This window comes from Streptococcus sp. HMSC072D03, assembly GCF_001812855.1.
Lineage (GTDB): Bacteria > Bacillota > Bacilli > Lactobacillales > Streptococcaceae > Streptococcus > Streptococcus salivarius_D.
On the sequence record NZ_KV810691.1, the window covers coordinates 18916 to 71925 of the forward strand.

Annotated in this window: 49 protein-coding genes, 1 pseudogene and 1 riboswitch; of the genes and pseudogenes, 9 read left to right on the forward strand and 41 right to left on the reverse strand. The window is 41.3% G+C overall.

The features are described 5' to 3' along the window. Nucleotides 1-271 precede the first annotated feature (271 nt). Complete coding sequence (gene tehB / locus HMPREF2877_RS08225) at nt 272-1150, forward strand: SAM-dependent methyltransferase TehB (RefSeq protein ID WP_049545576.1); 879 nt, start codon at nt 272-274, stop codon at nt 1148-1150. An 82-nt stretch (nt 1151-1232) separates the two neighbouring features. On the opposite strand, the gene HMPREF2877_RS08230 is transcribed toward tehB, so the two are convergent. Further along, nucleotides 1233-1985 carry a DUF4767 domain-containing protein gene (locus HMPREF2877_RS08230; RefSeq protein ID WP_070579560.1) on the reverse strand — a complete coding sequence of 251 codons (753 nt, stop codon included), beginning with the start codon at nt 1983-1985 and terminating at the stop codon, nt 1233-1235. A 95-nt stretch (nt 1986-2080) separates the two neighbouring features. Further along, the gene (locus tag HMPREF2877_RS08235) at nt 2081-3130 is read right to left on the reverse strand and encodes an LLM class flavin-dependent oxidoreductase (protein ID WP_045771953.1); all 1050 of its coding nucleotides are present in this window, start codon (nt 3128-3130) and stop codon (nt 2081-2083) included. Nucleotides 3131-3678: 548 nt separating this feature from the next. On the opposite strand from HMPREF2877_RS08235, the gene HMPREF2877_RS08245 reads away from it, so the two are divergent. Then, nucleotides 3679-4506 carry an exodeoxyribonuclease III gene (locus tag HMPREF2877_RS08245; RefSeq protein ID WP_002891542.1) on the forward strand — a complete coding sequence of 276 codons (828 nt, stop codon included), beginning with the start codon at nt 3679-3681 and terminating at the stop codon, nt 4504-4506. Between the two features lie 72 nt (nt 4507-4578). Further along, entirely contained in the window at nt 4579-5058 is a 480-nt protein-coding gene (locus HMPREF2877_RS08250) for a QueT transporter family protein (RefSeq protein ID WP_045768792.1), read from the forward strand. 37 nt (nt 5059-5095) lie between these two features. On the opposite strand, the gene HMPREF2877_RS08255 is transcribed toward HMPREF2877_RS08250, so the two are convergent. From HMPREF2877_RS08255 to HMPREF2877_RS08315, 13 genes are all read right to left on the reverse strand, one after another. Continuing rightward, a complete protein-coding gene (locus tag HMPREF2877_RS08255; RefSeq protein ID WP_049553629.1) occupies nt 5096-6724 on the reverse strand; it encodes a membrane protein in 1629 nt (542 codons plus the stop codon). A 106-nt stretch (nt 6725-6830) separates the two neighbouring features. Next, nucleotides 6831-7820 carry a helix-turn-helix transcriptional regulator gene (locus HMPREF2877_RS08260; RefSeq protein WP_070579562.1) on the reverse strand — a complete coding sequence of 330 codons (990 nt, stop codon included), beginning with the start codon at nt 7818-7820 and terminating at the stop codon, nt 6831-6833. 467 nt (nt 7821-8287) lie between these two features. After that, nucleotides 8288-9301 (reverse strand): diacylglycerol kinase, encoded by a 1014-nt coding sequence (locus tag HMPREF2877_RS08265; RefSeq protein WP_021143749.1) that lies wholly within the window; start codon nt 9299-9301, stop codon nt 8288-8290. A gap of 9 nt (nt 9302-9310) precedes the next feature. Continuing rightward, nucleotides 9311-11269, reverse strand: coding sequence for an NAD-dependent DNA ligase LigA (ligA, locus tag HMPREF2877_RS08270; protein ID WP_070579566.1), 1959 nt, complete (start codon nt 11267-11269; stop codon nt 9311-9313). A 49-nt stretch (nt 11270-11318) separates the two neighbouring features. Next, nucleotides 11319-11828: a QueT transporter family protein gene (locus tag HMPREF2877_RS08275; protein WP_070579569.1), complete on the reverse strand. Its 510-nt coding sequence runs from the start codon at nt 11826-11828 to the stop codon at nt 11319-11321. An 89-nt stretch (nt 11829-11917) separates the two neighbouring features. Beyond that, nucleotides 11918-12877 (reverse strand): YihY/virulence factor BrkB family protein, encoded by a 960-nt coding sequence (locus tag HMPREF2877_RS08280; protein ID WP_045768785.1) that lies wholly within the window; start codon nt 12875-12877, stop codon nt 11918-11920. 1 nt (nt 12878) lies between these two features. Next, nucleotides 12879-13739 carry a methionyl aminopeptidase gene (locus tag HMPREF2877_RS08285; RefSeq protein ID WP_004183173.1) on the reverse strand — a complete coding sequence of 287 codons (861 nt, stop codon included), beginning with the start codon at nt 13737-13739 and terminating at the stop codon, nt 12879-12881. Between the two features lie 40 nt (nt 13740-13779). Further along, a complete protein-coding gene (spxR, locus tag HMPREF2877_RS08290) occupies nt 13780-15060 on the reverse strand; it encodes a CBS-HotDog domain-containing transcription factor SpxR (RefSeq protein ID WP_002884454.1) in 1281 nt (426 codons plus the stop codon). Next, nucleotides 15053-15598, reverse strand: coding sequence for a GNAT family N-acetyltransferase (locus HMPREF2877_RS08295; protein ID WP_070579573.1), 546 nt, complete (start codon nt 15596-15598; stop codon nt 15053-15055). Before HMPREF2877_RS08295 ends, spxR begins: the two co-directional genes overlap by 8 nt. Nucleotides 15599-15663: 65 nt before the next feature. After that, nucleotides 15664-16926 (reverse strand): UDP-N-acetylglucosamine 1-carboxyvinyltransferase, encoded by a 1263-nt coding sequence (locus HMPREF2877_RS08300; RefSeq protein WP_070579576.1) that lies wholly within the window; start codon nt 16924-16926, stop codon nt 15664-15666. Nucleotides 16927-17011: 85 nt separating this feature from the next. Beyond that, nucleotides 17012-19252 (reverse strand): DNA internalization-related competence protein ComEC/Rec2, encoded by a 2241-nt coding sequence (locus HMPREF2877_RS08305; RefSeq protein WP_070579578.1) that lies wholly within the window; start codon nt 19250-19252, stop codon nt 17012-17014. Beyond that, entirely contained in the window at nt 19242-19937 is a 696-nt protein-coding gene (locus HMPREF2877_RS08310; protein ID WP_014632740.1) for a helix-hairpin-helix domain-containing protein, read from the reverse strand. Before HMPREF2877_RS08310 ends, HMPREF2877_RS08305 begins: the two co-directional genes overlap by 11 nt. A 107-nt stretch (nt 19938-20044) precedes the next feature. Beyond that, on the reverse strand, nt 20045-20800 hold the full coding sequence (locus HMPREF2877_RS08315; protein WP_013991035.1) for a lysophospholipid acyltransferase family protein: 756 nt from the start codon (nt 20798-20800) through the stop codon (nt 20045-20047). A 129-nt stretch (nt 20801-20929) separates the two neighbouring features. On the opposite strand from HMPREF2877_RS08315, the gene HMPREF2877_RS08320 reads away from it, so the two are divergent. The 3 genes from HMPREF2877_RS08320 to HMPREF2877_RS08330 are packed head-to-tail and all read left to right on the forward strand — an operon-like array spanning nt 20930 to nt 22952. Then, nucleotides 20930-21865 carry a polysaccharide deacetylase family protein gene (locus tag HMPREF2877_RS08320; RefSeq protein ID WP_070579680.1) on the forward strand — a complete coding sequence of 312 codons (936 nt, stop codon included), beginning with the start codon at nt 20930-20932 and terminating at the stop codon, nt 21863-21865. Between the two features lie 49 nt (nt 21866-21914). Then, nucleotides 21915-22679: a tRNA1(Val) (adenine(37)-N6)-methyltransferase gene (locus tag HMPREF2877_RS08325; RefSeq protein WP_013991037.1), complete on the forward strand. Its 765-nt coding sequence runs from the start codon at nt 21915-21917 to the stop codon at nt 22677-22679. A 3-nt stretch (nt 22680-22682) separates the two neighbouring features. Next, the gene (locus HMPREF2877_RS08330) at nt 22683-22952 is read left to right on the forward strand and encodes a GIY-YIG nuclease family protein (RefSeq protein ID WP_013991038.1); all 270 of its coding nucleotides are present in this window, start codon (nt 22683-22685) and stop codon (nt 22950-22952) included. A 55-nt stretch (nt 22953-23007) separates the two neighbouring features. Here HMPREF2877_RS08330 and HMPREF2877_RS08335 read toward each other — a convergent pair whose 3' ends face one another. From HMPREF2877_RS08335 to HMPREF2877_RS08345, 3 genes are all read right to left on the reverse strand, one after another. Beyond that, nucleotides 23008-24594, reverse strand: a complete 1587-nt coding sequence (locus HMPREF2877_RS08335) for a degradosome RNA helicase CshA (RefSeq protein WP_070579581.1) — start codon at nt 24592-24594, stop codon at nt 23008-23010. A 194-nt stretch (nt 24595-24788) separates the two neighbouring features. Beyond that, nucleotides 24789-25694, reverse strand: a complete 906-nt coding sequence (locus tag HMPREF2877_RS08340; RefSeq protein ID WP_004183190.1) for a magnesium transporter CorA family protein — start codon at nt 25692-25694, stop codon at nt 24789-24791. A 12-nt stretch (nt 25695-25706) separates the two neighbouring features. Then, entirely contained in the window at nt 25707-26087 is a 381-nt protein-coding gene (locus HMPREF2877_RS08345; protein ID WP_070579584.1) for a PH domain-containing protein, read from the reverse strand. A gap of 103 nt (nt 26088-26190) precedes the next feature. Next, nucleotides 26191-26310, forward strand: a riboswitch (TPP riboswitch). An 81-nt stretch (nt 26311-26391) separates the two neighbouring features. Here HMPREF2877_RS08345 and thiT point away from each other — a divergent pair. Beyond that, nucleotides 26392-26967: an energy-coupled thiamine transporter ThiT gene (gene thiT, locus HMPREF2877_RS08350; protein WP_070579587.1), complete on the forward strand. Its 576-nt coding sequence runs from the start codon at nt 26392-26394 to the stop codon at nt 26965-26967. 306 nt (nt 26968-27273) lie between these two features. On the opposite strand, the gene HMPREF2877_RS08355 is transcribed toward thiT, so the two are convergent. The 3 genes from HMPREF2877_RS08355 to murF all read right to left on the reverse strand — a co-directional run bounded on the left by HMPREF2877_RS08355 (nt 27274) and on the right by murF (nt 31294). After that, nucleotides 27274-28818, reverse strand: a complete 1545-nt coding sequence (locus HMPREF2877_RS08355; protein WP_002884210.1) for a peptide chain release factor 3 — start codon at nt 28816-28818, stop codon at nt 27274-27276. 348 nt (nt 28819-29166) lie between these two features. Then, nucleotides 29167-29832 carry a YwaF family protein gene (locus HMPREF2877_RS08365; protein WP_045771960.1) on the reverse strand — a complete coding sequence of 222 codons (666 nt, stop codon included), beginning with the start codon at nt 29830-29832 and terminating at the stop codon, nt 29167-29169. 88 nt (nt 29833-29920) lie between these two features. Then, a complete protein-coding gene (gene murF / locus HMPREF2877_RS08370; protein ID WP_070579593.1) occupies nt 29921-31294 on the reverse strand; it encodes a UDP-N-acetylmuramoyl-tripeptide--D-alanyl-D-alanine ligase in 1374 nt (457 codons plus the stop codon). 142 nt (nt 31295-31436) lie between these two features. Here murF and HMPREF2877_RS08375 point away from each other — a divergent pair, with 142 nt between their 5' ends. Further along, nucleotides 31437-32132 carry a hypothetical protein gene (locus HMPREF2877_RS08375; protein WP_176745192.1) on the forward strand — a complete coding sequence of 232 codons (696 nt, stop codon included), beginning with the start codon at nt 31437-31439 and terminating at the stop codon, nt 32130-32132. Continuing rightward, nucleotides 32101-32802, forward strand: a pseudogene (locus HMPREF2877_RS08380) (hypothetical protein). Before HMPREF2877_RS08375 ends, HMPREF2877_RS08380 begins: the two are co-directional and overlap by 32 nt. Before the next feature lie 100 nt (nt 32803-32902). Here the strand turns inward: HMPREF2877_RS08380 and HMPREF2877_RS08385 are convergent. The 20 genes from HMPREF2877_RS08385 to HMPREF2877_RS08485 all read right to left on the reverse strand — a co-directional run bounded on the left by HMPREF2877_RS08385 (nt 32903) and on the right by HMPREF2877_RS08485 (nt 52814). Next, nucleotides 32903-33757, reverse strand: coding sequence for a cysteine ABC transporter substrate-binding protein (locus tag HMPREF2877_RS08385; RefSeq protein WP_070579596.1), 855 nt, complete (start codon nt 33755-33757; stop codon nt 32903-32905). Nucleotides 33758-33799: 42 nt separating this feature from the next. Continuing rightward, nucleotides 33800-34558 carry an amino acid ABC transporter ATP-binding protein gene (locus tag HMPREF2877_RS08390; protein ID WP_045769089.1) on the reverse strand — a complete coding sequence of 253 codons (759 nt, stop codon included), beginning with the start codon at nt 34556-34558 and terminating at the stop codon, nt 33800-33802. 1 nt (nt 34559) lies between these two features. After that, the gene (locus tag HMPREF2877_RS08395) at nt 34560-35237 is read right to left on the reverse strand and encodes an amino acid ABC transporter permease (RefSeq protein WP_002891585.1); all 678 of its coding nucleotides are present in this window, start codon (nt 35235-35237) and stop codon (nt 34560-34562) included. Then, a complete protein-coding gene (locus HMPREF2877_RS08400; protein ID WP_002884251.1) occupies nt 35197-35877 on the reverse strand; it encodes an amino acid ABC transporter permease in 681 nt (226 codons plus the stop codon). Before HMPREF2877_RS08400 ends, HMPREF2877_RS08395 begins: the two co-directional genes overlap by 41 nt. 437 nt (nt 35878-36314) lie before the next feature. Beyond that, nucleotides 36315-37361, reverse strand: coding sequence for a D-alanine--D-alanine ligase (locus HMPREF2877_RS08405; protein ID WP_070579598.1), 1047 nt, complete (start codon nt 37359-37361; stop codon nt 36315-36317). Between the two features lie 137 nt (nt 37362-37498). Beyond that, the gene (gene copZ / locus HMPREF2877_RS08410; protein ID WP_002891592.1) at nt 37499-37702 is read right to left on the reverse strand and encodes a copper chaperone CopZ; all 204 of its coding nucleotides are present in this window, start codon (nt 37700-37702) and stop codon (nt 37499-37501) included. Between the two features lie 74 nt (nt 37703-37776). Then, nucleotides 37777-40005, reverse strand: coding sequence for a heavy metal translocating P-type ATPase (locus HMPREF2877_RS08415; protein WP_070579601.1), 2229 nt, complete (start codon nt 40003-40005; stop codon nt 37777-37779). Nucleotides 40006-40008: 3 nt separating this feature from the next. Further along, entirely contained in the window at nt 40009-40440 is a 432-nt protein-coding gene (locus HMPREF2877_RS08420) for a CopY/TcrY family copper transport repressor (RefSeq protein ID WP_070579603.1), read from the reverse strand. 167 nt (nt 40441-40607) lie between these two features. Further along, a complete protein-coding gene (locus tag HMPREF2877_RS08425) occupies nt 40608-41780 on the reverse strand; it encodes an MFS transporter (protein ID WP_070579606.1) in 1173 nt (390 codons plus the stop codon). Between the two features lie 733 nt (nt 41781-42513). Continuing rightward, nucleotides 42514-43296, reverse strand: coding sequence for a tryptophan synthase subunit alpha (gene trpA, locus HMPREF2877_RS08435; protein WP_070579613.1), 783 nt, complete (start codon nt 43294-43296; stop codon nt 42514-42516). A 3-nt stretch (nt 43297-43299) separates the two neighbouring features. Further along, a complete protein-coding gene (gene trpB / locus HMPREF2877_RS08440) occupies nt 43300-44508 on the reverse strand; it encodes a tryptophan synthase subunit beta (RefSeq protein ID WP_002891598.1) in 1209 nt (402 codons plus the stop codon). Continuing rightward, a complete protein-coding gene (locus HMPREF2877_RS08445) occupies nt 44505-45086 on the reverse strand; it encodes a phosphoribosylanthranilate isomerase (RefSeq protein WP_004183220.1) in 582 nt (193 codons plus the stop codon). The genes trpB and HMPREF2877_RS08445 overlap by 4 nt, the downstream gene beginning before the upstream one ends. Next, nucleotides 45073-45840 (reverse strand): indole-3-glycerol phosphate synthase TrpC, encoded by a 768-nt coding sequence (gene trpC / locus HMPREF2877_RS08450; RefSeq protein ID WP_070579615.1) that lies wholly within the window; start codon nt 45838-45840, stop codon nt 45073-45075. The genes HMPREF2877_RS08445 and trpC overlap by 14 nt, the downstream gene beginning before the upstream one ends. After that, a complete protein-coding gene (trpD, locus tag HMPREF2877_RS08455; RefSeq protein ID WP_049528366.1) occupies nt 45837-46841 on the reverse strand; it encodes an anthranilate phosphoribosyltransferase in 1005 nt (334 codons plus the stop codon). Before trpD ends, trpC begins: the two co-directional genes overlap by 4 nt. Nucleotides 46842-46931: 90 nt before the next feature. Further along, nucleotides 46932-47498, reverse strand: coding sequence for an aminodeoxychorismate/anthranilate synthase component II (locus HMPREF2877_RS08460; protein ID WP_037599218.1), 567 nt, complete (start codon nt 47496-47498; stop codon nt 46932-46934). Beyond that, on the reverse strand, nt 47495-48850 hold the full coding sequence (trpE, locus tag HMPREF2877_RS08465; protein WP_049528369.1) for an anthranilate synthase component I: 1356 nt from the start codon (nt 48848-48850) through the stop codon (nt 47495-47497). Before trpE ends, HMPREF2877_RS08460 begins: the two co-directional genes overlap by 4 nt. Nucleotides 48851-48929: 79 nt before the next feature. Next, nucleotides 48930-49208: a chorismate mutase gene (locus HMPREF2877_RS08470; RefSeq protein ID WP_004183228.1), complete on the reverse strand. Its 279-nt coding sequence runs from the start codon at nt 49206-49208 to the stop codon at nt 48930-48932. 488 nt (nt 49209-49696) lie between these two features. Then, nucleotides 49697-50359 (reverse strand): ABC transporter ATP-binding protein, encoded by a 663-nt coding sequence (locus HMPREF2877_RS08475; protein WP_004183229.1) that lies wholly within the window; start codon nt 50357-50359, stop codon nt 49697-49699. A 1-nt stretch (nt 50360) separates the two neighbouring features. Further along, nucleotides 50361-52388 (reverse strand): DUF1430 domain-containing protein, encoded by a 2028-nt coding sequence (locus tag HMPREF2877_RS08480; RefSeq protein ID WP_004183231.1) that lies wholly within the window; start codon nt 52386-52388, stop codon nt 50361-50363. Between the two features lie 129 nt (nt 52389-52517). Next, nucleotides 52518-52814, reverse strand: coding sequence for a lactococcin 972 family bacteriocin (locus tag HMPREF2877_RS08485; RefSeq protein ID WP_004183233.1), 297 nt, complete (start codon nt 52812-52814; stop codon nt 52518-52520). Between the last annotated feature and the right edge of the window lie 196 nt (nt 52815-53010).

Below are 53010 nucleotides of genomic sequence, written 5' to 3' on the forward strand. Positions count from 1 at the left end.
TTTTTTTTTGGTACAATAGATAATGTAAAGAGAGATATAATGAGCTGTAGATAAGCGTTTTATCATTTAAAATTTATTATTCTCATAAACATTTTCTAAATAGTCTAGGAACCCTTCTTAACATTTATAACTATCTTCCCCAAACACTTTTCCCATTCCTAGATTATCAGATTTCTCACAAGAAAAGCGTCTAGCTCACCCGGCTAGGCTTTTTTTCTTTTTCCATACTTTTGCTATAATAGAGCCATACCGTTTGAAAGGAACTCATAAAATGACTATAGATCAGCAACTTCTTTGCTACAAACGTTTACCAAACTGGACAGCTACAACACTTCCGGAAATGGTGACGCAAAAACACAATACTAAGGTGGGAACTTGGGCTAAATTGACCATTCTATCAGGATCTCTTCACTTCTACGAATTAGATGAAGAGGGAGAGGTTACTGCAGAGCACCTCTTTACCCCCGAGACAGAGATTCCTTTTGTTGAACCACAAGCTTGGCATCGCATCGCTGCTGCTTCAGATGATTTGGAATGCTATCTTTCTTTTTACTGTAAACCTGAAGACTACATGGCTAAAAAGTATGATACTAAAGCCCATTCCGAGGTTCTTGAAGCAGTCCAATCTGGCCATATCAAACCTGGTCGTACCCTTGACCTAGGCTGTGGTCACGGTCGTAACGCTCTTTATTTGGCATCTCTTGGGCATGATGTTACAGCCGTTGATGTTAATAACGAAGCTACACAACGTATCCAAATGATTGCAGATGAGGAAAATTACAATGTTAGAGCTGGCTACTACGATATCAATGCTGCTGCTCTTCCTGAGTCTGAGACCTTTGATTTCATCCTCTCAACAGTAGTCTTTATGTTCCTTGATCCCGATCAAATTCCGGCTATTATCAAGAATATGCAAGAGCGTACTGTCGTAGGTGGTTACAATCTGATTGTCTGTGCCATGGATACCGAGGAACACCCTTGTACCATGCCTTTCCCATTTACGTTTGAGGAGGGTGAGTTGAAAAATTATTATAGTGACTGGGAGTTAGTCAAGTATAATGAAAATCTTGGTCACCTTCACCGTTTGGATGAATATGGCAATCCCATCGCACTTCAATTTGCAACCATGTTAGCTAAGAAGGTTAAATAAGAGCGAATAACTGTAGACGAGCTGAGCACAGCTTGACTTGTCTTCAAAGTAAAAACTAGGAACCCAGTCGGATTCCTAGTTTTTAATTGTTTACAATATCTGCATATCCTGATTTAAGGTCTGCATTTTCTGTTTCTTTGACATAATAGACACCACCATTGGTAGTTGGTGAATAAAGCACAAAGGGAGTCCCATCTTTTTTAATGGTGAAGAAATAACGGTGAACAGATACATTTTCCCATCTCTCGTAAACCGAAACAATGGTATACTCAGAACTGCTATTACCATTTGCAGCATATGTAGCATCCACAGTCTGGTTATGGTCCGACATCCAACGGATAGGTAAAGAAGAAGCCTCATTGGTAATTTCTTTGTATCCAGGCTGATTCATCTGATTGCCCCAAGAAACCATCAAACTAGCAAGTTGACTAGCTTTGTCATTGGTCCAACGTGGATTTTCAGTATAGGCTTCCTTGGCATGGTTAGCATCAGGTGTGTCAATACTTGCACTGCTAGATTCACTTGTCTTCGGATTTCCGGCCAATGAAGTACTTGATGTGGCACTAGCCTTCTCTGTCGATGAGAATATCGAGCTAGCCACTGTGGCAGATGACTTGGTCTGTTTGACGTTCTTCATTGAACTAGAGACTAGAGTCAAGCCAATGCCAACTACGATTGCTACTAGAGCCCCCAGAAGAATATAGATATAATTATAATTTTTCGAGATTCCAATAAGGCCAGACTGATAAGCTAATTGTAGTTCATCTGGTTTCGGTTTCCGCCCTTGAACTTGCTCAAAACGACTTATCCATTCTGCTTCTGACAGCTTTCGCATAATTTTCCTCTTCTCTTTATCAATTATCTTCCATCCTATCATAGAACAGTGATGATGACAATAGTAGAGAGAACTTGAGATTTACCTTCAACCTATTATCCTTTATTTTCAAAATAACGACGAACAATCGGTGCCACTTCTTCACCATAAAGTTTAATAGCCTTTAGAACATCTTCATGCGGCATAGAACCAATTGGGAGATGAAGCATGAAGCGATCTAGCTGTAAATCCTCAATAATACGAATGATTTTTTGAGCAACGTGAGCAGGGTCCCCAACGAACATGGCTCCGTTTGGTCCAACACTAGCATAGTACTGCTCTTTAGTCATTTCAGACCAGTGTGGGCGATCCTTAGCAATGTTATCCACTGTTTGTTTTGTTGGATAAAAATAATTTTCTATCGCTTGGAAATTATTTTCTTCAATCCAACCCCAAGAATGAGCAGCCACCTTAAGTTGTTCATCCGAATAACCATTTCGAGCACCTATCTCCTTATAAACCTCAACTAATTTTGCAAAGGCCTTTGGATTTCCTCCAATTGTAGCATAGGCAATTGGCAGACCTTTTTCCGCAATTTGAATGGTCGACTCAATGTGACCACCTGTCGCTACCCATATTGGAAAATCATCTTGGACTGCTCGCGGATACACAGGACGATTGTCAACAGATTGAGTATGCTTACCTTGCCAAGTTAAATTCGTTTGTTTTTTCACTTCCAGAAGCATATCTAGTTTTTCATTGAAAAGTTCATCATAGTCTGAAAGATCATAGCCAAAAAGTGGAAAACTCTCAACAAAAGAACCTCTACCCGCCATGATTTCTGCACGACCATTTGACAGAGCATCAATGGTTGCATACTGCTGATAGACACGAACCGGGTCAATAGATGACAAAATGGTTACTGCACTAGATAAACGAATCTTCTTGGTATTCACAGCACCTGCTGCAAGAACAATTTCCGGTGCCGATACCGCAAAATCTTCACGGTGATGCTCTCCAATCGCATAAATGTCTAGTCCAACTTGATCCGCCAATTCAATCTCTTCAACGAGTTCTCGAATACGTTGGTCATGAGAGATAGCTTTTCCAGTCGATTCTAGGAGGGTTGTTTCTCCAAAAGTTGAAATGCCAAGTTCAATCGTCATAAATCTTTCCTCCAGTAATTCTTTTATTTGTTATGAGAACAACATTATCACTAGTTAGTGATAATTACAAATAAAAAAGCCTAAGACTCTATTTTCCAAGAAAGGCTAATAGGGTTAGGCAGAAAAGAAGAACTAAAGCACCCATGACCACTAGGAGACTAAGCTTATAACCCAGAGGATTTTGAGGATTTAAACTAGTTCCAAGACCACTCCTACGAAGGACAAATAAGGGTTCTGAGGGAGATTGATTAAGGGTGTAATGCAAGAGATACCTTAAGCAAAATAGAAAGTAGAGACTCATCCCTGGAAAAATGGCAAGGGGAAGAATCATTCCCTGTGACCACCAAATCATGATTGTAAGAATGATTTGTATCAATAAGAGAGCCCAAAACAAGTAATAAATGTAGGATTGCTTTTTCATTAATATGTACCTCTCAATCTAAGATAAGTATACTCCTCCTAGCGTCCCTTATCAAGCCCATAACTCGCCTGACACCTTATTTTCTGCTACAATAGATAGGAAAGACTCAAAAAAGGAAACTGTACACATGAAATTAATTTCTTGGAATATTGATTCCCTAAATGCCGCCCTTACTAGTGATTCTGCACGCGCTCAATTATCACGCGCTGTTATCGACACCTTGGTCGCTGAAAATGCAGACATCATTGCTATTCAAGAGACAAAACTGTCTGCCAAAGGTCCGACTAAAAAGCATTTGCAAATCTTGGAAGACTACTTCCCTGACTATGACAATACTTGGCGTTCATCTGTTGAACCTGCCCGTAAAGGTTATGCTGGAACCATGTTCTTGTATAAAAAAGAATTGACACCAGTTATTACTTATCCTGAAATTGGGGCACCTTCAACCATGGACTGTGAAGGGCGTATCATCACTCTCGAATTTGACAATTTCTTTGTGACACAGGTTTACACACCAAACGCTGGCGATGGCCTCAAACGTCTGCTTGAACGTCAAATCTGGGATGAAAAATATGCGGATTATCTAGCTGAATTGGACGCTCAGAAACCAGTTCTTGCGACTGGTGACTACAATGTTGCCCACAAGGAAATCGACTTGGCTAATCCTTCAAGTAATCGTCGTTCACCAGGATTTACAGATGAAGAACGTGCTGGCTTCACTAACCTCCTCGCAAAAGGTTTCACAGATACCTACCGTCACCTCAACGGCGACGTTACAGGAGCTTACACTTGGTGGGCCCAACGTAGCAAAACATCTAAAATCAACAATACAGGCTGGAGAATCGACTACTGGTTGACTTCAAATCGTATTGCCGATAAGGTCACAAAATCAGACATGATTGACTCTGGTGATCGCCAAGACCACACACCTATCGTCTTAGAGATTGATTTATAAAATAACTCTAGACCTAAATCACAAAAAGAGTAGACCTGCTACTCTTTTACTATGCCCAATTAAGGAGAAATTATGAAAACCAAACTTAATACCACTCAAAAGCTCGTTCTGTCAGCTATTATGATGGCTCTTTACATCGCTATCCTCTTTGTATCTCAAGCCATTTCCTTTGGTGCAGTTCAGATGCGTCTGGCCACTGCTTTATATGGATTAACCTACATCTTCCCATTTTTGGTATTCCCAATTAGTCTGGCTAATGCCATCGCAAACTCTTTTGGAGGTTTGGGATTGATTGACGTGGTTGGTGGTTTCTGTGCTAGCTTTTTAACAACTGGTAGCATCTACCTCATCCGTAAAGCTAAGTTATCTAGCTGGTTCATCATCCTTCCAATCCTACTCGTTCCTGCCTTAGTGGTACCAATCTGGCTTAGTGCTTTGCTCAAACTTCCTTATTTTGCTCTCGTTATTAATCTCCTCCTAGGACAATTAGTGCCTGCAATCTTGGGAGCAGTTCTAGTACAAGAGTTAGCTAAACGAGGATATAAAGACTGACAAACAAAAATATCTCTGCACATTGCAGAGATATTTTTTAGTAATGATATGCTTTCTTGTAAGCTTCTCTTGGTGTCAGCTTGTCACCAGAGATAAGCAAACGGTAGTCAACATTAGTAGGATCTTTTTGATACTCATCAACCCAATCTTGATTCATTTCGAGGTAAAGATTATAAGTTCCCAACTCAGTCGAAACAGTACCTACTTTATAAAAATCTTTATAACGCTTTTGGTTATCCGTTTTTTTCAATTTTTCATATCGATAATAGGTTCTAGCAAAGTCAGTGAACTGGTATTCTTTCTTATCTTTTCCAGAGCCAGTTGTGACTTCAATGGTGCCCTTGTTATTTGTTAAATGCAAATCATAATCATAATCATTGTGACTATTCACTTGGAAAACACCTGAAGTAATGTCACTATCATCAGAGAATGTCTGAATGTCAGCGAACTTAGCAGCCTGCCAAGAAGTAGGGACTCCTTCATATTCACCATCACTCTGTAGACCTAGAAGTGACCAATAGTGACCGAGATAGAAGGTATTAGACTTCTCACGATCTGTCACCAGTTCACCTACCATATTAAGATTTTCAGCACCCAGACGGTATGGGTTAGAAAGATAACCAAAGACTGGGAAGAAATAAATGATGACTGTAAAGGTCAAGAGGGTCTTCATATTAATCTTATTGATAGCCCAGAAGAAATAAGCAGCTGAGAATAAGAGAGCGTAAGCAGCCCCGTAGCTGAACTTATGCGCATGGGCGATCAAAAGTAAAATGAAGAAAATAGGTTGAATAGGACGGACCTTATGATAGATGATAGAGAAAACGTCCTCCTTGTCTTCCTCAGATTTGAAAATCAAGGACAAGACAATAGTCAAGAGTACAAAGAAGGCGCCAAACCCGAAACCAACATCATTTGGACGGAAGAAGTAAGCCAAGATGGACATGTCCATTACCAATAGCCAGACAGATGCAAATTTGACCATGTTGTTACCAAATTTTGCAGCTGTTTGACTTGGTGCCTTCAAAGGTACTTCGAAGGCTTGTGCAAGTGCTCTTTCTTTAGCTTGGCGTTCGGCCTCTATTGCCGCTTTCATTTCCTTAGTACGGCGTTCCTTTTGGAACAAATGGGCAACCTTGGTCGGTTCATCTTGTCTCGACTTGGTAATGCTCAAAAAGAGCAAATATTGCATAGCAAAGATGAGAGCTGTGTTCCCACCGTATTCTAGGAAGGAACCATTCCAAATACTAGAAACAACTGCAAAAACGATATAACCTCCAATTGAGATTAAAACCGTCAAGAGCAAATGAATCCAACGATAGCGGTAAGTGTATTTATCAGTTGTATCTCGCCTCAAAAACGTGTCACGTGGGTAAAGATACCAGATAACGAAGATAAGTTCAATGGCTTGAACTGCTGTTAAAAAACCAACGTAGTTGAAGCCAAAAACGGCTGCTACCACATTGATGAGATAGGAAATAATGGCCAAAACTCGCAGACTGGTGCGCTTAGACAAGAGTCCAATACTCATCAGGGTGATAGTTGAGAAGGCAGAAAAACCAGCGCCCATCTTATTATCAAAGATAAACACATTGACAAAGGCAAAAATCAAGATTCCTAAAAGAGTTAAGACTTGTTTTTGCATTTCTTTTTTCTTTTCTTTCATATTTTCCCTCCTTATGGAAATGATAACGTTTCCGTACTCCTATTTTAACACAATTGTACTATTTTTGTCAGATTTAAAAAGGCATTCGGATAACCGAAGGCCTTTTTCATTTGTTATCTATTGCTTCAATCTTGAGGAACACAAAATCCCCATCAAAGCGTTGAATGTACTTTTGAAAACCTAATAAACTAAAGGTTTCAATCTCATAACGGACCTGATCAACACCATCACTAGTGCTTTCTTCAAGCAATTTTAGTTTTGGAATATCGGATTCCAAGACATCACGGTAAAGTCCTTTATACTCAAAGGTAATTCGAGCCCACTCGTTACCAGAAAGCATTGAGAAAGCCTGATAACGCACCTGCTCATCTGTAATAAGACGGTCTTTTTGTTCTGGACTGAGCGTGAAAGCCAAATCATTTTCAGATTTGTGAATGGTTTGGAAACGATCCACACGGAAATAACGGATTTCAGAGAACTGATAATCACAAGTAAAGTTATCATCCAGTTTGTAAGAAATACAGTAAAAATAATGGTTGTCAAAAATGACTGAAATTGGAAAGACCTTATATTCCTCCACTTTTTCTCCTGGCTTACGGTAACTAAATGACAATGGACGTTGGTCCACAATGGCATCGAAAATGGCTGAAATAGCTGGTAAGAGTGACTTATCTTGTTCCTGATAAATCTTAAGTTCTTGATAACTATCTAATTCTAGCTCAGTCAATCGCTTGATACGTCTGCGCTCCTTGTCGTCTACAGCCCTCTCAACAAAGATGTTGATTATCTCTGCTACTTCATCCTTTCGAAGGGCACGACTCTCTAAAAGAATCTTAGATAGGATAACTGCCTGGTTGTATTTAAGGTTACCATAGCCCTGTTCATACTGAGCATGGTAGGAACCGTATTTTCTGGAATACTTAACCTTCATATTTGGACGGAGTTCAGTCAAGTTCTCCTTGAGCTCACTCACATCCTCTTTAAGCGTACGCTCACTGATACCAAAGCGAGCTAGGTAGTCCGTTTTTGAAATGTCATTTCCCTTTTCCAATTCGGACATAAAGTACAAGAGACGTTTGGTTTTTGATGCTGTCATTATAAAATCCCCCTTTATAATCAAACCTCTTATTACTAAAAAATTGCTGTCTAGTTATTAATTATCATAGATAGTCATCACCAGTGGCCACGATCCACAGAATTATAACTCAAATAATAGTCCTTTTTCTTTTCGTTATACTCATAAGAAGACCGACATCCAGCTCACACTTAAGAGTATCAATGGCAAAACAAGGGTCAAAAAGAAATGTCGCTTTTCAGCTTTTTCCTCCTGAAAAGCAGATTCAAACTCTGGCCCTTGATTACTAAAAGCCGACTCGAAAGCCTAATCACCATTCTTTCGATGATCATCACTTAAATAACGTTCACTTTCTTTATTAAACATCTACTCCTCTAAATATTCTATATAACAATTTCCCAGTTTTTTCTATTGTAACAAATGAAAGCGTCATTTTCTACAGAAATACTTAAAAAGCAACCTGTCTTAGGTTGCTTAATGGTTTAACATTAGTCATTCTCAATTTTTTCAGCTTCTGTACTGAATTTTTGTGCGATGGCTTCAAGAGCTAATTCGTCTGTATCTGGAAGAGTGATGGCATCATCAGAAATCTCATCAATATTTGCATAGAATTCAATATGATTCTTCAGATTTTGGAGGTGAATTGGTGCATCACCACCGTATTCGCCATCGAGGTTAATCATCATACGATCATCACTTAGAGGCTCAATATACAGCGAGCTCGTTTTGATATAGGAAATTCTCTTATCGTAGATGTGTTTACCACCTTGGAGAATCTGACGAATGAGGTCCACCAATTCAAAGAGGTTAGCTGTCTTAACCATAATTAGTGTAAATTTACCATCATCCAGTTTAGCATCTGGGGCAATCGTTTCAAAGCCACCAACGGAATTGGTCAAGGCAACGAAAATCATGGAAAGACCACCTTCAAAGACACCCTCATCATGCGTAATGCGGACAGGAACCTTCTTAACTTGTGGCAGCAACTCTGCCCCCTTAACAAGGTAAGCCAAATAGCCAAGCACTGTCTTTAAGCGACTAGGCACACTATAGGTTAGTTCCGTAAAGGAACCCGCAGCTGCAATATTGATGAAGTATTTGTCATCATAGGCACGACCAATATCCATTTGAAGGGTTTGATTTTTAGCAATAACCTTGGCTGCTTCAACAGGATTCCCTCTTGGAATCTTCAAGGCGCGTGCAAAGTCATTTGTTGTCCCCGTTGGAATAACCGCCATTTGTGGGCGTTTTTTGAGTGGGGCAATCCCAGAAACAACCTCATTGATTGTTCCATCGCCACCTGCAGCAATAACTAAGTCAAAGCCTGCTTTGGCCGCACGAGTGGCCTCATTTTTTGCTGAGTTCTCATCTGGTGTTGTTTGAAAGGCTGACGCTTCAAAGCCAGCGCCTTCCAGAATATCCAAGACCTCGGCAACATTTTTTTTCATAATTTCTTGTCCAGATGTTGGATTATAAATTAAGCGGGCACGTTTTTGTTTCATATTGAACTCCTATAAATCCAGCAACCAAGCCTCATCTTTTACTTCAATTCCTAGGCTTTGTGCTTTTTCCAACTTACTTCCGGCATCACTACCAGCAACTACTAAATCTGTTTTCTTAGAGACAGAACCTGTCACCTTAGCACCCAGAGCTTCTAGTTTTGCCTTTGCTTCACTACGTTTAAGATGCTCCAATTTCCCTGTCAAAACAACTGTCTTACCAGATAGGATGGCATCATCTGCTACCTTTTGCCCAAGATAGGCCAAATTAACCCCGTAGGTTTCCAGTTCTTTAAGAAGAACCTGAGCTTCTTCCTTGGCAAAATAACGCTGGATGGACTTGGCAATAACCTCTCCTAAACCATCTACAGCAGCAATTGCCTCGACATCTGCACTTGCTAACTCTTGTATACTTCCAAATGCTTCTAGCAACTGCTTACTAACTTTGGCACCGACATGACGAATACCCAAACCATAGAGCAATTTCTCTGCAGAATTATCTTTTGAGGCTTGAATGGCCGAATAAAGTTTCTCAGCAGATTTTTCCTTGAAACCTTCTAATTGGAGGAAATCCTGACTGTTCAAACCATAGATATCAGCCACATCTTTAACCAACTCAGCTTTAAAGAGCTTTTCAACCACTGAAGGTCCCATACCTGCGATGTTCATGGCATCACGAGAGGCAAAATGGATGAGGCCTTCCTTAATCTGAGCAGGACAAGAAGGATTAATACAACGTAGGGCAACTTCATCTTCAAAATGTAAGAGACCACTACCACAAGATGGACATTGCGTCGGTACTTCCATCGGTTCTTGCGTTGTACGCTTGCTTTCTACTACACGAAGTACTGCAGGGATAATATCACCAGCTTTGTAGACAATAACGGTATCCCCGATACGAATGTCTTTTTCAGCAATATAATCCACATTATGAAGGGTGGCTCGACTTACCGTTGTCCCCGCTAATTGCACCGGAGTCAAATTAGCAGTCGGCGTTACTACACCCGTACGACCTACCTGCCAGTCCACTGAGAGAAGCTCTGCTTCCTTTTCCTCAGCAGGGAATTTATAGGCAATGGCCCAACGTGGTGCCTTAACTGTAAAACCTAGCTCTTCTTGCATGGCTAAACTATTGACCTTGATAACAACGCCATCAATATCGTAAGCCAAGTCATCACGATCCTGACCGACAGCTTGAATAAAGTCCCAAATTTCATCCATCGATGATGTGACAATACGTCGTGGATTAACAGAGAAACCTAGTTCTGCCACTTCATTCAAGACATCATTTTGTGTGAGACGCTCCGTTGGACTCGCTTCCTGATAAAGGAACGTCGCCAAACGACGCTCTGCAACCACTTTGGTATCCAACTGACGAAGGGTTCCGGCTGCTGCATTACGTGGATTGGCAAATTCGGCTTCACCGTTCTCCTGACGCTGGATGTTGATGCGTTCAAACTCAGCCCGTGGCAGGTAACACTCTCCACGAACGGTAATATTAAGCGGTTGGTCCAACTTGAGAGGAATGTCAGAGATACGCTTGACATTTTCAGTGATATTTTCACCGACAGAACCATCACCACGTGTCGCACCTACCTGGAGAACACCATCCACATAGGTCAGCGAGATAGAGAGACCATCAATTTTGAGTTCAGCCATATAATCAGCATTAGGAAATTCGGCCTTCACTCTCTGATCAAAGGCATCCAGTTCTTCTCGTGAAAAAGCATCCTGCAAACTATAAAGCGGATACTCATGTTGATATTTTTCAAAACCATCAAGGACCAGACCTCCCACACGATGCGTAGGACTATCTGCTTGAACATATTCAGGGTGCTCAGCCTCCAAAGCTACAAGCTCTCGATAGAGCTTATCGTAGTCTGCATCTGACACCGATGGATTATCTTCCGTATAATACTCTTTTGCATACTGGTTAAGTTTAGCAACCAGCTCTTTCATTCGTTTTTCCATAGGAACATTTTAACATAAAAGCAGAAAAAAACGCCTTTACAGACGTTAATTAGGAAACAAAATCAATGACTTTGGCCAATTTCTTAATAAGAATTGCACCAACCAAGAGAGAAGCCAATTCTCCCATAGCAACAGTGAACCAAGTTGCCCAAAATGGTGCTTGAGTAACTAGGGTCAACTCAGCCGCAATCGTCACCATGAAGAATGAGAAGTAAAAGGCAAAGAAAACATGAGACTTGTCAAAAAGGCCACCCAAAATGTCTTGGTTTTTAAAACGGTCAAAGAAATAAACACCTGAACCGACAAAGACCAATGTTGATAGGCTTCCAACAACCACATCAATCATGTTAAAGCTAAAGAAATTAGCAATCACACAGCCCAAAGTAACGGCAATGATATACTTGCGATTATAAAATCCTAAAAGATTGAACATTTCTGCAATTCGGAACTGGTAGGGACCGTAGGAAATTAAGTTAAAGGGTGGCACGACAGTCAAGACCACATAAAGGGCTGCCACAATAGCAATATGTGTTAAATCACGAACAGTTTGTTTTTTCATTTTTCCTCCATAATCAATGTTTTTATTAGCTACGAAAAATCAATAATCCCGTCAAAAGAGCCTGGATCTCACCAAGCTCTTTTTATCATCTAGGAATCATCCTCATGTTTTTTGTGTTTTTTGCTATCACTACCATCTCCAGAAAAACTCTGAATAATAGTAATCACATCTCCTCTTCTACTTTTTAGTTCACCTTGTCTAAGCTCTTGATAGGTCGCATTAAAGACGGCACCCAAAATCAAAATTCTGGCCAAGAAGATGAACCAAAGCATGAAGACGAAAATCATAATGGATCCAAATAACTTGATGTCAACCAATCGACTCAAGGTACGAATCACGTAGGTTCCAAACAAGTTGCTTAAATAACCAATCACTAAAGTCGTAAAGATAGTCCCTGGCATAACATAGCGGATTTTTCGAATCTTCACATTCGGAAGCACGAAATAAAGCACCATCATTCCCAGGAAGACAACTGCAATACTCAGAGGTTGAATACTATTTAGAATAAGCTGGGTCATCTTGGAACCAATAGGATAGGTCTGATTGACAACTCGAAGGACCGACTGAATAATCGTGGACAGCATTAGTGCAAAGGTGAGCAGGAACAAAATGACCAGACTCATGAAACCACCGATAATGTGACTAATAAAGACATCACGGTGTTCTGAAGCACCATACACCTTGTTAATCGCCTTTTGAAGGGAAGACAAGGACTTAATCATAGTCCAGAATCCCGTCAAAGAGGCAACTCCCAACAACTGTCCAGAAGGTGTCGAGAAGATATCCTGAACAACGTTGGCTGCAGGTGCATAAAACTGCTTAGGAAGATGCTCATTCATAAACTTCAATAGATCAGTCGTATCAATATTCAGATAGGGAAAGACATTGGCCGCAATGACTATGAGCGGAAAAACCGTCAAAATGAGATAGTAAGCCACTGCGATAGTTGAAATGTCTATCTCTGCACTACGATAATGCCTAAGATAAACCTGCAAAGGGCGCCACTGGAGTTTATCCAGGAGACGGGCCATTAAGCCTTGTCGTTTCATATTAGTAAGTTCTTTCTTCGCCTTGAGAAGTCAAAATTACTGGACCATCCTTAGTAATAACAAATTGGTGCTCATATTGACATGAAAGTCCACCGTCAAGAGTTTTGTGAGCCCAACCCGTTTCAAGGTCCGTATCAATTTCCCAAGTACCAGTGTTAATCATTGGCTCGATAGTCAAAACCATTCCTTCTTTGAGACGGAGACCTCGTCCGGCTACCCCATAGTTTGGTACCATTGGCTCTTCGTGCATTGTTGGCCCAACTCCGTGTCCAACCAAATCACGAACAACACCGTAACCACGACTTTCAGCGTATTCTTGGATAGCTGCCCCGATATCACCGATACGGTTACCGACTACCGCTTGTTCAATACCAAGATACATAGCCTCACGTGTTACTTCCATAAGTTTTTTAACTTCGTCAGATGGCGTTCCAATCGCATAAGCCCAACATGAGTCAGCCAAACCGCCAGAATATGATTCCGTGTATTTTTTAACCTGAGCAACATTATCAAAATCCAATTTTGACACATCGAGAACAGACTTATCAATAGGTTCTGACAAGACCATATCAACTTTCAAGAGGTCACCGTCTTTCAAAATATAGTGACGTGGAAAGGCATGTGCCACTTCGTCATTAAGGCCACAGCATGTCGCATAAGGGTAATCCATAATACTTCCCTCAACACCAATCTGAAGGGGAAGAACATTTTCTTCTTTACAACGACGACGCACATACTCTTCTACTTCCCACATGTCTACGCCTGGTTTCAAGAGATCACGTAGACCAATGTGAATACTAGCAAGAAAATCCCCTGCCCTATCCATTGCTTCAATTTCACGTGCTGATTTTAATGTAATCATTGTTTTCTCCGTTTTCTTTATATCTTTATTTTTTTAGTTACTAAGTTTTCTTAACCACAACGACTGATTTGCAGACGGTATGATTTCCGTGTGTAACCATAAGGTCCAGATGAGCTCTACGTCTGGTCTCAGCAATAATACTTGGTGTAATCGTCACCTTATCATCAATCTGAGCTGCCTGAAGAAAGTAAAACATCATCTCTTCAATCACAAGACCATTTTGCTCCTGCTTTTCCATGATACGATAGACAACCTCTTTAACCATCTCTGCAAGAACACCCTGAGTGAGGTTCCCAGAATTGTCAATCATAGTGGGCTCTACCTCAAAGCTGAAAGCATGCTTGTCCTGGTTTAGGTTAGCTATCATTTGATCGCTAAAGGTATGCAAGTTGCCACGATTATTGTCCTGAAGTTCTTCCAAAACCTGACGACGGGTTATTACACCTAGATAGTGTTTTTCTTCGTCCACAACAGGAATGATATCAAAGTCTTCAAAAATCATCTTTTGGGCAACAGTTGCCAGACTAGTCTCAAGTCGTGTCACCGTCGGCTTGGTCATGATTGCCTTAAGCATGGTCGTCGGTTGCTGATTAGACACATCCCGCATGGTCACAATCCCAATCACTTTTTCAGACTCAGATAAGATTGGAAAACGTACCAAGTTGGTCCGTTTAACCAAATTCTGAAAATCCCTGACCGTCATTTCTGGAGTCATGTAGTTGTAGTCTTCTCGTCTGGTATAGACTTGAGCTACAGTCTTGATGTCTGTTTTGATGCGGACATTCGAAAGCGCCTGGTTAATCATAGTTGCCACGGTAAAAGTATCGTATGTTGTTACCATGACCGGAAATTGCTTCAAACGAGAAAGCTCTTTTACCCTATCGGAAACCTGAAAGCCCCCCGTCACTAGAATAGCATTATTGTGTTCCAGGGCAAGCAATTGAATATCCTCACGGTCCCCAACAATAAGAAGGTCTCCCTTGGTTAGATAACGGGTGATATTCTCAATAGTCATGGCTCCAATATAGAACTTACTGAAGACACGTTCCAGACCTTCATGACCAGAGATAACCTCAGACTCTGTAATCTCTGCAATCTCCGCAAAGGTCAGCCTGTCAAGGCGAACTTGGACTTTCTTTTCAATTCGAACCGTCCCACTCCGAGGACGTGTCTCAACCAACCCTCGATTTTCAGCTTCTTTAATTGCTCGATAGGCAGTTCCATCAGAAACCTGTAAGTGATTCGAAATACTACGCACACTAACACGCTTACCGATAGGCAAGGCCTCAAGATAATCTAGAATTTCTTGATGTTTACTCACAGTTCTCCTCCTTCTCAAAGCGGAGATAATCACGCATGGTACGAGTGTATCGGTCTGCTCCCTTAAAGCGAGACACAAGTTTAAAGCCAGATTTTTCCGCTACACGAATCGATGCCTTATTTTCCAAATGTGCAATAAGGATAATACGATCCATTCCCATAGCTGTCAAAGCCAAATCTGACAGACAGGTAACCGCCTCAGTCATTAGACCTCTACCCCAGTAAGAGGCATTCAGAAAATAGCCAAGCTCTGCAGTCCGTTTCTGGACATCAATCTTCTCAAAACGAACGACGCCAATCATCTTATCTAACTCTTTATCTACAATGGCCCATACACCTAGAGGCTCCTTCATGAAATAATGGACCAAAAGGCAATCCGTTTCATGCTGTGTTTGAGTGGCAGGAAAGAAAAATTGTAGATTCTGAGGATTTGATACAATTTCGTATAAATCAAAACGATCCAAAAAGATGAGTGGTCTAAAAGAAAGGCGCTCCGACTCAAAAAAGGCAAAAGCACCCAGACTAGTCCAAATATCCATGATAGTATTATAACACAGTTTTAGAAATGGAAAAAGGCTCAACCACTAGGGGTTGAACCTTAGACTTAATCTTCAATCAAACGAATATCTGCACCAAGGTCAGAAAGTTTCTCAATGATATTTGAATACCCGCGAAGGATAAACTCAATATTGGTAATTTCAGTTTGACCTTCTGCCATAAGACCTGCCGTAACAAGCGCCGCACCCGCACGTAAATCACTAGCTTTTACTGGTACACCTGAGAGTTGCGTTGGACCGTTATAAACAATCTGTCCACCGAGTACTTGAATATCAGCTCCCATACGAGCCAATTCAGGAACGTGGTTCACACGTTTTTCATAAATTGTATCTATGATTTTTCCTCGACCACTTGCTTTCAATAACAACGGTGTCATCGGTTGTTGTAAATCTGTTGCAAAACCTGGATAAGGCGACGTCTTAATGTCAACAGGTTTTAGATTACCTTGCTCTTCCACAAAGATGGCATCTTCTTCAACTGTCATACGAACACCCATTGCTTCAAGTTTAGCAATAAAACTTTCAAGGTGTTCATAAAGAACATTTTTAACCTTAACTCCCTTACCGATAGCCGCGGCCATAGCAATGTAAGAACCCGCTTCAATACGGTCTGGAATAACTTGGTGACGAGTGCCATGTAAGCTCTCTACACCGTCAATCGTGATAACCTCTGTACCAGCGCCACGTACACGTGCGCCCATATTGTTAAGAAGAGTTGCTACATCAATAATCTCAGGTTCACGCGCCGCATTTTCAATAACCGTACGACCCTCAGCCTTAGCTGCTGCCAACATGGTATTGATAGTCGCTCCAACACTGACCGTATCCATGTAAATATGAGCACCCTTAATGCATTGACCAGCATCAGTCGCAATACGCATAGACTCCGCTTCATAGGAAATGCTAGCACCCATCGCTTCAAACGCCTTAAGGTGAAGGTCAATAGGACGTGGTCCCAAATCACAGCCACCTGGCAAACCTACTGTTGCCTGTCCGTAACGTCCAAGCAAGCTACCGTAGAAATAGTAAGAAGCACGAAGGCTGTTAATCTTACCAAATGGCATTGGCATATCCTTAACGCCTCGTGGATCAATTTCAAGTGTTTCGCCATCACGCTTAACAGAACCACCCATTACTTCTATAATTTCAATGAGGTTATCGACGTCGCTGATTGCTGGTACCCCGTCAAGAGTAACCACTCCATCAGATAAAATAATAGCTGGAATCAATGCAACAACTGAATTTTTAGCCCCTGATACTGTAACTTCTCCCTGAAGTTTCTTACCACCATTGATGATAATTTTACGCATACTGTTCAATCTTTCTTATACTGGAATATTAGCCTTTACATTCTACCATAGATTGAGGTGCATGACAAATTAAGAACTCTAACAATTATCGGACAGTTTCACTTGACCACTTAAACCACCCCTTAAAACGGATAGCACCGTTCTGGTCTGTTCGTAAAACCTTAATGTGACGTTGCTTAAAACGTTCTAATGTTTCATCATTTGGATGTTTATAACGATTGTTCTCACCAGCTGAAACAAGTGCAAGGGAGGGGTGCAACTGATCCAAAAAAGCTTCAGACGATGAGCCTTTTGAACCGTGGTGTCCAGCTTTGAGGACGCTTGCCCTTAAAGTTGGATAGCTGGCCATCAGCTCCTCCTCTCCTTCTTTTTCCAAATCACCAGTAAACAAAAAACTGCTTCCTAATAGTTTTCCGTAAAGAACTATCGAATCGTTGTTACCACCATCACCAATTTTATTGGGATAAAGAACCTGTAGCTTACTTCCCATCATGGGTAATTTGTCGCCAGCCTTTAGAGTGTGAACTGGTCGTTTTAAGGTCCGAAGTCTTTTAACAAAACTAGGTTTAGTCAAAGCCCCCTGACTGACACAGATTTCCTTAATCTTAAACCTCTTGGCCACTTCTTCCAAATCACCAATATGGTCTGTGTCCGTATGCGTCAGGACCAGGTGATCAATTTGAGACACTCCTCTAGCCTGTAGATAGGGAATCAAGGTTTTCTCTGCATTGCTCGTCTGGCTCCCCTCCTGCCATTTTTCCTTTGAACCGAAAGTCACCTTGCCACCCACATCAATTAGGATGGTATCGCCTTTCATACTCCTCAGAAAAATACTATCTCCCTGACCAACGTCAACCATAGTCACCTCATTGGTTAAAGGATGTTTGACCCAGACCATCAAAAGACCAAAAATCATCAAAAGGCAAATCCTAAACTGAGGCTTTTTCCAAAAATCAAAGAGCATAACCAATACAGCTATCATCAAGCTAAACTGTAACAAACTAGGTTTCCCTAAAATTAATGGCTGGCCTATCCAAGATTGTATCCAAGTCAAAAAGGTCTCCATCCATTCAAAAAGTGGGTTGATTTGAGAAAAGATTACCAGTCCTGAAAGGGCAAAGAAGACCGTCAAGACAGGCAAGAGAAAGTTATCAAAGACTATGGAAAATATCGCCGTCAGAATTAAACTCACCGGTTGAAAGGTCCCATAATAGTAAGTTAGAAAAGGCAAAATCCCAAGACTCAATACCAAGCTCATACAGATTGACTTTTTAAGAGATGACATCTCCTCAAAATCAAACAAACACAACAAAAAAGCATAGGAACAACTTAAAACACCTCCCACTGTTAAAAGAAAATGAGGTAAAAAGAGAAACAATAGAAGTAAGGTTATTCCCATATTATCCAGTTTTTTAATACCAAACTCCGCCAACAAACTTTGAATCAGGGAACGTAGGACTGAAGCTGTCCAACCTGTCATTAAGCCATAGCATAAGGAAAAAGGTAGCAAGATAATAAATAGATAATCTTTAGGAAGGCCCAAGCGTAGGAGTCCATAGCGAAACCATCCCAGAAAAAAGCCCACTTGCATCCCCGAAAGTGCGAATAGATGAATAATACCTAGGCTTGTGTAAAGCTGACTCTGCTCATCGAACTCCTTATCCAAATACCCAAAGAGTAGGCCTGTCATATAGTGTCTCATAGGACTAGGAAAATGTGTCTGGATATGAACCAAAGCCCTTCTCCTCAATTGATGGAAAAAAGCTAAGGGAGATAGAGATTTTTGAGACACCACATAATCCAAGCGCTCAATCTGAGCCATTCGATAAATACCTTGGCTGGCTAGATAAGACTGATAATTGAACCCTTGAAAATTACGTTGACCAGTTGCTGGGGATAACTTTATTTTCCCCTTTAATACCAGCGTTTGGCTAGTAGTCTTAAAAAAATGCTGCTCCTTCTCAGATTTGAGTCGGTAAAAGACCTGATAAGTTTGTCCCTTTGCCTTTCCGATAGCTGATAATTGCTCACCATTAACCGATAACGTATCAGCAACCAGAGTCACCTGATTGATTTCAGCAGGAGCTTGTTTATCTTGTATGGTAGCTTTGTGGTGTAAGAATAAAAAGTAGACCAAAAAGAAACTACCTACAATTCCCACCAACTTTAGGGCAGCCTTATTCTTCCAATGATGTTTCAAAAAACAGACCATAAGAAAGACAAAAGTCCCAATAGCATAAACATTAGTGACAAAAACCGTAAAATAAAGAGCAGCTATTAACAGAGCCAAGGAAAAAAGATTGATTGGAGCCTTTTTAAGCCACATAGAGGGACTCTCTGATTTTATCTAAAGTTTTTTCACCAATTCCTGAGACATTTTTCAAGTCATCTATGGATTGAAAGCCACCATGACTTTCACGATAGGCAATGATATCCTCAGCACGCTTAGCTCCAATCCCAGAAATGGTTTGCAACTCCTCTGAGGTCGCTGTATTTAAGTTAATTTTGCCATCCTTAGCACTAGTTTGCCCTCCTTTATCAGAGACCTGACCAGTTCCTGATTGACCAAGAACAGAGAGGTTTTCATCCTTAGTTGCCACATAGACAACCTCTTCGTCTGACAAGCTTGCAGCTAAGTTAACACTCTTAGCATCCGCATCCTCAGTCATTCCCCCAGCGGCTTTGATGGCATCAGTCACCCTAGCGCTTGCTTTTAAGGTATAAACACCCGGATTAGCCACAGCCCCCTTAACATCTACCGTTACTTTTGACTCATCCTTTTCACTTCCTTCAGTCTTTGACTGGGAAGACGCCTCAGAAAGAGACTGTGAGCTTTGTTTGGAGGAGGAGGTTGACAAAGCTGTCACATCTGTATAAGACGTCTCCGCCTCCATGCTGTTGCCGGCACAGTAAGTCATCCATAGGAAGAAGCAAAAAATCACCATCAGTACAGCAATAACACTCACAAACAGACAATTATCTTTGACATAGGCTAGAATCTTTTCCTTCACGCTATTCTCCTTAATTGATATATTTTCTTTCTTATTCGTAAAAAATTTGAAAAATATATCAAAAAGTAAAAAACTCCATCAGATCTATATCTGATAGAGTTATTAGCTTATTTCTGCGTTTCTTTGGCACGGTGTTTTTCAGGGTTCCAAACAAAGCTAGCTACATATGAGAAAGCCATGGTCAAAAGCACTGCAATGATAGCCACAAGACCGAGAGGTACACGGTAAATATAAGTCAATGGGTTTGGTTTTTTGCCTGTTTGATAGCTCAAAGCTTCTTCATCAAGACGATCAAATTCAGACTGGATACGACGAGCAACCTCTTGAATATTTTCGTCATTCAAACGCTTCAAATCTGAAATATCAATAGGATTACCATAGTTCATATCCACACGTTCACCTGTCAAGAGCCCCTTGAGTTCTCGAGGTCCTTGATAGACAACTGGCATAATCTTAACCTTGGCCATCTTAGCGATAACCGCAACCCCACCCTTAACATCAGAGGAATGACGGCTACCACTTGGGAACATAATCAAACTACGATTACTCTTCTTAAGCATGTTAACAGGGTACTTGATAGCTTCTTGACCTGGATTTTCACGGTCAATTGGAAAGGCGCCACACATGCGGATCCACCAACCAAAGATACGGCTCTTGAAGAGTTCTTTCTTAGCCATGAAAATAAACTGCTTAGGACGGGCTGAAAAAGCCATATAAACAGGGTCCCACCAAGTTCGGTGCGGAGCAACCAAGATATAGTTTTCATCCTTGTTCAATAATTTATCGCGATTGTGGTAATGGGCATTACCATTGATAATCCAAAGAAGGAAGACAACAAGCCCACGTAAATAAGCGTAAAACACGTTTTTACCTCTTTTTCTACAAGTTTTTTACTATTATACCAAAAAAGGAGCTCTTTTTTCATCGAATTTCTTTGCAAAAGTCTTGAAAATGGTGTGGCACTTTCTAATAGTTTGAGCTATAATGTAGCTATGATAAAAAGTATTAAGATTACAGGGGAAAATCGAAAGGCACTTAATATTTGCCTCATTATTGCAAACTTGGCTGTTTTGGCTATCCTAGGCTTTGTACTATTCCAACGCCATAACACGAAATCTGAACAAGTAGCCAAGGGTGAAAAGACTGAACAAGTCGCTAATAGCGCAAGTTCAGCTTCAGAAAAAGCTAAGGAAGAAGATAAAACACAACTCAAGAAAGGTAGTAACCACAGCATTGCAGCTTCTGACTATGCTTACGATGTTACTGCTGTTAATAACACTATTCGAGGCGAATCTCAGGATATCGACGACAAGGTAGTCTTTTTAACATTTGACGATGGGATTGATTCTACATTGACACCACAAGTCATGGATATTTTGAAAGAATATGGTGTTCATGCTACATTCTTCCACATTGGTTACACCATTACACAAGAAAATGCGGACATCCTCAAACGCCAAATTACAGAAGGACACGCGATTGCCAACCATAGCCTCAGCCATAACTTTAATCTCCTTTATCCAGGACGTGTTCCTAATCAAAGTCAGATTGTTTCTGAGGTTAACCAAACCATGGCTAATTTCCAAGCCATCCTAGGTAAAGACTTCAAGACAAGAATTTTCCGTTATCCTGGTGGTCATATGTCATGGCAAGGTCTAGAAAGTACTGACCAAGCTCTTGCCAAGGAAGGTGTCCAGTGGATTGATTGGAACATGCTTTGTGGTGATGCAGAACCAGCCTCTGTTCGCCCAACGACATCTGAAAGCATGATGGCCTACTTGGATGGTTCACAAAAATATTTCCCTGAGAGTCATGTTAAGGTTGTGCTTATGCACGACACTGCTGGTAAGGAGCTCACAGTTCAGACCCTTCCACAAATCATCGCATACTTCAAAGACCAAGGCTACACCTTTGGTGTCCTAGAGTAATCACTCACAACAGTTCCTTTGGGAGCTGTTTTTTGTTACAATAAAAGCTATGACAAATCCAATTTTAAAAGATGGAGAACGCATTGACCAACTCTTCTCCACAGATGTAAAAATCATTCAAAATAAGGAAGTCTTCAGCTATTCTATCGACAGTGTCCTCCTCTCACGATTTCCAAAAATTCCCAAGAAGGGATTAATCGTCGACCTTTGTTCGGGAAATGGTGCCGTTGGCCTCTTTGCTAGTACACGTACTGAGGCACCAATTACCTTGGTTGAGCTACAAGAACGCCTGGCTGACATGGCCAAACGTTCCGTCACTCTCAACCAACTAGAGGACCAGGTGACTGTTGTTAATGACGACCTAAAAAATTTGCTTGACCATGCCCCACGATCTCAGGTAGACCTTATTCTCTGTAACCCTCCCTACTTTAAGGCGACAGAAACATCCAAGAAAAATCTGTCCGAGCACTACCTCTTGGCCCGTCACGAAATCACGACCAATCTAGAGGAAATTTGCCAGGTCGCACGTCATGCCCTCAAATCTAATGGACGCATTGCCATGGTGCATCGCCCTGACCGATTTTTGGATATCATCGACACCATGCGCCAATATAATCTAGCACCTAAACGCATCCAGTTCATCTATCCTAAGATGGGACGTGAGGCAAATATGCTCCTGATTGAAGCTATTAAAGACGGCTCGACAGATGGCTTGAAAATCCTTCCGCCTCTCTTTGTGCATAAGAAAAATGGCGACTATACCGACGAAATCTTTGAGATTTACTTTGGAAAAAAGACTGAGGGTGAGTCCTAGACGATGACAGAAAAGGATAACAAGGCCTACATGTATGTGGTTGAGTGTGCCGATGGCACCCTCTATACAGGCTATACCACAGACGTCGAACGCCGCCTCAAAACCCATAACGCAGGCAAAGGCGCCAAGTATACCAGAGCCCGCCTACCAGTTAAACTCCTCTATTCAGAATTCTTTGACAGCAAGCCTGAAGCCATGAGCGCCGAAGCACTCTTTAAGAAAAAAAGTCGAGAGAAAAAACTGGCTTATATCAAAGAACACACGGAAAAATAACCGTGTGTTCTTTGATATTGGAAAACGCTCTATTTTCATAGAGCGTTTTCATTGTTTATTTATCACCCTTGTTACGGATAACAAAGCCGTTTTTCTTTTCGCTTGAGGTACGGTGTGGGCGTTTATTGCCACGGTTTTCGAAGTCACGGCTATTCTTCTTAGACTTGCGTTTGAAGTCACGACGGCCACCATCTCGGTCATCGCGGTTACGGTCGCCACGGTATCCACCACGACGGTTGTTATCGCGACCACGGTTGCCACGGCCACCTTTGCCGCCTTTACCACCAAAGCCACCACCTGATGGTTTGAATGGCAATGGTTTTTCACGGGCAATTTCCACTTCTGGCATTGTCTCTGGGTCTTGAACGGTCAAGCTCAAGATGTAAAGTGCCAATTCTTCAGGAGTGAATTCTTGAGCCAATTTTACCGCATCACCCTTGAACTTGTCAAAGTTAGAACGGATAGCTTCATCCGCAAAGTCGCGTTCGATCTTCTTAAGGGCAACTTTCTTCTTAGCTTGGAAGGCTTCTTGAGCTGTTGGTGGCTTAAGACCTTTCATGCGTTTCTTGGTCATGTTTTCGATGATTCCCAAGTAACCCATTTCGTTTGGTGCTACGAAAGTAATAGATTGACCTGATTGGCCTGCACGTCCTGTACGTCCAATACGGTGAACGTAGCTTTCTGGATCTTGTGGAATATCGTAGTTGTAGACGTGAGTGACACCTGAAATGTCAAGACCACGCGCTGCAACGTCTGTCGCAACCAAGATATCGATTTGGTCGTTCTTGAAGTCACGGATAACACGAAGACGTTTGTTTTGGTCAAGGTCACCGTGGATACCCTCTGCACGGAAACCACGAAGTTTCAAGCCACGTGTCAACTCGTCCACACGACGTTTGGTACGACCAAAGACAATTGACAATTCTGGTTGGTCAACATCCATAAGGCGAGTCATGGTATCAAACTTCTCTTGTTCCTTCACTCGGATAAAGTATTGGTCAACGTTAACATTGGTCAATTCTTTAGCCTTGATTTTCACATGCTCAGGGTCTTTCATGAACTGCACACCAATACGTTTGATGGCATCAGGCATAGTTGCTGAGAAAAGGAGAGTTTGACGTTCTTCTGGTACTCGGCTAATGATAGCTTCAATGTCTTCAAGGAAGCCCATGTTAAGCATTTCATCAGCTTCATCCAAAATCAAAGTCTCGATGTTATTGAGTTTAAGAGCCTTACGTTTGATAAGGTCAAGGAGACGACCTGGTGTCCCTACAACGATGTGGGCACCTGAACGAAGGGCCTTGATTTGTTTTTCAATGCTAGAACCACCGTAGACTGAGCGAACTTTAACGCCTTTGTCACGACCAAAACGGAAAAGCTCTTCTTGAGATTGCACTGCCAACTCACGTGTTGGGGCAATAACAAGGGCTTGGATTGTATTTTCTTCTGTACGAATTTTATCTAGGGTAGGCAAACCAAAGGCAGCTGTTTTACCAGTACCAGTTTGGGCCTGACCGATAACATCCTTACCTTCAAGAGCGAGTGGAATTGTCAACTCTTGGATAGGTGATGGTTTTTCAAAACCGGCAGCTACAACAGCTGATTGGATGTCTTCTGATAGGTTTAAATCTGTAAATTTCAAAGTATTCTTCTTTCTATTTGAAGGCGGTGCGAAGCCACCTTATGAGACTTGGTTGTGTAGTAGATTAACTACCTGTATTTAATAGTCGTTTATTTTAACAACTCATCTAGTCTATCATATTTAGAAATAAAAAGACAGGAAATAACGTTTTAAAACCGCCTTCAATTTGAGAAGACGGTTTCACTCACTAATTATTATTTATGGACCAACCAACGCAGGTAGCGGGCCAAGACCAAACAAAGAATCACACTACCGATAATGATGAAAATCCAGGCTGGACTAACCGTCATAAACGGTAAAGGAACATTCATCCCAAAGAAACCGGTAATGACGGCGAGCACTCCCAAGAGTACCTCAATAATGGTCAAATTACTCAAGTTGTTGTTCAGGTTATTGTTTAGGATATTATTATAAGAACCTGACAGTTGCTGTAAGACCTTAGAAATGAGGTCCGTCATGGCTACTAACTGTCTGGCTTCAATCATGGCATCATCAAACTGTTCTTTTTCAACCTCGTTGAGACGACGATAAATGGCGTGCCCCTTGATGTGCTCCAAAAGGAGACGGTTTTGTGTAGCGGCAGCTACCAAATAGACCATGCCTGTTTCCAAATCTGAAAGGTCGTAAAGATTCTTACTTGTCGTAGTCTGCCTTAGACGTCGACTAACCTCATCTTTTTGCTGATCCAAACGTTCAATGACGGGATAGTAGGCATTTGAAATCATCTCAAGTCCTGCAAAGAGCAATTTATAAATGGACAAATCCTCATGGTTATCCACATAGTCTTGCATTTTGCTGATCACATAAGCATTATCCTCGTTACTAATGGTCACCAAACGTGTATCTTGTACAATAAAGGTCAGAGGAATGGTTTCATAGTATTCCTTGTCCTTCTCAAGAGCTAGGACATTATAGATAAAGGTGATTGTTCCATTCTCACGGTTGTAGTCCATGTGAGCTCGTTCATTTTTATCCAAGGCATACTCTATGGTTTCCTGGTCAATATCATACTTGGTATAAAGGTAGGATTGCTCAGAAATAATATCTGAGTCAATATTAATCCAGTGACGCTTATAACCCAGTTCTTTTTCAATAAACATTTTTCTTCCTCATTACTTTAGCACTGCTGCTGCCAAAGCTTGTTGAATTTCAAAGACATTATTATCACTCTTAAATTGAAGGACCTCTGCGGGCTCCAGTGCTGATGAAATCCAAATCTTAAGTTCAGCATCTAGGTCAAAGTGCCCTGAACTTTCTACAGTAAAACGAGAAATCGAGTGATAAGGGATAGACTTGTAGGAAGTCTTCTTCCCTGTAACACCTTGCTTATCGACTAAAATCAAGCGCTTCTCTGTAAAGACAATCAAGTCACGAATAAGGACATAGGCTAACTCCACCTGTTCACCTGGAATTAAGATGCCCTCCAATTGGTGCTCAACTTTATCATTATCTTTTTTAGATGCGTTACCAAGCAGTCCTGAAAAAAGTCCCATAGTTGTTTCTCCTTTTTTATTGTAAAGATAATCCTTGCTTTAACTATACCACAATTTTAGGATTTCAGACACTTGCAGAAATGGGTTTCTAGTAGTACAATTAAAGAGTCACAAGAGGAGCAATTGCTGAGAATGGCTAGCTTGATTTTTTCTTCAAGACCTGCCTAAACTCTTACCACCTGATCAGGTTAGGACCTGCGTAGGGATGTGTCTCAAAATAGATTGAAATAGAGGAACTTCTATGACGTCGTTTTGATGTGGCAAAAAACAGCCAATCAAGACGATTGGTATAGGAGGTTTTTTTATGTCGAAAACAAATATTCGGCCAATGATTGAGGTTGCCCTTTTTGCAACCATTGCTTATATCCTGGACCTAGTTACCCAGCCCATGTCACTAGGCCCTTGGATTTCCCTTTCCTTTAAGATGGTACCTATCTTTCTCCTCAGTTTTCGCTGGGGCTTAAAAGCTGGTGCTATGGGCGGTCTTATCTGGGGGCTACTTCAAGTGGTGACAGGACAGGCAGCCGGTGGTTGGCTGACCTTGATACAAGGGTTTCTGGAGTACTTTGTCGCCTTTAGTCTGATTGGTATCAGTGGTGTGGTCAAACCAGCCCTTGATAAAGCCATTAAACAAGGCAATAAAGTCAAGTCTCTGATGGTGATTACTGAGGGGATTCTTCTGGGTAGCTTCGCTCGTTACCTCATTCACTTTATAGCCGGTGTCATCTTTTGGGGAAGCTATGCCCCTAAAGGACAAAGCCCTTATCTCTATTCATTTATTGTCAATAGCTCATCCTTCCTTGGAGAAACATTGGCCAGCCTCATCGTTTTCTTCGCCCTACAACGATTCCTAGGCAGGTTACTAAATACAGAAAAATAAAAGAAACCATAGGACAGTCTTAAGTGGTAGTCCTATGGTTTTTCTTGTTTTTATAAGATATTATGACATGAAGTCAGACGAATCGATATTATTCGGCTGACGTAGTTAGTGAGACAGCTAGCTAGCCACAAGATAGTGGCTAGCGGCAAAAGATGAACGATTTACATAAACTATACATAGTATTACGACATGAGAAAACGGAAACGATAATTTTCCGTTTTCGAGTTAGTAAAGGACTTAGTCACGGTCCTATAGGACGTGGCGTAGATTGCTTAGGCTATGATATAGCCAAGCAATCTTAGTACATTACATCTTCTCTTCCAATGTTACATCTGGATATTTATCCGCAAACCAACGGAGGGCAAAGTCATTTTCAAAGAGGAAGACTGGTTGGTCAAAGCGGTCTTTGGCCAAGATGTTTCGGCTTGATGACATGCGTTCATCGAGGTCCTCAGGTTGGATCCAACGCACAGTCTTTTTACCCATTGGAGTCATGACGACTTCGGCATTGTATTCATTTTCCATACGGTGTTTGAAAACTTCAAACTGAAGTTGACCAACGGCACCAAGCATGTATTCGCCTGTTTGGTAGTTGGTATAAAGCTGGATGGCTCCTTCTTGCACCAATTGTTCAATTCCTTTGTGGAAGGACTTCTGTTTCATAACGTTTTTAGCAGAAACTTTCATGAACAACTCTGGCGTAAAGGTTGGTAGTGGCTCAAATTCAAATTTGTTTTTACCTACAGTAAGAGTATCACCAACCTGATAAGTTCCTGTATCGTAAACCCCGATAATATCTCCTGCCACGGCATTTTCGACATTTTCACGAGATTCAGCCATAAACTGAGTGACGTTAGAGAGCTTAGCTCCCTTACCCGTACGGGTTAGGTTAACACTCATACCACGCTCGAATTCACCAGACACGATACGAACAAAGGCGATACGGTCACGGTGACGTGGGTCCATGTTGGCTTGGATTTTGAAAACAAAACCAGAGAAATCCTTGTTAAGAGGATCAATCTCGTCGCCATCAACTGTCTTGTGGCCATGTGGTTCTGGCGCAAATTTAAGGAAGGTATCGAGGAAGGTTTGAACCCCAAAGTTTGTAAGGGCAGAACCGAAGAAGACCGGCGTCAATTCACCAGCTAAAATAGCTTCCTCAGAGAATTCATTACCCGCTTCTGTCAAGAGTTCGATATCTTCTTTAGCTTGCTCATAGAATGGGTTGTTGGCAAAAAGAGTATCACCATCTTCAATCTTGGCAAAGCGCTCGTCACCCTTGTAAAGCTCCAAGCGTTCGTTATAGAGGTCGTAAAGTCCTTCGAAGGCTTTACCCATACCGATAGGCCAGTTCATTGGGTAGCTGGCAATACCAAGCACTTCTTCCAATTCTTCCAAGAGGTCAAGCGGCTCACGTCCATCACGGTCCAATTTGTTCATGAAGGTGAAGACAGGAATACCACGGTGTTTAACAACTTCGAAAAGTTTTTTGGTTTGGGCCTCGATACCTTTGGCTGAGTCAACGACCATGACGGCAGCGTCAACCGCCATAAGGGTACGGTAAGTATCTTCTGAGAAGTCCTCGTGCCCTGGGGTATCAAGGATATTGACACGTTTGCCGGCATAGTCAAACTGCATCACAGATGAGGTTACTGAGATACCACGTTGTTTCTCGATATCCATCCAGTCTGATTTAGCGAAGTTTCCCGTTTTCTTACCTTTTACGGTACCAGCTTCACGGATTTCACCCCCAAAGTAAAGCAGTTGTTCAGTGATTGTTGTTTTACCAGCATCGGGGTGAGAGATGATGGCAAAAGTACGGCGTTTTTTGATTTCGTCTTGGATACTCATAGTTTTCTTTCTTCTTTAAAAATAATCTTTTTGATACTTTTCCTTAGCGGTATGGAACGTCAGTAGCTGCCTTAGGAATTGCAAAACTTCCATGCTCAATAGGAACTGACAGTCGTCGGTTTTTACCAGATCGAAAAGTAAGATAGTTGTAGCACTTCTTTCAGAAAATTTCTCTCTTTTTAGAGCTACATTTGTTGTCGAGGCTTGCGATAATCTCGCAGGCACAGCTCTTTTATTATATCCAAATTACAGTGTGAAAGCAATTCTGAAAGCGTTTTGTGTTAGAATAAAACAAATAAAATGAAAAAGCACGCTATCAACTTTCTGATAGCGTGTTTCTTCATTTATTTAATATTTGTCTTCAAAATGCTCCAGACCTTTTTTCATGATTATCATGAGAATAATCAGAGCTCCTGAAACAGCAAGGTATTTGACAAATAAGGGAGTTCCCATAATAAATGGCGTGTGTTTAAGCATGCCATAGTTTCCACCGATAGTCTGATTAACTATTACCAAAGCTAGATTCAGTAATAAGGTAGCCACGACAATCAGCCGCTGGCTGATGGGATGCGTTTTATAACTATTAAAAATTACATTCAGGCTATTGACCAGTAGGGCATAGTGGCCAATTAGGAAAGAAAAGCCTGTGATATGAGGAAACTCATAGGGATCAAATACTGGATAAATCAACGCACAGTAAGTCCCGACAACTCCCATAATAGCAAAATAGCTCTTTATTCTACTATTTTTTAAGAGGAGAACAGCAAACATGGCCATACGACAATGGTACAGGGGCAGACTAATATAAAGCGGGAAGCCCTGCCAGAGGTACCAAGTGTATAGGGCAAAGAGTTGAATGGCTTGGATAGTGAGAAAGGTCCAACGCCATATATTATTCTTATACCAACGCCAACTCAAGTAACTCAATGCTACCATCGCCAAAAGCATAAGCAAATAATAGGGCAAAGGTATCTGGGGTGGATCAGTTTGGGTGGTTGTCAAAAAATCCTTCATTCTCTTCTCCTGCTGAAATTACTATGCCTGCTATTATATCAAATTTCAGGGTAAAGCAAAAACCTGCTTGGAGAGCAGGTTAGAGAACTTAATTCTTAGCTTGGAGTTCTTCTACAACCTTGGCTAGGTTCATAGAATTAGAGCCCTTGAGCAAGATTTGATCGTGCTCGCCCAGGCTTTCTTTGATTTGCTTGACCATAGCGTCAAATTGGTCTTCGTTAGCTGTTTTCTTGAAATAATAGACATGACCAAGAGGAAACATTTGACTAGCAAGTTGTGACAATTCGGCAATGTCTTCACCGTAGAAAATCACCGTATCAATAGCATCTGGTGTCAGGCTTAGAATCATCTGTGTGTGAAGTTGCACAGACTGTTCACCGAGCTCTTTCATATCAGCTAGGACGGCGATTTTCTTACCTCCTTCATTCTTAGGAATGGCTGAGAAGGTCTCCAGAATGAGCTTCATGGCTGTTGGATTAGCATTGTAAACGTCTGAAAGAATATCAGCACCGTTAGCTGCTTTTTTCCATTCGGTACGATTTTTTGTGAGTTGCAAGTTAGCAAGAGCTGTGAGGATATTTTCCTCAGTTACACCCAAGTGTTTTGCGACATAGGCAGCAACCATGGCATTTGTGGCATTGTATTTTCCAGTGACTGGCAAGGTAACTTGTCCGTCTAGGAAGTTTGTTGAAAAGGTGAGATGGTCCTTGAATTCTGTCAACTCAGAGACTGTAAGCTCCGCACCATCCCCAAAGCGTACCACTTCAAGATTGCTTGGCAAGAAAGGATCTACGATAGGATCACTTGGCACAAGCAAGAGGCTACCATCAGGCATACCGTCTTGCATTTGCATTTTACCTTGGGCAATCTTGTCACGGCTACCGAAGAATTCCAAATGAGCCTCTCCGATTAAGGTAACAACGGCTGTTTTTGGCTTAGCCAGGGTTGACAAGAGGTGAATGTCTCCCATGCGGTCTTGCCCCATCTCAAGGACGATTTTCTCTGTATCATCAGGCATGTGGAGGGCTGTATAAGGAAGACCAATCTCATTGTTGTAATTGCCTTGGGTTTTGTAAGTACGATAGGTTGTTGCCAAGATATCATGAATCATGTCCTTGGTTGTTGTCTTACCATTAGAACCAGTCACAGCAATAACATCAACCTCAGTCTTTTCAAGATAGTAAGCAGCTAGCTTTTGGAAAGCTTCAAGAGCGTCATCAACTAGGATGTGGACTTGATCAGCTGGTAATTCTTTTTCTGTGAATGTCGCTAGGGCACCATTGTCAAAGGCTGTTTGGATAAAATCATGCCCATCACGCGCACCTTTTAGTGGTAAAAAGAGGTCACCCGCTGTAATCTTACGGCTATCAAACTCAATCTGGTTAATGGCAACATCGTCATAGGCTGTGACATCATTTTTAGCGCCAACAACCTTGGCAATTTCATGGAGTGTCAGTTTCATCTTAAAATCCTCTGTTTTATTTTTACAAGTCTGGCAAGAAATATGATTTTCTTGCCTGCAATCACTCCCAATTATATCACAAATCAGGCTAGCTTTTGCTTGGGAGACGAATTTGTTACAATGGTTGATGAAAGGATTAGGCATGACAAAGAAAAAATTAATCAACCTCTCTAAAGGAGAGGAAAATATAAATAGCGACTGTCAAAGTATCAAAGAACCTAAAGGATGGCACTTTAATTGGAGAAAGGTTATCCCACTAGAGCCAACAGCTGAATTGATTATCTTAGTGCTACTGGCACTGCTTTGGGGTGGCTTTTATTACTACAAGCACTATACGGTCAATGAAAGCAATATCTACGGACTTTGGCAATCCGAAAACCACACGCTAGCCATTTCCTATGAACACGTCCGTAGACATGGTGATACAAATTGGCAAATCGTCCAAGATGGCAAAACGATAATCAATGTTGCAGATACTCGTGCCATCAAAAAGATGAACGACGGAACACTCCATATTGAGGTCTATGCTCCAGAAAATATCCTCTCAAAACTTCCTCAAAAAGGTGGTTACAATTACTTGGATATGTATGTCCGAAAGGGGAATCTCCTAACTTATGACGGTGAGTCCTACAAGCGTATCAATTCTGGAAACATGTCCATCACTTGGAAAGATGGTTCCACCAGCCCTTATGGTGAACGGAAAACAACTATAGATGAGGTTTTTGAAGCCCTCTATTTGATACTTATGGGGATTTGCTCAGTTCTTATCATTACAGAGGCTCGGCAAAAGAGGAGAGAAAAACTAAGTGAGACACCAATCAAAAAGAAAATACGCTGACCGAAAGAAACTCAATTGAAAGTATCATTCACAAAAAGCATATCGAAAAGAACAAAAACGCAAAACCGGATGGCGAGCACGCTGGGATAAATTTACAGACCGTTTAGCCAACATTTTGGGGATATGTTTCTTACTCACGATACCGATTTTCATCGCCTATATGATTTTCTTTGACGATGGGGTTTCTAAAGATGGTATCTACGGTCTGTGGCAATCTGAAAATCATCAGCTTGCCATATCCTACGAAAGAGGGCGCAAAGGAAGTAAGCGTGATTGGGATATTGTTCAAGATGGAAATGTCCTCATTAAAAATGCACGCATCGATGATATTAAACGCTTCGAGGATGGTACCCTCTACATTGAAGTTTACGCTGAGGAACGCCTGCTTTCAGACCTCCCCGCTAAAAACGGCCTTAACTATTTGAATATGTACGTTCGTAAAGACAATTACCTGACCTATAATGGTGAATCTTACAAACTGATTGATGATGAAAACAAGAGCATTACCTGGAAAGATGGCTCTACCTCGGTCTATGGTGAACGCAAAACTTTTTTTGATTATATTGAACCATTTCTTTTTTGGGGAATCATGGGAGCCCTTTTCTTGTCAATTATTTTCATCGAGTGGCGAGATAGAAAAAACAAAAAGGTAAGAAAAAAATCACCCTAAAACAAGAAAAACCACCCCTGCTTCTAGCTAAGCTAGATAGCCACGGAATGGTTGTTTTATTCTTATTAAGCAAGACTTACTCCTTAGAGAGGAACTAGTCTTATTTCACTTCGCCACCTTCAACCACGAGGTCATCAGCTTTAGCTGCATCACCGTAAGTTGGGTGAAGTGTTTTTTCATAATCTTTGTGGAAGAAATTCTCTTCACCAAGTTTCTTAATGTCTTTATTGATAAAGTCAAGGAGTTCTTTGTTACCTTTTTGAACGGCTGGGGCAATGGTATCTGGGTCACCAAGTGATGTGATTCCAACTTCGTAACCTTTATTTTCTAGAGCCCAAGCAAGAACTTCTGTATTATCAGTTGAGAAGGCATCGCCACGACCATCAAGGAGGGCTTGGTAAGCATCGCTATATTGGTCATACTTTTGCAATTTGATATTTGGGTAGTTCTTTTCAAAGTAAGTTTCAGCAGTTGTTCCCTTAGTAACAATCAAAGTCTTACCTTCAAGTTCTTTAACGTCCTTAATGACCTTGTCTTTAGGTGACACCACACCGATTGAGACTTTCATGTAAGGAAGGGCGAAGTCCACTTGTTTCTTACGTTCATCAGTTACTGTAAAGTTAGCAAGGGTAATATCTACCTTGTTTGAAATCAAGAATTCTGCACGGTTGGCCGCATCTACTGAGACGTATTTAGGTTTAACACCCAAGTCTTTTGCCAAACGGTTCCCAAGTTCAATATCGTAACCTTGGTAAGCACCCTTGTTATCTACATAACCGAAAGGTTTCTTATCCGCAAAGACGGCGATACGGAGTTCACCACTCTTCTTAATTTCTTCAATGGTACGTGCTTTAGCTGTTGATTTACCAGAGCTACTGTTACTTGAGCAAGCAGTCACTGCTACCAAGGCAAAGACGAGGGCTAATAGGGCAAAAATTTTCTTTGTTAATTTCATAAATATCTCCTAAAATATTATATTTTTACTAAAAACAATGGGTTACAAATAGGCACCAAACTGACTGAAATCAAAGACATTGAGGAACTCTTGAGCTCGCTGTGTCTTTGGTTGATTGAAGAATTCTTCAGCAGTACCTTCCTCAGCGATGACTCCCTTATCCATAAAGATAATACGGTCAGCGATGGCACGCGCAAACTGAAGCTCATGGGTGACAATCAACATGGTACGCCCTTCTTGAGCGAGGTCGTTAATCAATTCCAGAACCTCACGAACCATCTCAGGGTCAAGCGACGCCGTCACCTCGTCAAAGAGGATAACTTCAGGATGCATGAGCAGGGAGCGGACAATGGCCACACGCTGCTTTTGACCACCTGACAGTTGTCGTGCGAAGCTATGCTTCTTGTCCAGAAGTCCCACACGATCCAAAAGTTTCTCAGCCTCCGCAATGACTTCTTCCTTGTTACGTCCTTGAGCTTTGACTGGACCCAAGATCAGATTTTGTAGGATATCCAAGTGTGGAAAGAGGTCATAACTTTGAAAGACCATTCCGATTTTCTGACGAATCAGGTGGAAATCCTTCTTACTGCCAGTGATAGACTTGCCATCCAGGAGAATATCGCCTCCTTGAATGGTCTCCAAGCCATTGATGCAACGTAGCAAGGTCGATTTCCCACAACCTGAGGAACCCAGGATAACAACGACTTCACCTTGTTTAACATCCAAGGAGATGCCTTTGAGAATCTCATTGTCCCCAAAGGACTTTCTCAAATCCTTGATTTGTAAAATGCTTTCTGTCATCTTAGTTCCTCCAACGATTTTCAAGATAAGTAGACAGCTTAGATACTGGATAACAAATGGCAAAATAAAGAATCAAAATCGTGCCATAAATCCAAAAAGAAGCTGTTGGAATAGTCAGGCGGTTACTGTCGATAATCTGCTGACCAACCTTGGTCACCTCAACCACCCCAATCAAAACCACCAAGGACGTCGTTTTAATCATCCGTGTCACCAGGTTAATAGCCTGAGGCAACAAGCGACGCAAGACCTGTGGAATAATCACATAGGTATAGAGTTGACCATTGGTTAGACCAAGGGCCCTTCCGCTCTCAAACTGGTGTCTAGGTAGTGACGTGATTGATCCACGCACCAAATCACCCATCTCAGCCGTTCCCCAAAGGGTAAAGACGATAATAGCCGATAGCTCGCCTGAGATGTTGATGTTAAAGTTCCTAGCCAGACCAAAATAAACAATAAATAGCAAGACCAACTGGGGCATGATACGAATAAATTCCAGATAAATACGTGACAAAAAACGAACAATCTTAGACTTCGAAGTCATGACAATTCCAAAAAGGGTTCCTAGTAAAAGGGACAGAAGAACTGAGACGATGGAAATTCCAATAGTTACGCCTAAACCTTGTAAGATACGTAGGAAATTATTCCCCTGAAGAAGAACCTGAAAGCCCGAATCCTGCATAGCGTAACCTCCTTTCAATCCAACTAAAGACTAGAGAAATCGGCAGCAACATCAAGAGATAAGCCACCACCAACATGCCTAGAGCCACATCGGTTTCGTAGTAAAGACCAATCAAATCCTTGGCCACATACATCAGATCCGCCAAGGCTACCGCTGAGAATACTGACGTTTCCTTGATAAGGAAAATGACGTTAGCACTAAATGACGGAAGCGCCACAGCCACTGCCTGAGGAAGGACCACATAGCGAAAGACTTGGAATGGCGTCAAACCAATAGACAAACCCACTTCATGCTGGGTCTGACTAACAGCCTCTAGGCCACTTCGGAAGGACTCCGCCATATAGGAACCACCCAAGAAAATCAAACCTACCACAGCACAAGCCTCTGAGGATAGAACCAAACCTATACGAGGCAAGCCAAAGTAGAGAAAGAAAAGCTGAATCAAGAGCGGCGTATTACGAGATAACTCAATATAAGCCGTCGAAAGCTGACTCAAAATCGGTACTCGATAATGACGAATAACACTCACCACCAAGCCCAAAAGGAAGGAACCAAGAATCCCCAGAACGGCAATATGTAAGGTTAAAAAGAATGCCTTCTGATAAAAGGGCAAATACTGTTGAACAATGGACCAGTCCAAAACTTACCTCCTCATTTAAGATACAAAGGGCGTAGAAAATTCCGTAAGGCAAATAGGAAACTGACGACGTGTGCTGGCACACTAGGAAGTTTATCTTTTGCTCTAGGAATTTAGCCTGTGTTCAATTCCATAAGATACAAAGGGCGTGTAAAATTCCGTGAGCATTCACTGCCATCTACTTCTAGCCCTTTGACCTTCACTCGCCCCTGATAATCATTGCGGTACGCAAATCTTCATCAAACACCAACGAATTGCTTTATTTCATTTGAAACGTTAGATTTATTCTACCACCTGTTAGATTATTTGGATAATATGTATTTTTTATCGAGGTGATAAAGAAAAGATATAAATAAAATCTGGATTTCTGTAAAGAAAAAAACACCTCAGTCTCAGAGATTTCTCCGAGACTAAGATGTCTGTGTTTTAGATACTATTTCTTAAATCAAATGGCTTTCACGTTTGTCGAACATTTCTTGTCCCAAGGCCACCAATTCCTTGATAAGGTCTGAGTAAGAAAGTCCCATATTTTCCCAAAGAAGTGGGTACATAGACCATTGGGTGAAACCTGGCATGGTGTTGAGCTCGTTAAGGTAGATGGCTCCATCCTCTGTTAGGAAGAAATCACAGCGGGCAAGACCACAACCACCGAGGGCACGGAAGGCCTTAGCCGCATAAGCACGCATTTGCGTCATAACTTCTGCAGGCACGTGAGCTGGGATGTCCATGGTAATCTTGTTGTCGATGTACTTGGCTTGGTAGTCATAGAAAGCCACATCCTTGACTACTTCACCTGGATCAGTCGTTTTGACAGTTGTATTGCCAAGGATACCAACTTCGATTTCACGGGCAACCACACCTTGCTCAATCAAGATACGGCTATCATATTTGAGAGCCAGATCAATCGCTGCACGAAGCTCTGCTTCATTTTCAGCTTTAGAAATCCCAACAGATGACCCCATGTTAGCAGGTTTGACAAACACTGGGAAGGTCAATTTTTCAAGCGTTTCAGCTACTGCTGCTTCCAAATCTTCACCCTCGATGAAGACTGTGTAGGCAACCTGAGGCACACCTGCAACTTCAAGAATATGCTTGGTCATAATCTTGTCCATAGCCACACTTGAAGAAAGAACATTAGTACCCACATATGGCAATTTGAGGGTTTCGAGGAAACCTTGGATAGAACCATCCTCACCCATTGGTCCATGAAGAACCGGGAATACCACAGCGCCTTCTTCGTAAATATCGCTTGGTTTGATAGCCTGACTAGCCACAACTGTGTCATTAGTCATGAGCTTCTCGTCATCACCTGGTGTTTCTGTAAATTCTTGTGTTTTGATAAAATCACCAGACTGAGTGATAAAGTAGGTTTTAACCTCAAATGCGCTGTAATCCACCGCACGCATAACACTCTCAGCTGAGAGTACAGACACTTCACGTTCTGCTGAACGTCCACCGTAGAGAAGGATAAGGATTTGTTTAGACATAGGTATACCGTTTTCTTTTCTTGATTTTCTAGTCTCAATTTTGAGAACATAATTACCTTAATCATATCACAAAAGAGAGGGATTTTCAAAAAGATTATGGGCAGAAAAAACAGCCTGATAGCTGTTTTTTTCCTGTCTTAAATTTCATCACCAAGTTCGAACTTAGTGCCTTTAAGGGCACGTTTGAGAGACCACTTCCATGGTTTACCTTCGATAGTGACTTGTTTGTTTTCGAGGTCAACTTGAACCTTGTCTACGCCTTTGACAGCAGAGAGTTTTTCGGTAACGGTGTTGACACAACCTTGGCATTTCATTCCTGTAATATTATATGTTTTTGTCATTTTTCTTTCTTCCTTTTCTTTAATTATTTTTTTGATACACAGCTTAAGTGGCGAGAGTTATAAGTAACTGACGCTTAGACTTTGCGGCGTTTGAGTCGCAGAGCATTGAGGACGACTGAGACAGAGCTAAAGCTCATGGCCAGTCCTGCTATCATTGGGTCAAGCAGGGGACCTCCAAAGAGGTGGAGGACACCCATGGCCACTGGGATAGACAAGATATTGTAGATAAAGGCCCAAAAGAGGTTCTCTTTAATCGTTGTGATTGTCGCCTGACTAATTTTCAGAGCCTTAACCACATCCATGAGATTTGGTTTCATAAGGACCATATCGGCACTTTCCATGGCAATATCTGTCCCAGAACCCATAGCAATACCGATATCTGCAGTCGCAAGGGCTGGGGCATCATTGATACCATCACCAACCATGATGACTGATTTTCCTTCTGCTTGAAGGTCGCTAATCACCCTAGATTTCTCTTGCGGAAGCACTTGACTGATAACACGCTTGATACCAACCTTTTGAGCGATGGCTTGGGCTGTTTGGTCATTATCACCAGTCAACATGATGACTTCCTTGCCCATTTGATGAAGAGCTGCCACCATATCAGCACTATCTGCTTTAACCTGATCAGCTACACCAAAGAGTCCGATTAACTTACCATCTTCAGCCAAGAAAATAGGTGTCTGACCATCCGCTGTCAAGCTTTGGAAATCAGCCTGTGCTGAAGTCAAGTCGACTTTTTCCTCAGCCATAAGAGTTTGATTCCCAGCTAGATAAGTTTTGCCTGCATAGCTTGCAGTAAGTCCTCGTCCAGTCAAACTTGAGAAATTGTCCATCTCCAACAAGTCCAAGTTAGCATTTTCTGCTGCCACAAGGATGGCTTGACCCAAAGGGTGTTCAGACTTGGCTTCCAAGGATGCCAAAAGCTGCAAGGCTGCTCTGCTATTGCCATAAGTATAGCTAGAAACGAGCTGAGGTTTCCCCTGAGTAATGGTTCCTGTCTTGTCAAAAACGAGGACATCAGCCTTGTGAGCTAACTCGAGCACATCTCCACGCTTGTAGAGAATACCGTGTTCAGCACCAAGGCCTGTACCAACCATGATGGCTGTTGGTGTCGCAAGTCCCAATGCACATGGACAAGCAATAACCAAGACGCTGACTGCTACAGTCATAGCGAAGGTAAAGGTTTGTCCCATGACAAAGTACCAGAAGAGACCTGAAACAAGGGCAATAGCCATGACAACGGGAACAAAGACCGCTGACACCTGATCGGCAATCTTTGCAATCGGCGCTTTGGTTTGTTGGGCATCCTCAACCAATTTGATGATTTGGGAAAGCAAGGTGTCCTTACCAATCTTTTCCGCCTCATAAATCAGACTACCTTGACCATTAATAGAACCTGCAAATACTGGTTTACCAGCAGATTTTTCAATAGGGAGTGACTCACCTGTAAGCATACTCTCATCAATAGCAGAGCTACCAGAAATCACCTGACCATCCACGGCTATCTTTTCCCCAGGTTTGACCACAATATGGTCACCAAGAACAACCTTATCCACAGGAAGCTTGACTTCCTTACCATCACGAAGGACAGTTGCTTCCTTGGCTGACAAGTGCATGAGTTTCTTGATAGCTTCTGAAGTTCGACCCTTAGAGAGGGTTTCAAAGTACTTACCTAGAGTAATCAGGGTCAAGATAACAGCCACTGACTCAAAATAAAGTTGGTGGGCGTGATGGGCATGCCCCAATGAAATGTGGTAAGTACCATAGAGACTATAAAGAAAGGCTGCCGACGTTGCCAAGGCTACCAAGGCATCCATGTTAGGATGACCCTTAGCCAAGGTACGAAAACCATTACTATAGAAGGAACGACCCAACCACATGACTGGAACTGTCAAAACTAGCAGCACCAAGGCATAAGTCAAGGCTGCATGATGAGGAGACAAGAAGTTTGGCACAGGTAGACCGACCATTGGCCCCATAGCTAGATAAAAGAGAGGAATGGTGAAGACTGATGACCAAATGAGACGCTCACGCACCTTGTGAATCTTGTCTTCTTCACGTTCTTCCTGACTTTTAGCTGTCTCTGGATTGTAGACTTCGGCCTCATAACCAGCGTCAGCCACAGCTTTTTCAATAACTTCTGGACTAACCTTATCCCCAGCATAGTCCACAGACATTTTTTCGGTGGTTAGGTTAACCACAGCCTTGTCCACACCATCCAACTTATTAACAGCATTTTCAACGTTGGCTACACAGGATGCACAGGTCATCCCATTAACCACAAAGGTTTCTTTTGCCATTTCCTATATCACCTCCATATGATGCCCACAGGCACATTGGCCTGGCACACAGTCACAAACCACCTGATCCACAGGTTCTTTTGCTAGAAGCAAGGCCTGCAGCTTATCCACATCAGCTTGAGTCATCGGCGTCTTCTCGATGAGTTGACCCAACAAGTCGCTGTGTTTGGTCAAACAAACCTTGTCAAAAACAGTCTCTAAAGCTTGAAAATTCGCTTCATCTTCACCCAAGCTAGCTTGATAGATAAAGCCTCGTCCTTGACGCTGACTGGTTAGGTAACCCTTGTCCGCCAAACGTCCAAGCAAGGTCTTAACTGTCGAAGCCGACCAGTCAAGCTTCTTAGCTAGAATCGCTATAATCTCTGAAGAAGTCGCCTGCCCCTTAGCCCAGAGCACTCGCATGACTTCCCATTCCGCAGATGAAATTGTCAGCATGATAACTCCTTTCTGAATGTCGTCATTCGTTTACGTTTGTAGATTTATTTTAACGCTATTGTGAAAATTCGTCAAGAGTTTTGTCTACATTTGTAGATTTATTTTTAAAAAAATTTCCAAGATCACTTCAAGGACCTTGGAAGACTTTCATTATCTTAGGCAAAAAATTATGCCTTTGGATTTTTCTGATGCAGTTTAGTCATAAGCATTATTCCCAAAACGAGTATAATGACTGGAAGACTGTATCCCAAATAAATTGTAGTGACTTGCAGACCTCTCTTGATAAGCATACCACTGACAAATACAACAATCCCTGTCAAAACCTGATTCAAGACTTCAATTTTCAAATAAAGATTGTTGAGCTGTAGAGGATTCAACTTCTCCTGCAGGTAAACATTTTGCGAGATTCCAGATATCGTTTGGCCAACTGCTAAAAAGATATAGCTAAGCAAAACAGTCGGTAGGTTAGCTACGAATGGAAAGACGACAACGTAACCCAAATAGACAAGAGAGCCTAACAAGTAAACGGTCATAGGGGAGTATTTAGTGAGACTTTTGAAAGATAGAATTGAACTCGTTGCTAGAAAGGCAATGGCCAAGAAGGACAGAGAGAAAGAATAGGCCTGACTAGAAATACCGACGTCTTTGGTCAGGAAGATAACCTCATAAGCATCATATAAGACACCCACTGACTGTAAGAGTATAGTCATCATAACCATCTTAAGGACGACACTCTGCCTTCCAAAAATAGGACTACCTTGACTGGAAGAAACCTCCTCTTCTGATTCATTCTCACGGTCAAAAATAATCGGTCCCAGTTTAAACAATAAGAGGGTTGCTAGTAGCGTTAGCACACTGTAGACCAAAAATAAGCTCCCTAAATCAAGGCTACCCCAGAGACCAACTATCATAGGTGCTAAGAAATAGGAAGCTGACCCAATCATGGTATAGGTACTGTTAAATTTTTGCAAGTTGGCTTTTTTAACAAGCACAGGCACCGCTGAGGACAACAAACTGTTAAAGTAAGTCGTCAGCACTTCAGTCAAAACCACCAAAGCAAATACAAAAACACTACCCATGGCAAGATAGATTAAAGCCAGACAGACTGCCTTAAGCAATTCAATACCAATCAAAACATATTTTTTATTTGTGATTTTTCCTACAAATTGGTGTCCCACATTGGCAAGAATCCCTCCTAAGAATTTGGCAATCCATAGCCCTAAGACATAGTCCACCGAGATTTTAGAGAAGATAATACTCAGTGCTATCGCATAGCCGTACTCGATAATCAGCGACAAAAACCTATTAAGGAAAATAATTCTGGAATTGTTGGTAAACATTAACGATTTCTAAACCTTTTCTTTTTCATTGCACTTATTGTAACACTGAACATACTAGCCTTCAATAGTTCAGCGCATTAGAAAAACACCTCCTAAGAGGTGCTAAACTTTACTAAGATAAGATTGAGTTGACGAGGCTACGCCCAAAATCCCTGCCTTCACCATACAAAAATGTAAATATGCTAGGGTAAATAATAGCCAAGTAAATTATCATAAAGAGTATTGCCTGAGCTTTCTTGTTTGATACAAAGAATGACAAAATGTAATCAATCAAGTTCAGAGAACCCTTCTCTTCCTTACTTTTTTAGCTCTAAACAAGCTATGACATCATTCTATAGTTTTCGAAAAGAAAAAAATAGTGACATTCATGTCACTAAAAAGGCTTATTCATTCAATACGAGATATAGAAAAGTTGATTACGATGATTTAACCCTCAACTCAGACCTTTGTAGAGATACAAGGCACCAACCAAAAGAAAAATCAGAGCATAGTGATTTTCTCCTCGATAGAAAAATAGTAAGGCGCCTATTAAGAAACAGACCCCTAGTATTACCCTCAATGATACTTTCATTTGTCTACCTTCTTTCTATAAGTAAGATGAAAATAAAAACAAGAGATAAATTTAATTCGCTACAATCCACCCATATTATAAGCTTGATAACTAAGAAAATCAAATTGCTCCAAAGAATAATTTTGATAAAAAATACTCCCCATTTCTGGAAAGTATCATCTGCTATTTTTCAAAGTGTGAACCGAATGTAACAAATTCAGCCACTTCTTCTTCCTTACCGTCGTGAAGGTCACGGACGATTTTTGATCCCACGATAACACCGTCTGACACAGCGTTAAAGCGTTTGATATCTTCCTCTGTTGACACACCGAAACCTGTGAGAACTGGAATGTCAGCATGAGCAGTCAAGTTAGCCAAGTGTTTATCAAGGTCATCACGGTAATTACCAGTCTTACCAGTAACGCCATTGATGGCAACAGCGTAGATAAAACCTTCTGCACCATCAATCAACTGTTTCTGACGGTCAATACCTGTAGTCAAGCTTACCAAAGGCACGAGAGCAATATCACTGTCTTTCAAATATGGGGTGATAAAGTCAGCGTGTTCGTCTGGCAAATCAGGAATAATGAGCCCCTTGACAGATGTATCTGCAAGATCCTTAACAAAGGCTTCGATACCATATTGATAAACTGGGTTGATGTAGGTCATGATAACCAAAGGTACCTGTGTTTTTTGTTCTTGAAGCTTCTTGATAATAGCTGTCAAAGTCACATCTTTAGCCAAACTACGTTGTCCTGCTAATTCAATAACGGGACCATCGGCCACAGGGTCTGACCATGGAATACCCACCTCAATAGCTGAGACACCACTATTTTCCAAGAGAGCAATGGTCTCAAAGAGTCCGTCTAGACCTTTAGCATGGTCACCCGCCATGATGTAAGGTACGAAAATACCGCGTTTACTGTCTTTGATAGCTTGTAGGTGTTTTGTTAGTGTTTTTGTCATGGTTTATTTCCCTTCTGCTTCAGCTTCGAAACGTTCTTTAACCTGCATAACGTCCTTGTCCCCACGACCTGAGAGGCAGACGATGAGGCTTTGGTCTGGTGACATCTTAGCTGCCACTTTTTGCGCAAGCGCAATGGCATGGCTAGACTCAAGAGCTGGGATAATACCTTCCAAACGTGACAGAAGTTTGAAGCCTTCAAGAGCTTCTTCGTCTGTGATAGAGTCGTAAGTCGCACGTCCAATTTCGTTGAAATAACAGTGCTCAGGACCAACCCCTGGGTAGTCCAGACCTGCTGAGATAGAGAAGGCTTCCATGATTTGACCGTGAGCATCTTGGAGGACATCCATAAGCGCTCCATGAAGGATACCTGGACGGCCTTTGGCAAAGGTTGCGGCATGTTTTTCAGTATCAAGCCCCAAACCAGAAGCCTCAGCACCATACATGGCTACTGACTTATCATTAACAAATGGGTAGAACATACCGATAGCATTTGAACCACCACCGATACAAGCCATTACAGCATCTGGCAATTTACCACCTGAAATCTCAGCGTATTGGCGTTTGGCTTCACGACCGATGACAGATTGGAAGTCACGAACAATTTCTGGGAATGGTGCAGGACCAAGGGCAGATCCCATGATGTAGTGCGTATCCTCGATACCTGCAACCCAAGCACGAAGGGCTGCATTTACGGCATCCTTAAGCACTCGCGAACCATCTGTTACGCTAAATACCTTGGCACCAAGCAATTCCATACGGAAAACGTTAAGCGCCTGACGTTTAACATCTTCTTCACCCATATAGATTGTACAATCCATGTCGAAAAGGGCTGCGGCTGTCGCTGTTGCAACACCGTGTTGACCTGCACCTGTTTCGGCGATGATTTTCTTCTTGCCCATACGTTTGGCAAGCAAGACTTGACCAAGGGCATTGTTAATCTTGTGGGCACCTGTATGGTTAAGATCCTCACGTTTAAGATAAATTTGCGCTCCACCGATATGGTCAGTCAAACGTTTGGCGTGGTAAAGAGGTGTCTCACGGCCCACATAGTTTTTGAGGAGATCATCCAATTCCGCTTGGAAACTTGGATCCTCCTTGGCTTCACGATAGGCCTTGTCCAATTCAATAACAGCTGTCATCAGCGTTTCTGGAACGAACTGACCACCGAATTTTCCGTAAAATCCTTTTGCATCAGGTTGTTGATATGTCATGCTTTCACTCTTTCTATAAATGCTTTAATCTTATCTAAATCTTTGGAACCATCTGTCTCGACACCTGAGGACACATCTAAGGCATAGGGGTGGAAAATCTCCTTGACCTCTGCCACATTGTCCACAGTTAAGCCACCAGCGATGAAATAATCCTGCTCAATCTGCTTATCAGCCAAGAGTTGCCAGTCAAAGGTCTGACCACTACCAGCAATGGGAGCATCAAAGAGAAGATAATCCGCCTGGCTCTTGACTTGAGAATCGCTATCTGAAATCTGAATAGCTCGAATAACTGGTACTGAAATCTTTGGAATCAGAACTTCATCAAAACTTCCATGAATCTGAACGATATCTAAAGGAACCTGACCAATCGCTTCTTCCAGTTCCTCAAGACTTGGTGAAACAAAGACACCGACGACTTTTGTTTGGGCTGTCACCCCTTTAGCCAGCTGGTGAGCTTGCTCAAGACTCACTTGGCGCTTACTCTTGGTGAACACAAAGCCAATGTAGTCAGCACCTGCTTCAACTGCAGTTGCTACCGCTTCTGGTGTCGACAGTCCACAAATTTTAACCTTTGTCAATTTGCAACTCCTTGACCTTTTCAGCCACATTGTCAGCCGTCATAAGGGCAGTTCCTACTAGAATCCCATTAAAATATGGGGCAACTAAGGCAACATCCTGACCTGTAAAAATAGCCGACTCAGAAATATAAACAGGCTTGTCCTTGAAATGCGTTGATAACTCAAGACTGGTATTGATGTCTGTCTCAAAAGTAACCAAATTACGGTTGTTAACACCGATAATCTCAGCACCAATACGATGAGCCACTTCCAATTCTGGCAGATTATGCGTTTCAACCAAGACTTCCAAGCCAAGGCTTGTCGCAAAATCGTAGAGCTCCTTGAGTCGAGCCTCTGGCAAGGCCGCTACAATCAAGAGAATGACTGTCGCACCCACATTACGACTACGCACAATCTGTTTCTCATCAATAATGAAGTCCTTAGCCAAGGTTGGAATAGCCACCTGTGACGAAATTTCTTTCAAATAGGAAATATCACCCTTGAAGAAAACCTCATCTGTCAAAACAGAAATCATGGCTGCACCATTTTCTTCATAGGTCTTGGCCTGAGCCACAATATCCACATCTAGGTTAATATCACCCATACTTGGACTAGCTTTTTTCACTTCAGAAATAATTTGCAGCTTGTTTTGATTTGACTTGAGAAAATCATAAAGACGATAGGTCTGACGCAAGGGCTGCAAGTCTTCCATGACCAATTGGGCCACTTCTTTTTCTTTTTGTTCTAAGATTGTTGGGAGAAAGGCTTTACTCATACTTGTACCTCTTGGAGTTGGCGAAGTTTCTCTAGGGCTGAGCCGTCCGCAATCAATTGACGAGCAAGCTCTACACCCTCCTTAATAGTCTCAACCTTACCATTGGCAAAGAAGCCGAGACCTGCATTAAGCACTGTTGTTTCAAGGTAAGGACTAGCTTCATTTTTCAAGACACTAAGGAGAATCTCTGCATTTTCCTTGGCATCGCCACCTGTGATGTCAGACAACTCAACCTTTTCCATACCCAAATCTTCATAAGTGAAAGTGTGTTGGCTGATGTGACCATCTTCCAAAAGGGTGTAGGTGTTAGTGCCATAGAGGGCAGCTTCGTCCATATTGTCAGGACCTGTGATAATAACCGCACGTTTACGTCCCAACTGTTGAATAGCATTAGCAACAATTTCTTGTAATTCCACACGATAGAGCCCCATGAGTTGTGTCTCTAGATCAAGCGGATTAGCCAGTGGCCCAACCAAGTTCATAATCGTTGGAATCCCAAGAGCTTGGCGGGCTGGACCGATAAAACGCATAGCTGGGTGCATGGTTTGGGCAAAGATAAAGGCCAAACCAACCTCGTCAAGTGCTTTAGATAGGGTTTCTGGTGATGCTGCAACGTTGATTCCAAGGGCTTCAAGGACGTCAGCCGAACCAGATTTAGAGGAAATCGAACGGTTACCAGCCTTGGCCATACGAATACCACCTGCTGCTAGGACAAAGCAAACAGTTGTCGAAATGTTAAAGCTATAAGACTGGTCACCACCAGTTCCACAGTTACACATAGCATCTGTGAAAGTCTCAGGCAAGACAGTCGCATGTGATTTGAGGGCACGCACGATACCTGTGATTTCATCTGCTGTTTCCCCCTTAGTCTTAAGCCCCATAAGGAAGGCAGCAATTTGGCTTTCTGAGACTTCATTTTTGAGAATGCGGTTAAAGACTGCTTGGACTTGGTCTTGAGACAAGTCTTGGCGGCTTGAGATTTGTAGGAATATTTCTTTCATATCTGTTTTCCTTTTAAAAACTGTTCAATATTTTCTGATGCACGAGAAGAGGTTTTGAGCGTAGACAAATCTAGTCCAAAAACTGTCCAACTAGCCTGCAACGATTTTTACGAAATTTTCAACCATCTTAAGCCCGTCTGGACTTCCAATGCTTTCTGGGTGATATTGCAAACCGTAAATAGGTAGCTCCTTATGTTGAATGGCCATGATTTCTTGATCATCAGTTGTGATAGCTGTCACATCAAAGCCCTCTGGCATTTGGTCAACAACGATGGAATGGTAACGCATGATTGGGACATCATTGTCGATATCCTTGAAAATAGGCGATGGCGTTTCAAAAGTGATGTTACTTTGTTTTCCATGCATGACATTTTTAGCCAAGCCGAGCTTACCGCCAAAAGTTTCCGCAATAGCCTGATGCCCCAAGCAAATTCCCATCATCGGTTTTTTACCAGCGAAATCCTTAATCAAGGCTTCCATTTTACCCGCATCAGCTGGCCAACCTGGACCTGGTGAAAAGACTAACCCGTCAGCTTTTTCCGCCGCTTCATAGAGGGTCTCATCATCATTACGCAAGACCTTTACCTCTGTAAATGTCCCTAGGTATTGTGCCAAATTATAGGTAAAAGAGTCATAGTTATCAACTAATAAAATCATTGGGCATCTCCTATTCTTGTCATAGCTTTCGCCTTGTTAATCGTTTCGTAAAATTCATTTTCAGGAACACTATCGTAAACAACACCTGCACCTGCTTGAACATAGGCTTTTTGATTTTTGAGAATCATAGTACGGATGGCAATGGCAAAGTCCATATCTCCTGTCGCAGACAGATAACCAATAGCTCCCGCATAAATACCACGTTTTTCTTGCTCAAGCTCATAGATACGACGCATGGCACGAATCTTAGGTGCTCCAGATACGGTTCCAGCTGGTAGGGTTGATTTTAGTGCATCCAGTGCTGTCAATTCCGATAAGAGTTGTCCCTTAACCACACTGGTAAGGTGCATCACATAGCGGAAATACTCAACTTCCATATACTTGGTCACCTTGACCGTACCATTTTTAGCAATCTTACCAATATCATTACGTCCCAAGTCAACCAACATACGGTGTTCCGCAGTTTCTTTGACATCATGTGAGAGTTCATCTGCCAAAGCAGCGTCTTCCGCCTCATTGGTACCACGAGGGCGAGTTCCAGCAATCGGATTGGTTACCACCTCTCCATTTTTCACTGAAACCAAACTCTCTGGGCTAGCACCAATCACCTGATAATCTCCAAAATCGTAGAAATAAAGATAGTTTGATGGGTTGGTCACACGCAAGTTACGGTAGTAATCCAAAGGATCTCCCTCAAAGTCCGCTGAAAAGCGTTGGCTAAGCACACATTGGAACATATCTCCCTCACGAATGAGTTTCTTGGCCTTAGCCACCATATCCATGAAGACTTCTTTTTCGATATGATTTGAAAATTGCAAGGCTTGCAAGGCTTGAGGCGTAAACTCGTTTGGCGCCTGAGTCTGGAGGTTGGTTACCACCTGACCAAGAGCTTGACGCACCGCATCGTTGTCACGATCAGAGTAGATATTGTCCTCAACCACATAAACCTTTTCCTTCTTGTGGTCAAAAATCAAATAAGACTCATAGATGAAGAAATGCATATCAGGTGTCCCAATCGTGTCTTCAGGAATCTCACCAATATTTTCATAGAGACCAATCATGTCATAGCCTGCAAACCCGATAGCACCACCTGCGAAAGGTAGGTCAGACTTGATGCCCTTGACTGTTACTTGGTCCAAGTATTCGAAAGGATCTTGATCAATCGCCTTACCATTTTCATAAAGAACACCATCCTTGAAGGTTACTTCAAAGACCGGATTGTAGGCAACAATAGAAAAACGTGCATTTTCCTTCTCACGAGGAATAGATTCAAGGATAACCTTGTGTTCCCCTTGAACACGCATATAAGCCAAGATTGGTGTTAAGGTATCGGCTGGTAAAATTTTTCTCATAATATTTCCTTTCAAACTGGTTTATCGAGAGTAATAAGACTGATGCAAGGCTCCTTTTATAGGATGTATTGGCACCATATTATTCTTTGTTCACTTTCTCTTCCAAAGCAATAAATGCTTTAATCATGCTTCTCCAAACACTTTCAGCCACATCTGGCGATAAGCCAAGCTCTAGTGCCTCCTTACGACGGTTTGCTATCACTTGAGCAACACGATCACTAGCCTGGACAGCAACCTTGTCTCCCTTGGGCTTAAGCCGTCCTGCCTTTTCCACAAGTATTTGACGTTGGGCCAGTAGTCGAAGCAACTGTCTATCAATATTATCAATATCAATTCGAATATCGCTTAATGCATCCATAAATACCCAACCTTTCATTGAATAATGAAATAACACTTCTTTAAAGATAAAAGTAAACAAAAAACCTCACAGAGAAAAACTCTGTGAGGGCATTAAATCTAGTTTAACACGGTACCACCTCAGTTAATGGTCTCCAAAAAACGACCATCATCTCTATCTCCTCTAACAAGGAGTTGCACGGTAAGGGGTGCCAACCGAGAAGAATATGTATTACCTTCTCATTATCATCCAATCAGCCCAATGTTCGCTCATCTCGATTACCTACTCACAATCACCGCAGGCTCCCTGAAAATCTAAGACCAGTTACTTTCTGATTTACTAACTATTGTACTCCTTTTTAGAGAGATGTCAAGAATTTTCTGTTAATTTTGACAATTTCAACGACCCAACTGACTTTATTTCTTACATTATATGGTATTTGCATCTCCTCAGGATATCTTATGAGAATAAGTCAAAATACCTCTTAACCTAGGTTCTCGATATTAAAACTAACTAATATCGTCGTTAGAGTTGTTATATCGAATCTTATTTAATCGAATTACTTGATCTGCTTGTTCCCAAATACCTGGATTATGGGTAGCAATAATAATAATACGATTTGGATTTTTTAGTGATCGAATTAAGTCCATAATTTCTTGAGCATTATCAGGATCCAAAGAAGCTGTTGGCTCATCAGCTAGTATGATAGGAGGATTTTTCAAAAAAAGTTTAGCCAGAGCAACACGCTGTGCTTCTCCACCAGATAATTCGTATATTTTTTGATTAAGATTTAAATGTTCCAGATGAACATCTTTCATCACTTTTTCTTTGCATTCTTGAATATCATTCTTTCTGAGTTTCTTTCCTACCAACCCCAAATCCAGGTTGTAACTTATACTATCATTTTCAATAAGCCCAAAGTTTTGGAACAAATAACCCAAATAATCACGATAATAGACTTGAGATTTAATCTCTTTCAAGTCTGTACCATCATAAGTGACAGAACCACTATCATAAGTCTCTAGTTTTGCCAGAATATTTAAAAGAGTTGTTTTCCCAGAGCCACTTTCTCCGATAAGCGCATATATCTTTCCTTTATCAAAAGATAAATTTAAATCATCAAAAATAACTCGCTTACCAAAATATTTGCTTAGTTTCTTAATTGCAATCATATTACTTTCCTTTCAAAACACTGACTGAAGTTCTACTCTCAGTAAGCGTCTGTCTGTATAAAATGGTAAACATGTTGATAATAAACAAGGAAACTATAAGTAAACTCATAATCAAATGATGAGTCAAGAAAATCAAAAACACAAGTGCAACACCTAAAACACAGATTTGTGAAAAAAGATAGTTAAAATGCACTTCTTCAAACCTCATACCAGATAATCGCTTGATAAAGATTTCTTTTCTAAATTGCTCAAAGTAAAGAAGGTTCATACTGTCAAATAAAAGTATAGAGGTCAATAAACCTAATAAAACACCAATTAATAGAAAAGCAAGGCGACTACGACTCTCTGAAAGAATCTTATAGTAGCTATTACGATTATTAGTCAAATAAGAAACCCACTGATAAACACCACCTTGTTTAAGTAAATCAATGCTATCCTTATAGCCCGTCATGTGTAGTCCCGAACCTACTTCTGTTCCCCAAAATAACTGACTACTTGGTGTATCTCCCATTGCTTCAGGTGTAGTCACAACAATAATAGGATCATTAAGGAATTGCATAGGTATGTCACTATCTGTATTGTACAAAAAACGCTTTTTCTTATCTTTTACGAATTCGGTAGAGACCGATACCTTAAATAAGTGATGACTATGAGGATTTAGACTACGACTTGAGAAACCTGACATATATTCTGAATATATACTCTCTAACTCTTTCCTACTATTCTTCAACTTCTCTGGAATTATTAATCCAAATTCGCCACGCTTAAGTTTTTTCATTTGTGCTAAAAATTCATCGGAGACACCAACATTTTGCTTTTCCAAGTAATTAGGTGAAACATAAATGGTATTCCCATTAGGCACATAGTCTGTTATTTTAACCCCATTAGCTATATTTGATACTAAGAACTGACGTAAATTTGTTTTTACAAATAGCCCTTTATCGTCCTTTAGAGTACGATTTGCGAAGTCATACCAAGACTTATTCTGCTTTTCTTCTTCCTTACCTTGTGTAAAGGCAGAGCTATAACTATAAGATAGCTGGTAGTAATTTCTATTTATAGACCACTCTTCTTTAGCACTATTTAATTGCACAAAATCTTGATAACTGTTCAACAACGTACCTACAGTAATACCAACAACTACAATTGCAACGAATTGTCCTAAGAACATCACTCCTAGAAGTCTTCTTAAGGGGAGGCGCCCTCTCATAACTTCAACTAAAGAAGTTGCTTTTAACCCTAGTAGATATATTAAACTTAACCCAAGAGAAATAAAACATAGCGCAAAAAAATATAAAGTTACTCCTGTAAAATAAAGTAATATAGGCAAAGATTGCAAAATCCGAAAATGCCACAAACCTACTCCCCCAATAAGAATAGATAAACAATATGCAACCAATAACTGCCTAGAATCAACGATAAATGATGATAACATTACTTTCATCATGCTTTGCCCCGAAACAAGCTTGATTCCCGCATCCCTTAAATCCTTTATTCGGTAAATCAACACTAGTGAAGCAAAGGTCAACAGAAATAATGCGAAACTAATAAGTGAAACCTCATTCAATAATATTGTTAAAAGTAAAGACAGTATTGAATAAGAAGAAAAATCAACCGCATTATAGCCAAGCTGACTGAATGTCGAGATAAGTTCTGCTCCCTTTAAATCACCTGAGACAATTAGATAGTTACTAACTATATCACTGCCTTCAGCACTCTCCTGAGAAGCCCTTTTTAAATTAGAAGGTGGAGAAACGTGTCCGTAAAACTGATAACGAAAATCTATTTCACCCTTTTCATTTGGTTGAACAATCCGTCTAGCAATTAAGCTATTATGCTCATTAGCTAAATTAGTTAAAGCATCTGTTACTTCCTTGCGATTAGATACCTTATGATCAGTCAAAGCCTGACCAGTCACATCTACAGCATTATAACTCGAAAAAGATATTTGCTGATTTTGTTGAACAATCATTGTGACTAAGTAGCAAGAAAACAGGATAGTCGAGATGAATATAAAAACACGTTTCATACAAACCTCCTAAACGGAACAATTATATATCTTTGTATTGAAATAAAGTTTACGGTCGAAAATGGAACCATTACAAGGAAACAAAAACTAGGTTGACATATTACATTCAACCTAGTCACCGTTACTTAATTAATTATAGTTATAGTAAAAGGCAGCCTGCTCGCCAAAAGACGTTTTAATAAAAGCATACGAAGTCTGACCGGCATAAGCATAGGCCTTACTAGATTTAGAGGTCCAACGACTAACTACAGTTGAACTATGATATTTCGAACCATGATAGTAATTCGAAAAAGCACCACCGTTAGAAGCCCCGTAAGTCCAAACACCACCACCTGGATACTGCGTAGCTGCAGCAACTCCAGACAAAGTCCCAAAAGAAGTCACAGCAAGAGCCAAAACCATTAACGATTTCATATTTTTTCTCATAAGTATTCTCCTTAAAGTAATTGCGATGAAGGAAATAAAATGACATAAACTATGCATAACATTTCTAAACCTTCATAAATCAACTGTTACATTAAGTAAGCGCTTACTTTTAAAGTTATTATATACAGTTTTTTTTATTTTTGTCAATACACTTTTTGTATTTTTGTAAGAATTGATACCTTTGCTACGCAAAAAA

Excerpts from the sequence above, each read along its gene's own strand:
- HMPREF2877_RS08235 (WP_045771953.1), bottom strand. The coding sequence starts at position 3,130 with ATGACGATTGAACTTGGCATTTCAACTTTTGGAGAAACAACCCTCCTA.
- HMPREF2877_RS08230 (WP_070579560.1), bottom strand. The coding sequence starts at position 1,985 with ATGCGAAAGCTGTCAGAAGCAGAATGGATAAGTCGTTTTGAGCAAGTT.
- HMPREF2877_RS08345 (WP_070579584.1), bottom strand. The coding sequence starts at position 26,087 with ATGGGACTTTTTTCAGGACTGCTTGGTAACGCATCTAAAAAAGATAAT.
- trpB (WP_002891598.1), bottom strand. The coding sequence starts at position 44,508 with ATGACATATCAACAACCTGATGCAAAAGGATTTTACGGAAAATTCGGT.
- HMPREF2877_RS08475 (WP_004183229.1), bottom strand. The coding sequence starts at position 50,359 with ATGATTGCAATTAAGAAACTAAGCAAATATTTTGGTAAGCGAGTTATT.
- HMPREF2877_RS08245 (WP_002891542.1), top strand. The coding sequence starts at position 3,679 with ATGAAATTAATTTCTTGGAATATTGATTCCCTAAATGCCGCCCTTACT.
- trpE (WP_049528369.1), bottom strand. The coding sequence starts at position 48,850 with ATGAGAAAAATTTTACCAGCCGATACCTTAACACCAATCTTGGCTTAT.
- HMPREF2877_RS08340 (WP_004183190.1), bottom strand. The coding sequence starts at position 25,694 with ATGTTTATTGAAAAAGAACTGGGTTATAAGCGTCACTGGATTAATATT.
- copZ (WP_002891592.1), bottom strand. The coding sequence starts at position 37,702 with ATGACAAAAACATATAATATTACAGGAATGAAATGCCAAGGTTGTGTC.
- HMPREF2877_RS08485 (WP_004183233.1), bottom strand. The coding sequence starts at position 52,814 with ATGAGAAAAAATATGAAATCGTTAATGGTTTTGGCTCTTGCTGTGACT.
- murF (WP_070579593.1), bottom strand. The coding sequence starts at position 31,294 with ATGAAACTGACACTCCATGAAATTGCCAAGGTTGTTGGCGCTAAAAAT.
- trpC (WP_070579615.1), bottom strand. The coding sequence starts at position 45,840 with ATGAGTAAAGCCTTTCTCCCAACAATCTTAGAACAAAAAGAAAAAGAA.
- HMPREF2877_RS08325 (WP_013991037.1), top strand. The coding sequence starts at position 21,915 with ATGACAAATCCAATTTTAAAAGATGGAGAACGCATTGACCAACTCTTC.
- trpD (WP_049528366.1), bottom strand. The coding sequence starts at position 46,841 with ATGAAAGAAATATTCCTACAAATCTCAAGCCGCCAAGACTTGTCTCAA.
- HMPREF2877_RS08330 (WP_013991038.1), top strand. The coding sequence starts at position 22,683 with ATGACAGAAAAGGATAACAAGGCCTACATGTATGTGGTTGAGTGTGCC.
- tehB (WP_049545576.1), top strand. The coding sequence starts at position 272 with ATGACTATAGATCAGCAACTTCTTTGCTACAAACGTTTACCAAACTGG.
- HMPREF2877_RS08480 (WP_004183231.1), bottom strand. The coding sequence starts at position 52,388 with ATGAAACGTGTTTTTATATTCATCTCGACTATCCTGTTTTCTTGCTAC.
- HMPREF2877_RS08260 (WP_070579562.1), bottom strand. The coding sequence starts at position 7,820 with ATGACAGCATCAAAAACCAAACGTCTCTTGTACTTTATGTCCGAATTG.
- HMPREF2877_RS08255 (WP_049553629.1), bottom strand. The coding sequence starts at position 6,724 with ATGAAAGAAAAGAAAAAAGAAATGCAAAAACAAGTCTTAACTCTTTTA.
- HMPREF2877_RS08460 (WP_037599218.1), bottom strand. The coding sequence starts at position 47,498 with ATGATTTTATTAGTTGATAACTATGACTCTTTTACCTATAATTTGGCA.
- trpA (WP_070579613.1), bottom strand. The coding sequence starts at position 43,296 with ATGACAAAAACACTAACAAAACACCTACAAGCTATCAAAGACAGTAAA.
- HMPREF2877_RS08375 (WP_176745192.1), top strand. The coding sequence starts at position 31,437 with ATGACAAAGAAAAAATTAATCAACCTCTCTAAAGGAGAGGAAAATATA.
- HMPREF2877_RS08395 (WP_002891585.1), bottom strand. The coding sequence starts at position 35,237 with ATGCAGGATTCGGGCTTTCAGGTTCTTCTTCAGGGGAATAATTTCCTA.
- HMPREF2877_RS08295 (WP_070579573.1), bottom strand. The coding sequence starts at position 15,598 with ATGGATATTTGGACTAGTCTGGGTGCTTTTGCCTTTTTTGAGTCGGAG.
- HMPREF2877_RS08280 (WP_045768785.1), bottom strand. The coding sequence starts at position 12,877 with ATGAAACGACAAGGCTTAATGGCCCGTCTCCTGGATAAACTCCAGTGG.
- HMPREF2877_RS08405 (WP_070579598.1), bottom strand. The coding sequence starts at position 37,361 with ATGTCTAAACAAATCCTTATCCTTCTCTACGGTGGACGTTCAGCAGAA.
- HMPREF2877_RS08300 (WP_070579576.1), bottom strand. The coding sequence starts at position 16,926 with ATGCGTAAAATTATCATCAATGGTGGTAAGAAACTTCAGGGAGAAGTT.
- HMPREF2877_RS08275 (WP_070579569.1), bottom strand. The coding sequence starts at position 11,828 with ATGAAAAAACAAACTGTTCGTGATTTAACACATATTGCTATTGTGGCA.
- HMPREF2877_RS08355 (WP_002884210.1), bottom strand. The coding sequence starts at position 28,818 with ATGAGTATCCAAGACGAAATCAAAAAACGCCGTACTTTTGCCATCATC.
- HMPREF2877_RS08385 (WP_070579596.1), bottom strand. The coding sequence starts at position 33,757 with ATGAAATTAACAAAGAAAATTTTTGCCCTATTAGCCCTCGTCTTTGCC.
- HMPREF2877_RS08250 (WP_045768792.1), top strand. The coding sequence starts at position 4,579 with ATGAAAACCAAACTTAATACCACTCAAAAGCTCGTTCTGTCAGCTATT.
- HMPREF2877_RS08390 (WP_045769089.1), bottom strand. The coding sequence starts at position 34,558 with ATGACAGAAAGCATTTTACAAATCAAGGATTTGAGAAAGTCCTTTGGG.
- thiT (WP_070579587.1), top strand. The coding sequence starts at position 26,392 with ATGTCGAAAACAAATATTCGGCCAATGATTGAGGTTGCCCTTTTTGCA.
- HMPREF2877_RS08415 (WP_070579601.1), bottom strand. The coding sequence starts at position 40,005 with ATGGCAAAAGAAACCTTTGTGGTTAATGGGATGACCTGTGCATCCTGT.
- HMPREF2877_RS08420 (WP_070579603.1), bottom strand. The coding sequence starts at position 40,440 with ATGCTGACAATTTCATCTGCGGAATGGGAAGTCATGCGAGTGCTCTGG.
- ligA (WP_070579566.1), bottom strand. The coding sequence starts at position 11,269 with ATGGAAAAACGAATGAAAGAGCTGGTTGCTAAACTTAACCAGTATGCA.
- HMPREF2877_RS08470 (WP_004183228.1), bottom strand. The coding sequence starts at position 49,208 with ATGGATGCATTAAGCGATATTCGAATTGATATTGATAATATTGATAGA.
- HMPREF2877_RS08365 (WP_045771960.1), bottom strand. The coding sequence starts at position 29,832 with ATGAAGGATTTTTTGACAACCACCCAAACTGATCCACCCCAGATACCT.
- HMPREF2877_RS08320 (WP_070579680.1), top strand. The coding sequence starts at position 20,930 with ATGATAAAAAGTATTAAGATTACAGGGGAAAATCGAAAGGCACTTAAT.
- HMPREF2877_RS08425 (WP_070579606.1), bottom strand. The coding sequence starts at position 41,780 with ATGTTTACCAACAATTCCAGAATTATTTTCCTTAATAGGTTTTTGTCG.
- HMPREF2877_RS08265 (WP_021143749.1), bottom strand. The coding sequence starts at position 9,301 with ATGAAACAAAAACGTGCCCGCTTAATTTATAATCCAACATCTGGACAA.
- HMPREF2877_RS08285 (WP_004183173.1), bottom strand. The coding sequence starts at position 13,739 with ATGATTACATTAAAATCAGCACGTGAAATTGAAGCAATGGATAGGGCA.
- HMPREF2877_RS08305 (WP_070579578.1), bottom strand. The coding sequence starts at position 19,252 with ATGTGGCTTAAAAAGGCTCCAATCAATCTTTTTTCCTTGGCTCTGTTA.